This is a genomic window from Microlunatus flavus (genome assembly GCF_900110855.1).
Classification (GTDB): Bacteria; Actinomycetota; Actinomycetes; order Propionibacteriales; family Propionibacteriaceae; genus Microlunatus; species Microlunatus flavus.
The window spans coordinates 1-56168 of the sequence record NZ_FOFA01000012.1 but is presented as its reverse complement, the minus strand read 5'-3'; the positions used below and the strand labels follow the sequence as shown (position 1 = coordinate 56168).

Below are 56168 nucleotides of genomic sequence, written 5' to 3'. Positions count from 1 at the left end.
GTGGTCGGCGTCTGCCTGCCCGCCGACCAGCGCATCGGCCCGGGCGACACCTACCTCGTCGGCGAGCTGGCCAAGCTGCCGCGCACCCCGCCGCTGGTCGCCGTCGCGACGAAGTCCGACCTCGTCGGGCCGACCCGGATGGCCGAGCACCTGATGGCCATCCAGGCGCTGGAGGACAAGCTCGGAATCACCTGGGCCGACATCGTGCCCGTCTCCTCGGTCACCGACGACCAGCTCGACGTCCTCGCCGGCGCCCTCGTCGAGCGGCTGCCCGAGGGGCCGCCGCTCTACCCCGAGGGCGTCATCACCGACGAGCCGGAGGAGACCCTGGTCGCCGAGCTCATCCGCGAGGCCGTCCTCGAGGACGTCCGCGACGAGCTGCCGCACTCGATCACCGTCGCCATCGAGGAGATGGGGCTGCGCGAGGGGCGCTCGGACGACCGGCCGCTGCTCGACGTGTACGCCTCGATGATCGTCGAGCGCGACTCCCAGAAGGGGATCGTCATCGGCCACCGCGGCGAGCGGCTCCGGGCGATCGGGGAGAAGTCCCGCCGCCAGATCGAGGCCCTGCTCGGCACCCCGGTCTACCTCGACCTGCGCGTCAAGGTCCTCAAGGAGTGGCAGCGCAACCCCAAGCACCTCAACCGGCTGGGCTTCTGAGCCTCGTCGCCGGGACCGGGTGAGTTCCTGCACCACCATGGTGCACGAACTCACCCGTTCCTGTCTCAGCGCGACGGCGGCAGCGTGAGGCGGGGCAGCGCGCGGCCGACGAGCGGGCCGACGGCGAGCGCGTACACGACGGTCGCGACGCCGACGGTCCCGCCGAGCAGCCACCCGACGAGCAGGACCGAGCCCTCGATGAGCATCCGCGCCAGGTAGATCGGGAGGCCGAGGCGGTTCAGGCCGGTCATGAGCCCGTCGCGGGGACCGGGTCCCCAGCCGACGCCGACGTACAGCCCGGTGCCCACCGAGACGCAGAGCAGCGCCAGGACGAGGAACAGCACCTGCACGGCCACCGGCCCGGCGTCCGGCAGCAGCGCCACCCCGAGGTCGAGCACCGGCCCGACGACGAACGCGTTCGCGACCGTGCCGAGGCCGGGACGCTGCCGCAGCGGGATCCACAGCAGCAGCACGACCAGCGAGGTCAGCACCGTGATGGTGCCGAGGCTGAGGTGGAGCCGGGTCGACAGGCCGTCGCCGAAGACGGTCCACGGGTCGAGGCCGAGCCGTGCCCGCACGAGGAAGGCCAGCGACAGCCCGAAGAGCACGAGCCCGGCCAGCAGCCGCAGGCTCCGCGCGACCGGGCGGTCGGACAGCCGGCTGCGGTTCAGCGCCACGGGTCGAGCGGACCGGCGTACGCGTCCGGGTGCCTCACGCGAGCACCGTACCGAGGCGCGGAGGCGGTGAGCCGGGAATTCGGCCTGGTGGGACGGCCGGGCTCTTACCGGGGCGAGGAGGGCTCAGACGGTCTCGGCGAGGGTCTTCTCGAACATCGCGAACGTGCGCGAGAGCCGGTAGCCGAGCGCCTCGTTGACCCTGATCATCGGGGTGTTCTCGACGTTGTTCCAGGTCTCGACGACCTCGAGCTGCGGCTCGGTCTCGGCGAGCCAGCGCATCATCGCGATCTTGAGCGCGAGGCCGAGCCGGTGGCCGCGGTGGTCGCGGGCGACGCTCGTGTCGTACTGGTACGCCTCGCGCGGCGCCCAGGGGCGCACCGTGAGCGCCGTGTGCCCGGCGAGCTCGCCGGTCCGGCGGTGCCGGGTGACGACACGGCGGAACCGCTCGCCGCGCAGCTCGACCGCGCGCTCGATGGCGCGCAGCCGGGCGAGGTCGTAGACCTCGTCCTCGAAGGTCAGGTCGCCCATCGGGGCGTCGTTGATCGCCGCGGTGACGCTGATCATCGCGGTGAGGAGGTCGTCGTCCTACGGCGGCTGCAGACGCTCGACGACGTAGTCGCGCGCGTGCTCGGCGGCCTCCCGCTCGAGCCGGTCGACCTCTCCCGCGTCGACGAGCGCCAGCCGCTGGTGCCGACGGGCGTCGCGGGTGGCCAGGGCGAAGCCGCGCCGCCCGAGGAAGCCCTTCGTGGCCTCGGCGTCGTCGGCGGTGCCGATCCACAGCGTGGTCCGCCCGAGCGACCGCGTACGCCGCTCGACCTCGGCGAGGACCCGGCTGCCGAGCCCGCGGCCGCGACGGTCCGGGTCGATGGTGATGCCGGCTTCGACGAGGTGGAGGTTGTCCAGGTGCGGGACGTGCATCCACACGTGGCCGACCAGGACGCCGTCGTCGAGCACGAGGCAGTGACGGGCCGGGTGCAGGTCGCCGCCGTACCGCGCATCGTTGCGCGTGTCCTCCAGCGTGAGGGCGAACGCGTCGGGGTCGTCGTGCACGCGGGCGCGGTCGACGAACCGGGTCAGCGCCTCCAGCTGGGCCTCGTCGCCCGGGTCGACGTCCACGATCCGCATCCGGACAGGGTGGCGCGGCACCCCGGAGGTGTCGAGGCGATTTGTGCGTGCCCCGGTTGGCACCCCTGCGGACGTGGGTTACTGTGCCTTCGTGGCTCGAAGCGCGCGCGCCCTCCTCGGCGCCCTGATTCTCCTTCGCTGCCGCAGCGAGGCCTCCTAAAGGCCGGCCTCCTCGCTGCGGAGTTCTTGCCTGCCCGGCCGACTCCCCTTTCAGCAGCGAGGACCCGATGAGCACCACCCCGTCGTTCGGCACCCGGCCACAAGCCGTGCCGACGCAGACGCCCAGTCCCATGCCGTACGGGCGCTACCGCCCGTTCCCGCCGATCGACCTGCCCGACCGCACCTGGCCGTCGCAGCGGATCACCCACGCACCCCGGTGGTTGTCCACCGACCTGCGGGACGGCAACCAGGCGCTCATCGACCCGATGACCCCGGCGCGCAAGCACAAGATGTTCGACCTGCTGGTGCGCATGGGCTACAAGGAGATCGAGGTCGGCTTCCCGTCGGCGAGCCAGACCGACTTCGACTTCGTGCGCCAGCTGATCGAGCGGAACCTGATCCCCGACGACGTCACCATCTCCGTGCTGACCCAGGCGCGTGAGGACCTGATCGAGCGCACCGCGGAGTCGCTGGCGGGGGCCAAGGCCGGAACCATCCACCTGTACAACGCCATCGCGCCGCTGTTCCGGCGCGTGGTGTTCAAGGTGGACCGCGACGAGTGCGTGAACATCGCCACCCGCGGGACCGAGCTCGTCATGAAGTACGCCGAGCAGCACCTGGGCGACGTCGAGTTCGGCTACGAGTACAGCCCCGAGATCTTCACCTCCGCCGAGCTCGACTTCTCCGTCGAGGTCTGCAACGCCGTGATGGAGGTCTGGCAGCCGGGACCCGGCCGCGAGATCGTCCTGAACCTGCCCGCCACCGTCGAGGTCGCCACACCGAACGTGTACGCCGACCAGATCGAGTGGTTCGGTCGGAACGTCGACCACCGTGAGCACGTCGCCATCTCGCTGCACCCGCACAACGACCGCGGCACGGCGACGGCGGCCACGGAGCTGGGCCTGATGGCCGGCGCCGACCGGGTCGAGGGCTGCCTGTTCGGCCACGGCGAGCGCACCGGGAACGTCGACCTCGTCACCCTCGGCATGAACCTGTTCTCGCAGGGCATCGATCCCAAGATCGACTTCGCGATCGACGGCGGCATCGACGAGATCCGTCGCACCGTCGAGTACTGCACGGGCCTGCCGGTCCACCCGCGCCACCCGTACGCGGGCGACCTCGTCTACACCGCCTTCTCCGGCTCCCACCAGGACGCCATCAAGAAGGGGCTCGAGGACCTCGAGCGCAAGGCCCAGGAGGCCGGCGTGCCCGTCGCCGAGCTCGACTGGGAGGCGCCGTACCTGCCGATCGACCCGCACGACGTCGGTCGCAGCTACGAGGCCGTCATCCGGGTCAACAGCCAGTCCGGCAAGGGCGGCGTCGCCTACATCATGAAGTCGGAGCACCAGCTCGAGCTGCCGCGCCGGCTGCAGATCGAGTTCAGCCGCATCGTGCAGACCCACACCGACGGCGAGGGCGGCGAGATCGGTCCCGACCGGCTCTGGTCGATCTTCTCCGGCGAGTACCTGGAGCGGAAGACCCCGCTCGAGCTGCTGGAGGTCGTCGACTCCCGCAGCTCCGGCGGCCACGACACCGTCACCGCCCGCGTCCGCGACCGCGGCACCGAGCGCCAGGTGGTGGGCGAGGGCAACGGCCCGGTGTCGTCGTTCGTCGACGCGCTGTCCCAGATCGGCTACCACGTGCGGGTGCTGGACTACGCCGAGCACGCGCTCTCCTCCGGGGGCGACGCGCTCGCCGCGGCGTACGTGGAGTGCGAGGTCGGCCAGGGCGAGCAGAGCGTGGTCGCCTGGGGGGTGGCCACGGACGCGAACATCGTCACCGCCTCGCTCCGGGCCGTCACCTCGGCCGTCGACCGCGCGGCCGGCTGACCTCTCCTCCTGAGCCCGTCGAACGTTCCCTGAGCCTGTCGAAGGGCACCGCCCGACCACCACCGTGCTCTCGCGCGGCGGCCCTCCGACGGCACGACGGACGTTCCCTGAGCTCGTCGAGGGGCCGAGGGCCCGGCCACTACCGTGCTCCCGTGCCTGCTGACTCCTCGACGCGCTCAGGGAACGTCCGTCGCGATCGCGTGCGCGTCTCGACCGTCGACTACCACACCGGGGGCGAACCGTTCCGGATCGTCGTCGACCCACCGGTCGCCATCCCGGGGACCGACGTCGCCGACCGGCGCGCGCGGGCCATCGCCGACCCCGACGTCGACGGTCTACGGCGGCTGCTCTGCTTCGAGCCGCGCGGGCACGCCGACATGTACGGCGGTCTGCTGGTGCCGCCCGACGACGAGCACGCCCACCTCGGCGTCCTCTTCTGGCACAAGGACGGGTTCTCCACCGCCTGCGGCCACGGAACCATCGCCCTCGGCGCCTGGGCCGTCGAGTCGGGCCGAGTCGCCGCGCCCGACGACGGCGTGACCGACGTGGTCGTCGACGTGCCGTCGGGCCGCGTGACCGCCCGCGTGCACACCCGCGGCGGCGAGGTCGAGAGCGTCGACTTCGTCAACGTCGCAAGCCACGTCGTCGCCATCGGGATCGAGGTGCCGACCGCGTACGGGACGGTTCCGGTCGACGTCGCCTTCGGCGGCGCGCTCTACGCCCACCTCGACGTCGCGCGGGCCGGGCTGCACGTCGAGCCGGCCGCGTACGGCGAGCTCATCGCCCTCGGCCGCGAGGTCAAGCGGGCGCTGGCCGACCACCCCGCCGCGACGTACGCACGCGACGAGCGGCTGAGCGGCATCTACGGGACGATCCTCTTCGAGGACCTCGGCCCGCGGCCCGAGGGTCCGCACCAGCGCAACGTGACGATCTTCGCCGACGGCGAGGTCGATCGCTCACCCTGCGGTTCGGGGACGGCGTCACGCGTCGCCGCGCTCGCCGCCTCGGGCGGCCTGACCGACGACCAGGTGCTGACGCACGACTCGATCGTCGGCTCGAGGTTCGTCGCCCGGGTCCTCGAGCGGACCACCGTGGACGGCGTCGACGCCGTGATCCCGTCCATCACCGGCACCGCCCACCAGACCGGTGAGCACACGTTCGTGGTCGACCCGCGCGACACCCTGGTCCCCGGCTTCGTCCTGCGCTAGTCGAGACCGCCGAGCGGTAGGTTGCCGCGCCTGTCAGGCCTGATTCGGCGCGGCAAGTTACCGCTCGGCGGGATGAAGGAGGTGGGCTCAGGCGGCGAGCGCCGCGCCTTGGACCCGTTCGCGGTAGGAGTCGGCCGCGTCGCGGAAGGCCCTGAGCGCGTACGCGGGGACGTCCATGCCCTGGTCCTGGGCCCAGAGGAGGTGGTGCTCGAGGCGGCTGACGTCGCGCACGGTGCGCTCGAGGTCGTCGGCCAGGCCGAGGTTGACCAGGACGCCGCCGAAGTCGGCCTTGCGCTCGGGGGTCGACGCACCGACGAGGCTGAAGGCCTTCGACCGGATGAAGCGGGCGATCCGCAGCTGCCACGGCTTGAGCACGCTGGTCTCGATCATCTCCTGCGCGCTCATCCGGTAGAAGGCGAAGTGGCCGGGCTCCTGGACCTTGATCGCGTCGACCACGGTGCGCTTGACCGCGGTCTCGCCCATGGCCTCGAGGTCGGCGCTCATGGCCGCGTACGCGAGCATCGCCGACTTCTCCGTCGCGGCGCCGGTGAGGTAGTACAGGAGCCGGATCACCTCCTGCACGGCCGGGATGTGCGCGAGCGCGCCAAGCACGCGGACCTGGGCGGTCGGGCCGTCGAGGTCCGGCTCGGCGGGCGGCAGGTCGAGGCGGCGCACGAGCGTGTCGAGCAGCAGGCCGTGCCGCTCCTCCTGCGGGGCCCACACGTCGGCGTAGAACAGGCGGTCGGTCTCGGAGACGCCGGGCAGCATCACGGCGAGCTCCAGGACGTTGCGCTCGACCTCCATCTCGACGCGCGCCATGTAGTCCAGCGGCTGGGCGAAACGACGGCGGACGGCGGCGGGATCGCGGACCGTGAAGTCGGCCGACGCGAGGTCGACCGGCGGGTGCTTCTCGCCGAGGCGGAGGACGTGGTCACGGATGCGGGTGGCGTCGACGCGCGGTGCGGTCACGGCTCGGGCTCCTTCGTTGCGGTGCGCGCCCGCTCGGTGAGCAGGCGTGACACCGGTTCGGAGCCGGACCGGGAACGGTTCGCAGGTGTGACAGGGCTCGCGCGGAGGCGCGGGTCGTGCCGGCACCTGCTTCATCGCGTGGGCGGAGGCACCTGTTGCGACCCGGAGGGGTGGAACCGCTGTGACGTGTGCGACAGCAGCGTCCTCGGCCTCCGTCAGCCCAGCCCGTTGGCCGCCGTCTTCGCCGGGGCGACGCGGGCGTAGATCCACGCCTGGAAGAAGGGCTGCAGGTCGGTCGTGGTGAGCGACTGGGCCTTCGTCATCCAGTCCTCGAGGCTGCGCGAGCCCGGGTCCTGCGCCCACTGCGTGTTCAGCCGAGTGAACGCCTCGTCGCCCATCACGTTGCGCAGCGCCTGCAGCGCCATCGGCCCGCGGTAGTAGACGGTCGTGAACATGTTGCGCCGGCCGGGGTCGATCATGGTCACCCGCCAGAAGTCGTCGGCATCACGCGCGCGGTCGAAGAGGCTGGTCAGCTGGCTCTGCGCGGTCGCGCCGCCGGTCTTCTCCTCGGCGGCCCAGGCGGCCCAGGACGCGTACGCCTCGGAGTCGAAGATGTCGTCCCACTGGCGCACGGTCACGTTGTCGCCGAACCACATGTGCGCGAGCTCGTGGGTGATCAGCTCGCGGGAGTAGCGCGGGTCGATGATCGACTCCGCGCGGTAGACGGGGCGGCCCTGCGTCTCGAGGCCGTCGAAGGGCAGCTTGGCCTTCGGGACGATCCCGCCGAGCTCGGTGAAGGGGTACGGCCCGAACAGCCCGGCGAGCACACGCACCGTGGCCGCGGAGGTCTGCAGCGCGGCGAACGCCTTCTTCTGGTCGGCGTCGGAGAGCTGGTCGGTGACGGCGTAGACGTACGGCAGCCCGTCGACGACGCCCTGCTGGAGGGTGAAGCTGCCGATGGCCATGAACGTCAGGAACGTCGCCATCGGCTGCCGCGAGACCCAGTGCCAGGTGTCCCAGCGCTCCTCGCTGCCGCTGTCGGCGCTGACCAGCCGGCCGGTGCTGATCGCCTGCAGGCCGCGGGGCACGCGGATGGAGACGTCCATGAGGGCGGGGTCGGAGGGGTGGTCGTTCGACGGGAACCACCAGGCCGCGCTCTCCGGCTCGCCCGCGACCAGCCATTCCTCGCCGGTCCGGGTGAAGGGCCGGTCGCCGTCGACGCCGGTGATCTCGCCCGGCTGGCCGGAGTAGGTGACCACGACGGTGAAGTCGCGGCCGGCAGCGACCGGCGTCGCGGGCGTGACGCGCCAGTCGGCGGAACCGTCGCGCGCCAGCCCGGCGTCGGCCCCGTCGACGGTCACCGTGGCGACGTCGAGCCGCAGGTCGAGGACGAAGCTGTGCAACCCCTGCAGCGCCCGCGCCGAGATGGTCGTGGTGCCGCTCAGCCGCTCGTCGGCGGGGTCGAAGCTGACGTCGATCTGGTAGCGCGTGACGTCGTAGCCGCCGTTGCCGGCGTCGGGGTAGTAGCGGTCGCCGAGCCCGCGCGACCCGTCGACGACCGTCCCGCCCGGTGCGCCGGCGCTGCTGACCGGGACGTCCGCGGCGAGCCGACGCCACAGCGCGGCGACGCCGAGCGGGAGCAGCAGCGCGGCGACCAGCGCGAGGGGCACGACGACGGCGAGGACGTAGACGTACGCCGGTCGGCGCGGCCGCGGCCCCGGCTGCGGCGGGCCCGCGAGGGGTGGGCCCCAGCGCGGGTCCGCCGGTCGGCGCGGCCGCGGCCCCGGCTGCGGCGGGCCCGCGAGGGGTGGGCCCCAGCGCGGGTCAACGCTCGACATGGGCCATCGAGCGCAGCGAGCGGTCGAGGTGCCAGGCGGTGAAGGCCGACGTGAGCCCGCTGGCCTCGCGCGCCGAGCGCGGGCCGACGTCGCGCGTGGCGGCCCACCGGCCCTCCAGGAGCGCGCCGAGCAGCTCGAGGGTCTCCGGCGACGGCCGTGCCGAGCCGGGCGGGCGGCAGCGTTCGCACACGACGCCGCCGGAGGCGGGGGAGAAGGCGGTGTGCGGACCCTCGAGACCGCAGTGGGCGCAGTCGCGGAACGACGGCGCGTAGCCGGCGACCGCCAGCGCCCGCAGCAGGTAGGAGTCGAGCACCATGCTCGCGGGCCGCGGCCCGTCGGCGGTCCCGCCGCTCAGCGCCCGCAGCGCGCCGACGAGCAGCCGGTAGTGCTGCAGCGCGGGCTCGCCCTCCTCGACGACGAGCCGGTCGGCCGTCTCGAGCATCACCTGCCCTGCGGTCCACGCCGGGTAGTCCGCGCTGAGCGGGTCGCCGAACGCGTCGAGGGACTCGGCCTGGGCCACGACGTCCAGCGACCGCCCGCTCGCGAGCTGGAGGTCGACGTGGCTGAAGGGCTCGAGCCGCGCGCCGAACTTCGACGACGTGCGCCGGACGCCGCGGGCGACCGCGCGCACCTTGCCGCGGCCCCGGCTCAGGAGGGTGATGATGCGGTCGGCCTCGCCCAGCTTGTGCGTGCGCAGCACCACGGCCTGCTCGCGGTAGGTGGGCACCTCCTCATTGTCCCGGCCGCGGCAAGGGCGGGCGTCAGGACGTGCCGACGGCGCACCACGCGGTCGCCTCGAGGGTGAAGGGTGAGCGCGGGTGGCCGAGCAGCCGGTCGCACGCGTCGCGCACCCGGTCCGCCACCTCGGGGGCGAGGGAGCGTGCGTACGCGCCGACCGGGCCGGCGCCGCCGGTGAAGGAGGACCAGAAGTCGTCGACGTCGGCGTACGTGGCCCGGCCCGTGATCCGGGTCTGCACGACGTCGGCCGCGCCGGCGCCCTCGAGGAGGCGCACGAGGTCGCCGTCGCGACGCCCGAGCCGCGTGTCGTCGCTGCCGTGCTCACCGGTCACGGCGCTGGCCGCCGACCAGAACGTCTGCAGCAGGGGCATGCCGTCGAGCGTCCAGAAGGACAGGGCGATCCGTCCGCCCCGTCGGGTCACCCGGCGCATCTCCGCCACGCCCGCGCCTGCGTCGCTCATGAAGCCCACGACGAGCGACGCGAGGCTGGCGTCGAAGGCGCCGTCGGCGTACGGCAGCTCCTCGGCCACGCCCTCGCGGACGTCGACGCCCGGGTTGCGCTCGCGGCAGGCCGCGACGAAGGGTCGCGAGGGGTCGATCGCGGCGACGTGCTCCGCGCCCACCCGGCCGACGAGGACGCTGGTCAGGCCGCCCGGGCCGCACCCGACGTCCAGCACCCGCTGGCCCGCGCCCACACCCGCGGCGTCGGCGAACGCCACCCCGATCGTGGGCAGGTAGCGCCCGATCAGGCGGTCGTACGACCCTGCGGAGACGTCGAACAGGCTGCGTTCCGGCTCCATGCTGCGGCCACCTCCTCGGCGTCCGATTCTGCTCCCCAGCCGCCTGCGGCACTAGAGTCCGTCGGGTGCCACGCCTGAGCCGCAGGAGCGCCGAGGTCGCCCGCCGCACGGGTCCGCCCGGCCCGCCGGCCCCGCACCGCGAGGGCGCGCTGCCCCCGCCCGTCCCGGCCGACAAGGTGCCGCGCCACGTCGCGATCGTCATGGACGGCAACGGGCGCTGGGCCAAGGCGCGGGGGCTGTCGCGGACCGAGGGGCACGCGCGCGGCGAGGACGCGCTGTTCGACGTCATCTCCGGCGCCATCCAGATCGGCGTGAAGTACCTGTCGGCGTACGCCTTCTCCACCGAGAACTGGCGGCGCTCGCCGGACGAGGTGCGCTGGCTGATGGGCTTCAACCGCGACGTGATCCACCGCCGTCGCGACCAGCTCGACGCCATGGGCGTCCGGGTGCGCTGGGCAGGCAGGCGACCCCGGCTGTGGCGCAGCGTGATCAGCGAGCTCGAGAGCGCCGAGGCGCAGACGGTCGACAACGACGTGCTGACCCTGCAGTTCTGCGTCAACTACGGCGGTCGCGCCGAGATCGTCGACGCCGTCCGGGCGATCGCCGCCGAGGCCGCCGCCGGCCGGCTGGACCCGTCCAAGCTCACCGAGGAACGGTTCCGGCGCTTCCTCGACGAGCCCGAGATCCCCGACGTGGACCTGTTCGTGCGCTCCTCCGGCGAGCAGCGCACGTCCAACTTCCTGCTGTGGCAGAGCGCGTACGCCGAGCTCGTCTTCCTCGACCGGCTGTGGCCCGACTTCGACCGCCGCGACCTGTGGCGGGCCATCGAGCTGTACGCCGACCGGGACCGCCGCTACGGCGGTGCCGTGCCCAACGAGGTGGACCGGGGCAGCGCCGGCTAGGTCCGCTCGGCGACGGCGTCGATGCGGGAGACCGTGAAGGCGATGCCGCGGGTGCCGTGGTAGACCGCCTCGTAGCGGTCGGTCCCCGGCACCTCGTGACGCACGCGGTAGCGACCGTGCCGGCGGGTCGTGGTCTCGACCAGCGGCACCCAGGGCACCGTCGTCTGACTGTCGATCGCGACGATGCCCACCGGCTGCCCGGCGAGCCCGCGGTAGCGGTCGCGCTCCCAGTCCGCCACCTGCAGGGCGCCGCGGAAGGTGAGCCGGTGGTTCCGGCGCAGCGGCTCGGGCCCGGCGTCGAAGGAGAGCCTGGTCCGCCGCAGCACGTCGTACGGGCGGAGGCCGAAGCCGACGTCGCCGAGGGTGATCTCGAACAGCCACTCGCCGGCGTCCGCGTTCGTCAGCGCGGCGGCGTCTGCGGTGAAGGTGCCGCGGTAGAAGGTGAAGCCCTGCTCACGGTCCTTGAGCACCGTGGTGGGCACGAGCGGGATCGAGCGGGTCGACGCCGTCCTGACGTCGAGGGTGAGCGGGTAGTCGGCCAGGCACGCCGTCCGGGCGGTCGCCTCGAAGAAGAACGTGGCCGTCTGCAGCGGACCGAGGATGGTGGAGTCCTGGGTGCTGACCGTGATCCCGACGGCCTCGTCCGGTCGGTCGCAACCGGGGGAGGCCGAGGCGGGCGACCCCGCGCAGACCAGCCCCACGGCCAGTGCTGCCGAGGCCACGACGCTGACGAGCCGCTTCATCGCGACCTCCTGATCCAGCCCTCTCAGGCTTCCCTCAGCGCACGGTAGAGCGGCGCGCACGGACGGTCAATGGCGTGTTCGCCCACGTCGCGGCCGGGGAGCGCGGCCGCATGGACCTCGTAGGGATCACGCGCTCCGCCACCCTTTCGTATACCGTGCGACGATGGATGTCGCGCTCCCGCCGGAGGCGACGGCTCCTCGGCTCCGGGAGGTCGTGGCCGCCGAGCTGCGCCGGCTGATCCTCGCCGGCCACCTCGTGCCCGGCGACCGGGTCGTCGAGGACCGCCTCGCCGAGCAGCTCGGAGTCTCCCGCAACCCCGTGCGCGAGGCCATCCGCGTCCTCGAGGCCGAGGGGTTCGTCAACACGACCGCGCGGCGCGGGGCGGTCGTCGCGACGCTGGACGACCAGCAGGCGGACGACATGTTCGAGGTCCGCCTCGCGCTCGAGCCGCTGGGGGCCCGGCTCGCGGCGCGGGCGAGCGAGCCGCACGCGGTCCGGCGCATGCGCCAGGTCCTCGACGAGGCGCAGGACCGCTCCGCCGACCGCGATCTCGACCACCTCGCGGACCTCCACAGCGAGCTGCACAGCATCATCTTCGAGATGACGGGCAACGCCTACCTCGTCGGGATCGCGATCCCCATGGTCAAGCGGGGCCAGTGGCTGCTGCGCCAGAAGTCACCGCTGCGCGACCCGCGCGCCTGGGCCCAGCACCACGACATCATCGCGGCGATCGAGGTCGGCGACCCCGACCTCGCCGAGGCCGAGGCGCGGCGCCACGTCCTCACGATGCGTCACGAGCTCCGGGCCACCGCCTCCCCGGAACCGACCGCGGCTCCCTAGGCGTCCTGCTCGACCGCCAGGCCCGGCCCGCACCGCCACCGGGACCGGCGGGCGCGGCTTTACCTCCGCGAAACCTGGCCGTGATCCGTCCTTCGTATACGAACGAGAGACTAAGCATCGTTCTCACGGCGACCCCTCCGCCGTGGCCTCGCGAACTCCGGTTCGCACCCGGGACAAGGAGCGCACGATGCAGGTCTCACCCGAAGAGCCCGGAGCCGGCCAGGCCTTCCGCCCCGTCGGCACCGTCGCGAGCCCGGCGGTGTCGCGCCGGAACCTGCTCGGCCTGGCCGCCGCCCTCGGGGGCGGCGTGGCGATCAGCCCCTGGCTGACCGCCTGCTCGTCGGGCACGAGCGCGACGGCGCCGGCCCCCGGCGCGGCCGGGTCACCCGGTGCCGCCGGCGGGACGCTCACCGTCGGCATCAGCTCCACCCCCGACACGCTCGACCCCGGGGCGACCGGCCTGGCCCTGACGCTGCTGATCTCGATGGCGGTCTTCGACCCGCTGGTGTGGTGGCTGCCGACCGGCACGGACGGCGCCGGCGAGTTCGTCCCCGGGCTCGCGTCCAGCTACAAGGTCTCCGCCGACGCGTCGGTCTACACCTTCACGCTGCGCGACGACGTCGTCTTCCACGACGGCACGAAGTTCGACGCGAGCGCGGTCAAGGCGACGTACGACCACGTCGTCGACCCGGCCACGAAGTCGAAGAGCGGCCTGGGCGCGCTCGGCCCGTACAAGCAGACGAAGATCATCGACGACCGCACCGTCGAGATCAGCTTCACCGAGCCCAACGCCGGCTTCCTGCACCAGCAGGCGGCCGGCAACTTCGGCATCGCCTCGCCCACCGCGCTGAAGAAGTACGGCCCGACCGGCTTCGGCAACAATCCGGTCGGCAGCGGGCCCTTCACGTTCGACAGCTACGCCACCGGCGACCGGCTCACGCTGGTGAAGAACCCGGACTACGCCTGGGGCCCGGCCGTCCTCGGCTCCGGCCCGGCCAAGCTCGACTCGCTGGTGTTCCGGATCGTCGCCGACGACAGCGGGCGCTACAACGCCCTGCAGTCCGGCCAGCTCCAGATCGCCATGAACCTGCCGCCGAACAGCATCGCCGCCGCGCAGAAGACGCAGAAGTTCACGCAGCTGACCATCCCGTCGATCGGCACGCCCACGGGCATGCCCATCAACGTGACCAAGCCGCCGACGGACGACCCGCTGGTGCGCCAGGCGATCCTCCACGCGGTGGACCAGGAGAAGCTGGTCACGAGCGTGCAGTTCGGCGTCAACAAGGCCGCGCACAACGTGCTGACCCCGATCACGCCGGGCTACGCCAAGGACGCGAGCGGGATGTACCCGTACGACCCGGCCAAGGCCGGCCAGCTCCTGGACCAGGCCGGCTGGGTGATGGGGCCGGACAAGGTGCGGACCAAGAACGGCGAGAAGCTCGAGCTGAAGATCATCCTCTACTCCGGCGGCGGGCTCGAGCTGCCGACGCAGTTCGTCGTCTCGCAGCTGTCGGCCGTCGGCTTCGCGGCCTCGACGACGGTCCAGCCCTTCACCACCGCCCAGGTCTCGTTCAACTCCGGCGAGCACAACCTCGGCTCCTTCGGCTACTACGGGGCCGACCCCTACCTGCTCAACATCTGGGTGAACTCCGACGCGATCAAGTCGGGCTTCAACTGGTCGCACTACGCCAACCCCGAGGTGGACTCCATGATCGCCAAGGCGAACGCCACGGCGGACGAGGCCAAGCGGGACGCGCTCTACGAGCAGGTCGGCGAGACGCTCATGAAGGACGCCATCTACCTGCCGCTGTGGGACGTCAACGGCGCCTTCACCATGCCGCCCTCGGTGCAGGGGCTGCACCCGACGTTCAACGGCTACATCACCTTCCACTCGGCCACCACCGGGGCCTGAGCGCCGTGCCCGTCGTCCTTCCTCGTCGACCGGTGCCGGCGCGCCGGGCGGAGGTCTCGTCGTGACCTTCGTCCTGCGCCGGCTCGGCTCGGCGGTCCCGGTGGTGCTCGGGATCACGCTGGTCGCGTTCCTGCTCATCCACGCGATCCCCGGCGACCCGGCGGCGGTGATCCTCTTCGGCGCCAACGCGAGCCCCGAGCAGATCGCCGCGCTGCGCACCCAGCTCGGGCTGGACCGGTCGCTGCCGACGCAGTACCTGGACTTCCTCGGCCAGCTGCTCCACGGGGACCTCGGCACGTCCTACCTCACGTCGAACTCGGTGGCGCACGAGCTGCTGTCCCGGGCGCCGAGCACGATCCTGCTGGCCGTGTCGGCGATCGTCGTCGCCGTCGTGGTGGGCGTGCCGCTCGGCCTGGTCGCCGGGTCCCGCCCGGGCAGCGTGCTCGACCGGCTGGCGCGGGGCATCTCGTTCCTGGGGGTCGCCATCCCGTACTTCTTCCTCGCCCTGCTGCTGGTGCTCCTGCTCAGCGTCCGGCTCGGCTGGCTCCCGGCCATCGACGACGGCACCCCGAAGGGGCTGATCCTGCCGGCGGTCTCGCTGGGCTGGGGCTACGCGGCCATCCTGACCCGGCTGGTGCGGGGCCGGATCATCGAGGAGTACCGCAGCGAGTACGTCCGCTCGGCCCGCGCCCGCGGCTGCGGCGAGGGACGGGTGCTGCTCGCCCACGCGCTGCGCAACTCCGCGATCCCGGCGATCACGACCATCGGCCTGCAGTTCGGCAACATCCTCACCGGCGCCGCGATCACCGAGGTGATCTTCGGCCGCGCCGGCCTCGGGAGCTTTCTCGCGACCTCGATCAGCAACAAGAACATCCCCGTCGTGCAGGGCGCGATCGTGGTGATCGGGATCGGCTACGTGCTGATCAACCTGGTGGTCGACCTCGTGGTCGGCGCCGTCGACCCCCGTACGCGGCTGGCGGGTGCGCGATGACCGTCCCTCTCCTCGGCACGGCGCGGCCGGCCGGGCGCGCCCGCGGCGGTCTCGGCCGCGTCGTCCCCGTCGTGCTGGTGGTGCTCGTCCTCGTGCTGCTGCTGGCGCCGGGCCTGCTCAGCCGCACGGGCCCGGTCGACACCACCGACGCGTTCCTCTCACCGCCCAGCGCCGAGCACTGGTTCGGCACCGACCAGCTCGGGCGCGACGTCTTCAGCCGGACGGTCTTCGGCGCGCGCCCGGTGCTCCTGGCCAGCCTGCTCGGGGTCCTGGTGGCGGTGGTCGCCGGCGTCGCGCTCGGCGTGCTCGCCGGCGCGGCTCCCCGCTGGCTGAACGCCGTCCTGATGCGGGCCGTCGACGTCCTGCTCGCCCTGCCCGTGCTGCTGATCGCCCTCATCCTCATCGCCACCGCCGGCTCGGGCGTGCGCAGCATCGTCATCGCCCTCGGCGTCGCGTTCACCCCGGGCTTCGCGCGGGTGGTGGAGGCGTCGGTGCGCCGGCTGCGCACCGCCGAGTACGTCCAGGCCGCGCACGTCTTCGGGTCGACCGGGCTGCGCACCGCTGTACGCCACCTGCTGCCGAACCTGATGACGGAGGTCGTGGTGCTCGCCAGCAGCGCGGTCGGCTGGGCGGTCCTCACCGCCTCCACCCTCAGCTTCCTCGGGCTCGGCGTGCAGCTGCCGCAGCCGGACTGGGGCAGCGACCTGGCCGCCGGCGCGACGAGCCTCGCCACCTCCTGGTGGCTGGCGACGTTCCCCGGGCTGGCCGTGACGATCACGATCCTGCTCGCGAACTTCACCGGCGACCAGCTGATGAGCGCGCTGGACCCCCGGGACGGGCTGCGCCTGCGGCAGAGCATGCCGCGCCTCCTGGGACGCCGCCCCGCGGGGCCGGCGGAGCCGGGCCGGTCGACCGGCCCGGTCACGACGAACCGGGACGGAGCCGTGGGATGAGCCTGCTCGAGGTGGTCGGCCTGCGGACCGAGATCGAGACGCGCGGCGGCCGGGTCCGGCCGGTGGACGACGTCTCCTTCTCGGTGGCGGCCGGGGAGACGCTCGGCCTGGTGGGCGAGTCGGGCTCCGGCAAGACGATGACCGGGATGTCGATCATCCGGCTGCTGCCGCCGGGCGGCGCCGTCGTCGGTGGGTCGGTCCGCTTCGACGGGGTGGACCTGACGGCCCTCGACGACGACGGCGTGCGGCGGCTCCGCGGCAACGACATCGCGATGATCTCCCAGGACCCGATGACGTCGCTCAACCCGACGCGCACCATCGGCAGCCAGCTGCGGGAGGCGTACCGGATCCACCGGCACGGCTCGCGGCAGGAGGCCGACGCCCGCGCGGTCGAGGTGCTCGAGCTGGTGGGCATGCCCCGTCCTCGCGAGCGGCTCGCGGCCTTCCCGCACGAGCTGTCCGGAGGCATGCGGCAGCGGGTGATGATCGCCATCGGCCTGGTCTGCGAGCCCAAGCTGCTGATCGCCGACGAGCCGACGACGGCGCTGGACGTGTCCATCCAGGCGCAGATCCTCGAGCTGCTCGACGACCTCAAGCGGCGCCTCTCCATGGCCGTCGTGCTCATCACCCACGACATGGGGGTGATCGCCGGGCACGCCGACCGGGTGGCCGTGATGTACGGCGGGCGGATCGTGGAGGAGGCGCCGACGCGAGCGCTGTTCGCCGACCCGCAGCACCGCTACACCGAGGCGCTCTTCGAGTCGATGCCCGACCTCGAGCTCGACCGGCAGGTCGACCTCGCGACGATCCCGGGCACGCCGCCACGGCTGGTCGCGCTCGGTCCGGGCTGCCGGTTCGCCCCCCGCTGCCGCTTCGCGCAGGACGACTGCCGCAGCGCGGACCCCGACCTCGTGGCGGTCGGCACCGACCACGAGCACGCCTGCTTCCACCCCCGCGGCACGACGACGACGGCGGACCTCCCGCGGCGTCGCCGTCGCGAGGTCGCTCAGGGTGCGGGGGCGTCCGGACCGGTCCTCGAGGTCACCGACGTGCACAAGCGCTTCGAGCTGCGCCGGCGCGGGCTCCTCGGGCCACGCCGCGCGGTGCAGGCCGTCTCCGGGGTCAGCCTGCAGGTGCACGCCGGGGAGACGCTCGGCATCGTCGGGGAGTCGGGCTGCGGCAAGACGACCATCGGCCGGATGCTTGTGGGTCTGGAGCAGCCGACCGAGGGGACCATCGCGTTCGAGGGCAGCTCGTTCGCCGGCATGGGACGGCTGGCGTTCCGGCGGCGGCGGCGCGACCTGCAGATGATGTTCCAGGACAGCGCGGCCGCGCTCGACCCGCGGATGACCGTGGCGGCCTGCGTCGCCGAACCGCTGGTCGCCCAGCAGGTGGGGACGCGCGCCGAGCGCGCGGCGGTCGTGGCCGAGCTGCTCGACGCGGTCGGACTGCCCGCCGACGCGGCCGACCGCTACCCCCACGAGTTCTCCGGGGGCCAGCGGCAGCGGATCGCGATGGCCCGGGCCCTGGCGCTGCGCCCGAAGGTCGTGGTCGCCGACGAACCGGTCTCCGCGCTCGACATCTCGGTGCAGGCGCAGATCCTGAACCTGATGCGCTCGCTCCAGGACCGCTTCGGGCTCACGTACGTGGTGATCTCGCACGACCTGTCCCTGCTGAAGTACCTGGCCGACCGCATCGGCGTCATGTACCTCGGGCGCCTGGTCGAGCTGGGGACCAGCGAGGAGGTGTACGGCGCGCCCCGGCACCCGTACACGGCCGGCCTCATCGAGTCGATCCCGCTGCCGGACCCGACGCTGGAGCGGGGCTCGGCGGCGTTGGGCGGCGAGCTGCCGTCGGCGGTGGACCCGCCGAGCGGCTGCCGGTTCCGGACCCGCTGCCCCCGGGCCACCGCGCTCTGCGCCGAGGAGGTCCCGGTGCTGGCCCCCGACGGCGACCTGCACGCGGTCGCCTGCCACCATCCGCTGACCGGCGCGCAGCCGGCCAGGACCCCCCTCGACCTGCAGCCGCAGGGATCGGAGCCCCGGTGACCACCACCACCGTCCGGATCGACCCGACCACGGCCACGACGGCCGACGTGTTCTCCGCCGCGCACCGTCCGGTGCTCGCCGTCGACCCCGGCGAGACCGTCGTCGTCCGCTCGCTCGACGCCTCCGGCTACGTCGAGCGCCAGGAGGTGCCCGGCGAGCGTCGGCCCACGCTGATCGCCGACAGCCGCGGGCACTGCCTCACGGGTCCGATCGAGGTGCGCGGGGCCGAGCCGGGGCAGATGCTCGCGCTGCACCTGCGCTCCCTGCGGCCCGACCCGTGGGGGTGGACGGTCGCCGGCATGCTCGACACCCCCGTCACCCAGCGGCTGGGGCTCGTCGAGGCCGACCCCGCGTGGCTGCTCTGGGACCTCGACGCCGACGCGGGCCGGGGGACCGAGAGCCGCGGCTTCGTCCGCGGGCTGGCGCCGTTCCTCGGCGTGATGGGCGTCGCGCCGTCCGAGCCGGGGGAGCACTCGACGATCCCGCCGCGCGCCGGCTCCGGCGGCAACATCGACTGCAAGGACCTGGTGGCCGGCTCCACGCTCTTCCTCCCGGTCGCCGTGCCGGGCGCGCTGCTCTACCTCGGCGACGGGCACGCCGCGCAGGGCGACGGCGAGGTCGGGGGCACCGCCATCGAGTGCGGCATGACGACGGAGGTGACGGTCGACGTGGTGACCGACCGGCCGCTCGCCGGCGTGCACGCCGAGGCGCCGGTGGGCCGGATCACCTTCGGCTTCGACGCCGACCTCAACGTGGCCACGGGCGACGCGCTGGACGCGATGGTCACCTGGATGCAGCAGCTCTACGGGGTCGAGAAGGCCGAGGCGCTGGCGCTGGCCAGCACCTGCGTCGACCTGCGGGTGACCCAGGTGGCCAACCAGACCTGGGGCGTGCACGCCCTGCTCCCCACCGGCAGCGTCGCGTGAGCGGGCCGGTCAGCGGCGGCCGCTTCGCGCTCGGCGACCTCGAGGTCGAGCGCGGCGGGACGATCCGCGACGCCCAGCTGGCCTGGCAGGCGCACGGGACCCTGTCCCCGACGCGCGACAACGTCGTCGTCTACCCCTGCAGCTACGGCGCGACGAGCGACGACCTCGCCTGGCTGATCGGCCCCGACGGGGTGCTCGACCCGGAGCGGTGGTTCGTCGTCGTGCCGGACATGTTCTCCAACGGCCGCTCGTCCTCCGCGGCCGACGACGACGACTTCCCGGCCGTGGTGACGATGGCCGACAACGTCCGCGCCCAGCACCGCCTGCTGACCTTGCACCTCGGCGTGCGCGAGGTGGCGTGCGCGTACGGGTTCTCGATGGGGGCGGGGCAGGCCTACCACTGGGCCGCCCTGTTCCCCGACCTCGTGCGGCGGGCCGTGGTCGTCTGCGGCAGCTCGCGGACCTCGCTGCACAACCGCGTCTTCCTGTCCGGGCTGCTGCGCGTCCTCGAGGCCGCGCCGGAGCACCTCGGGGGCGGACGGTTCTCGGCCGAGCCGCGGGCGGCGCTCCGCGCGTTCGCGCACGTGTACGCCGGGTGGGGGCTCTCCCAGGACTTCTACCGCGAGCGGCTCTTCGAGACGGCGCTCGGCGCGCCCGACCTGGAGACGTTCCTGCGGACGGACTGGGAGGAGGGGTTCAGCGCCAACCGTGCCGCGAACCTCTACGCCCAGGCCCTCACGTGGCAGGAGGCCGACATCAGCCACGGCGCGTACGGCGACGACCTGCCGACCGCGCTCCGGGCGATCCAGGCGGCGGTCCTGCTGCTGCCCAGCGAGACCGACCTCTACTTCCGGGTGGCGGACAACGAGGCGGACCTGCCGTTCCTCCGGAACGCTCGGCTCGCGCCCATCCCGAGCGTCTGGGGGCACCGGGCCGGCAACCCGCGCACGATCCCCACGGACCTCGACTTCCTCCGCCGGGAGGTACGGGCCTGGCTCGACGCCTGAGCCATCTGCTGAAAGGGGGTCCCTCGATTCGTTCCCTGCTCCGTACCCACGCTCAGCGGGGCTGGCCGTTCCGGATCTGAGGACCCGGATTCAGCGGAACCGTCAGAAACGTGTCGCGCCGAGCACGACGACCAGCGCGATCATGGCGATGCGCATGAGCTTGCCGCCGGTCGTGATCGCCGGCCAGGCGAGGAACGTCAGCCAGACCAGGAACAACCCGATCACCACCAGCGCGAGCAGCGCCACGGGCGCCGGCGCGAGCACCGCGACGGCGAAGAGGGCCACCGTCGCCAGGGGCACGGCCGGCCGGGGCAGCCGGGTCAGGCGGACCAGCAGCGGACGGCTGACGCCCTCGACGCGGGCGCGGAGCGGGCTCAGGGCGACGTCGGGCACCAAGCCAGTGTGACGCACTCGGCGCCGCCGGCGCCTCGGCGAGCGCGGCCCGCCCTCCCCGGAAGTGGTCGCTCCCGGGGTCCGTACGGCGCGCCGTAGGGCGGGGGGCGACCACTTTCCGGGTGAGGCAGGAGGCTCAGAAGGCGCCGAGGGCCACGACCTCCGGGCTCGGCAGGCGCGCGACCAGGCGGTCGAACACGGCCAGCCGGTCGAACTGCCGCGCGTGGTCCCGCGCGGCGAGCTCCATGACCTCGCGCTCGAGGTCGGGCATCCGCAGGGCCTCGTCGAGCGCGTCGGCGATGGCCTGCGGGTCCTCGGTCGGCACGATCAGCGCCGTGTCCCCGACGGCCTCGCCGATCCCGCCCGTGTCGCAGGTGATCACCGGGCCGCCGCCGGCGAGCATCTTCTCGACCAGCGCGATCCCGAAGGTCTCGACGAACTCCGGGCGCGGCTTGCTCGGCAGCACGAACGCGGCGCACCCGGCCATCAGGCCCGGCTTCTCGTCGTCCGACACGTCGTCGAGGAAGCGGATGCGGTCGGCCGCGTCCGAGACCGCGGCGAGGCGCCGCAGCTCGCCGGCCTGCGGCCCGTTGCCGGCGATGACCAGGGTCTTGCCGGCCGCCGCCGGGCTCGCCGCGAAGCCGGCGATCAGGTCGTCGACCCCCTTGGCCGCGGCCAGGCGCGAGAGGTAGAGCACGTACGAGCCCTTGGTCAGCCCGCGGGCGTGCAATACCGCCGCCGTGGTGGCGGGGTCGAGGTCGAGGTAGTCCCGGGTGTTGATCGCCGGGTAGGAGATCGCGACCCGCTCGCGGCAGCGGTCGGCGAAGCGGGTGCCGTGGCGGGCGTCGATCGCCTCGGCGGAGGAGACGACGAGCTCGCGGGTGTACTCCGACACCGCGACCGGGACGTCGCTGCCGAGGAACGCGGTGAGCACCTGCGCCGCCGCACCGAACTGCTCGTGCTCGACGCAGCTGCGCACGACGTTGGTGACGTCGGACCCGACGGCCTCGGCGATCGTCGTGACGTTCACGGGCAGGCCGGTCTCGTGCGCCACCCGGACGGCCTCGCTCACGGCCAGCGTGTGCGGGCTCAGGTAGAGCGACATCGCCACGGTCGGGACGCCGTCGGTGAAGAGCTCGACGAGCCGGCCGACCAGGCCGGAGAGGTAGCGCCCGTCGGGGACGCGGTAGTCGCCGACGGGTTCGGGGCGCTCGACCTCGATGCCGTCGCTGTAGGGCTGGACGCTCTCGAGCGGCTTGAGCGGCAGGCCGGCCTCGAGCAGTCGCTCGACCGGCCAGGTGACGATCTTGACCTCGCTGAAGCCGCGCACCAGCGCGGCCTCCGCCAGGTTGCGGGCCTCGCCGGAGTGCCCGCAGATGACGGGGTCGGCGCGGACGACGATCACCAGCCGGCGGCGCGTACGGGCGCGCGGCCGGCGCCGGCGTGACGGCCGGGGGCCTTCGGGAAGCGGGGTCATGTCGGCTCCTCTCGTGGTGCTTGGGGTGATGGACGGCTGGTGCTGGTGCTGGCGGTGGAGGTCGGTGGGTGGGCGCCGGCTGCTGCTCAGCCGGCGTTGGTGAGCGGGACGGGCGCCGGGGAGGGGGCTGGATGCCCGGCGCCCCGCGCCGTCACCGAGGGCGGACGGCTCGTGGTGCCCCAGGACGACGGCCTCGGGCCCAGGTCGACCCGGAGCGTGCCGCCGCGGTGCAGGTCGCGCGCGCTGATCCAGCTCTGCGTCCACGGCCGGTCGTTGAAGGTCACCGACTGCACGTACTGCGGTGCGCCATCGGGTGACGGTTCGACGAAGCCGCTCGTGGTGATCTCGAGCTGCTCGCGCCCGAGCTGCACCCGCGACCACGCGAAGGACGGCGCGTTGATCATGTAGAGCCCCTGGCCGGCGACGGGGAACAGCCCGAGGCTCGCCCAGACGTACCAGGAGCTGAGGCCTCCGGAGTCGTCGTTGCCGGGCAGGCCGCCGCGTCCGAGCCCGAACATGTTCTCGACGACCCCGTGGACGATCTCCGCAGTTCGGTCGGGCCGGCCGAGGTAGTGGTAGGCCCACGGGGCCTCCATGTCGGGCTCGTTGTTGAGGCCCTCGAAGCGGTTGAGCGCGTAGCCGGCGGCCAGCTCGGAGACCTGCGGCCGTTCGCCCACCTGGGTGACGGGCTCGGCGCCGAAGCCGAAGAACGTGTCGAGGAGCGCGAGGTACGCCTCTTCGCCGCCCGCGAGGTCGATGCGGGCCTGCATGTCGTGCAGCACGCGGAACGAGTAGTTCCAGCGCCCGCCCTCGTAGAAGGAGGAGTCGACGAGCAGCCCGGTCCCGGGGTCGAACGCGTTGACCCACCGCGTCGCCAGCCCCTCGAGCTGCGTGGCGAGCGCCTGGTCGCCGACGTGGCGCGCCACCTTGGCAGTGCAGTGGTAGCCGAACGCGAGGTCGAGGGTGTGCGTCACCGGGTGCACGACCCCGCGCAGCAGGTACTCCTCGCCATACGCGCGCCGCAGGTCGAGGTCCATGTGGACCAGCGCCCAGTCCCAGTCGACGCCCGGCACGCCGAGCGTGCACAGGTCGGCGAGGAACGTCTGCGCGAGCGCGCTGCCCTGCCGGGAGAAGCGGTCCACGCCCTTGGCCATGCGGTAGCCGATGGGGAGGTTGCCCTCCTCCTCGGCGATGTTGATCAAGGCGTTCGCGAGCTCGGCGGCGCGCGCGGGGAACAGCGCCGTGATCAACGGCAGCTGCGTGCGGTAGATGTCCCACATGGTGCAGACGTCGAAGGCGAAGGGCCCGTTCGCGGGCCAGAACGGGCTCTCGTCGGCGGCGAAGCAGGGCTTGATCAACGAGTGGTAGAGCGCCGTGTAGAAGATCGCCCGCCGCTCGGCGGACGGCGTCTCCACCCGGATCCGGCCCAGGTGCTCGCGCCAGCGGGCGCCCGTGTCGGCGCGACGCGACTCGAACGTGTCCGGCGCCGACACCGGGAGGGTCGGGTCCTCGGGGAGGTCGGTGCGGCGCACCTCGACGCGCTCGCGCGACGCCGCGTCGTGGCGCAGGTTCGCGCGGGCCTGGGCCTCGCCGCGCAACGAGAAGCCCAACCGCAGCTCGACGACCTGGCCGGGCTCGGACCGGCCCCTCCACATGAGGCCGAACGGCCGCAGCGTGGTCGGCCGGATCCGGTCGAAGTCCATCCGCGTGCCGCCCTGCATGAGCCGGCGGTCGTACCAGAGCAGCTGGCGCCAGTCGCCGCCGTCGAGCTCGACGTGGGTGGCGAGCGGCGTGCCCTCCACGACGACCTCCGCCGCGGCGACCGAGGGGCTGAGCGTCTCCAGGTGGGCGCGCAGCGGGACGGTCGCGCCGTACGGGATCGTCAGCCCGCCCATCGAGAAGTCGATCACCACGCGGGCGTCCGCGTGCGCGCCGAAGGTGTAGCGGTGCACGGCGCTCTTGGGCCCGACCGTGAGCTCGCAGCGGATGCCGTCCGGGCTCGCGCCCGTCGCGCTCCCTGAGCCTGTCGCGCTCCCCGAGCCTGTCGCGCTCCCCGAACCTGTCGCGCTCCCCGAGCCTGTCGAGGGGCGGCCGCCGAGCGTGCAGGCGTAGTAGCCGGGCTCGGCCACCTCGTCGGTGATGCGCCAGGTCGTGCCGAGGGCGTCGAGCGGCTCGACCATCGGGGTGACGCGGAAGTAGTTGTAGTACTTGCGGATCGCGCCGGTGCCGGACTGCTGGAAGTGCGTGAAGCCTGACGCGACCGGCGAGTCGTGCAGCCGCGGCGGGACCCCCTCGGTGTTGAGCTCGTAGAGCCCGTAGCCCGTCGGGTAGGCGCCGGAGTAGGCGCACGCCGACACCATGCCGAAGGGGTACGTCGCGCCCGGGTGCGTGTTGCCGACCTGCGGCTTGGGCCACCACCACGTGGCGGCCAGCCCGACCGGCGGCGGCAGGTCGGTGGCTGAGGACCCGACGAAGGGGTCCACGTGCTCGATCATGATCACCGCCTCCGTCAGGTCGTCGGGTCGAAGCTGGTCGTACGGCGGTGGTGGAGCGGGGGTCCCCGAGTCCCGCGAGCCTAGGGACGGCGGGTGTCTCGTGGGTTGCGAACAGGTGACGGTTCGCCATCGGATTGGTCACGGTTCTCTTTCGGGCGGACGCTCCCTGAGCTTGTCGAAGGGCCACGAAGTGGTCGGCGTCTCGTGGGCAGACGCCCCCTGAGCTTGTCGAAGGGCCACGAAGTGGTAGGCGTTCTTCGCGGGCAGACGCTCCCTGAGCTTGTCGAAGGGCCACGAAGTGGTCGGCGTCTCGTGGGCAGACGCTCCCTGAGCTTGTCGAAGGGCCACGAAGTGGTCGGCGTTCCTTGTGGGCAGACGCTCCCTGAGCTTGTCGAAGGGCCACGAAGTGGTAGGCGTTCTTCGCGGGACAGGGCGACGCCGACCCGTTCCGGGCCCTTCGACGAGCTCAGGGAGCGTCCGCGGGCTCGTCCTATGAGCGTGGCGGGTCCTTCGACAAGCTCAGGGCGCGTCGGCAGACTGGCGTCCATGATCGTGATCACGCGGTTCGAGGTGCCGGAGGGCGAGACCGAGGACTTCCTCGAGCGTGCGGAGGCGGCGACGGCGGTGCTGCGGCGCCGGGAGGGGCTGCGCTCGCTCGACCTCGCGCGGAACCTCGACGAACCTGAGCTGTGGACGATCACCGCCCGGTGGGACGACGTCGGCTCCTACCGCCGTGCGCTGTCGGGCATCGAGTCGCGCTCGGTGGTCGTGCCGCTGCTGTCGCGCGCGATCGACGAGCCGACGGCGTACGAGGACCCCGACCTCGTCGGCCCGAACCTCGCGCGGGGCTCCGTCCGGCCGCTGTGAGCCCGCTGCCGACGGCCTACGGAACCGTCACCCGCAGGTCGGCGAGGTCGACGTCGCCGTCCGAGCCGGCCGCCCACTGGTCGGTGTCGCCGCCGCGGAACACCGACCAGTCGAGATGCGTGACGTGCACGTCGGGGTCGGTGCGGTAGACGAGGTCCTCGCGGTGCAGGACGGGGATGCCGTCGAGCCAGGCGTCGAGGACGCCGTCGGCGTTCCCGAGGGTGTTGAGGACGTAGCACTGCCGCACCTGGTGCCAGACGCCGTCGGCGAAGCCGCGCCCCCAGTAGAGGTCGTCGCCGTACCGACCGGCCTGGCCCGGGTGGTAGAGGTACGTGGTCGCGAGGTCCGGCAGGCCCGACTCGCGCACGGTCCGGGACAGCGACGGCCCCAGCCACATGACGCGTCCCGACCAGCCGCGGTCGGTGGAGCCGCCGCCGGTGGGGACGCCGGGTGAGACGCCCGGGGCGACGCCGAGCAGGCCGGGCAGCTTGCCGCCGGCGGACCACTCGAAGCCGGTGGAGAAGCGCACGTCGTACGTCACGCAGGCGGCGTCGTGGTCCTGCTCCTTGAGCGGCACGACGAGCACGTTCCCGTCGCCCGGCGCGTCGTTGCGCGCGAGGATCCGGCCGGCGGCCAACCGCGTACGGACGAAGACGCGGCCGTCGGGGTCGCGCTCGTAGGTCATGGCGTCGTAGTCGGCCTCCCGCGGCGTGGCCTTGCCGACCTCGCGGCGGAAGGACGTCGGCGTGACGGGTCCCTCCGTCACGTCGTCGAAGCGCGCGTCCAGGATCGTGCGGTCGGCGGCTCCTGACGGAGCGCCGCCGCCGGGAGGGGCCGAGGCGTCGGGGGACGGGGCACCGGCGGAGGTCGGCGGTCCGGCCGTGGCGGCCGGCCGGTCATCGGCGACCGGGGTGCCGCAGGCGGCCGCGGTCGCGAGGAGCAGGACCGTGAGGGCCACCAGCCGCAGGCCGGTCCTGCGGGGGTGCGTCATTGGGGCTTCGCGGCTGCCTTCGGCGAGAGGTGGACGTGCGGGGCGAGGACGGGCTTCCACCCGGCCGCGACGACGGCGTCGAGGAGGAACCGCAGCGCGTCGACCGACTGCGAACGGTCACCCCCGCCATCGTGCATCAAGACGACGGCCCCCGGGTGAAGGTTCGCCACGACCCGGCGCACGATCGCCAGGCTGCCCGGGCGCGACCAGTCCTTGGGGTCGTCGCTCCAGCGGAGGGGACCGAGGGAGTGCGCGTCCATGGCGCGGACGACCTTCGTGTCCCAGGTCCCGCCGGGCTGGCGGTAGAAGGTCACGGGGGTGCCCTTCGGCGCGGCGCCGACCACGTCGCGCAGCCCGTCGCCGACCTCCGCGTCCACGTACGCCTGGCCCTTGCGGCCCATGAGGACGTCGTGGTCGCGGCTGTGGTCGCAGAGCTCGTGGCCGGCGGCCACCTCCTCGTGGACCAGGGTCGGGTACGCCCGGGCCTGCTGGCCGATCAGGCAGAAGACGGCGTGCACGTGGTGCTGCGCGAGCAGCGCGAGGACCTGGCGCGTCGAGCCCGGCCACGGCCCGTCGTCGAAGGTGAACGACATCGTCGCCCCGTGCCCGCGCGGCACCGTGATGCTGTGACCGTGGAACGAGCCCACCCAGACGTCGGGCGTCGGCGACGGGCTCGGCGTCGGGCTCGCCGGGCCGGCGGTGGGGGAGGCGGGCGCGGCGCCCGGGCTGCTCGGTGCGACCGACGGTGTCGCCGGGTTCAGCGAGCTCGGCGCTCCCGTCGGGCTGGTCGGGGTCGCCGGCGGGACCGTCCCGCACGCGCCGAGCCCGAGGAGGCCGGCGCCCAGCAGCGCGCCGGCCGGGAGCGCGCGCTTCCACCGGGACGAGCGGGCGCAGGCAGGGTCCTTGCTTCTCACCGGGGCATCCTGACGCCTTCCGCTGAGCAGCGGGCGCGGCGCGCGCGGGCGGCCGGACGTCGGCTCGGTGAACGTCCGGGTCGTTCCCGGTAGGCTGGGCGGTCGTGCCGTCCCAGCCGGGGGCGGCGAACGACCGCACGTCTTATCTGAAGACTTGGAGCTCGCAACCGTGGCGCCGACCACCCTCGACAACGTCATCAGCCTCTGCAAGCGGAGGGGTTTCGTCTTCCCCTCCGGCGAGATCTACGGCGGGACGCGGTCGGCCTGGGACTACGGGCCCCTGGGCACCGAGCTCAAGGAGAACATCAAGCGCCAGTGGTGGCGCTCGGTCGTGCAGGGCCGCGACGACGTCGTCGGCCTCGACTCCTCGGTCATCCTGCCCCGCCAGGTGTGGGTCGCCTCCGGCCACGTCGGCGTCTTCACCGACCCGCTCGTCGAGTGCCTGCACTGCCACAAGCGCTTCCGCGCGGACCACCTGCAGGAGGGCTACGCGGACAAGCACCACGTCGCCGACCCGGACACCGTCGACCTCGGGGTCGTGCCGTGCCCGAACTGCGGCACCCGCGGCCAGTACACCGAGCCGCGCGACTTCAACATGATGCTCAAGACCTACCTCGGCCCGGTCGAGGACGAGTCCGGCCTGCACTACCTGCGCCCCGAGACGGCGCAGGGCATCTTCGTGAACTTCGCGAACGTCGTGCAGACCTCGCGCAAGAAGCCGCCGTTCGGCATCGGGCAGGTCGGCAAGAGCTTCCGCAACGAGATCACGCCGGGCAACTTCATCTTCCGCACCCGCGAGTTCGAGCAGATGGAGATGGAGTTCTTCGTCGTGCCGGGCAGCGACGAGGAGTGGCACCAGTACTGGATCGACGAGCGCACCCGCTGGTACACCGACCTCGGCATCGACCCGGCCAACCTGCGCCACTTCGAGCACCCGAAGGAGAAGCTGTCGCACTACTCGAAGCGCACCGTCGACATCGAGTACCGCTTCGGCTTCGCGGGCGGTGAGTTCGGCGAGCTCGAGGGCATCGCGAACCGCACCGACTTCGACCTCAAGACGCACTCCGAGCACTCCGGCACCGACCTGTCGTTCTTCGACCAGGCGAGCGGCGAGCGGTTCACGCCGTACGTCATCGAGCCCGCGGCCGGTCTGACCCGCTCGCTGATGGCGTTCCTCATCGACGCCTACGTCGAGGACGAGGCGCCGAACACCAAGGGCGGCGTCGACAAGCGCACCGTGCTCCGGCTCGACCCGCGCCTCGCGCCGGTCAAGGCCGCCGTGCTGCCGCTGTCGCGCAACGAGGCCCTCTCGCCCAAGGCGCGCGACCTCGCCGCCACGCTGCGCAGGCACTGGAACGTCGACTTCGACGACGCGCAGGCCATCGGGCGCCGCTACCGCCGCCAGGACGAGATCGGCACGCCGTTCTGCGTGACGGTCGACTTCGACACCCTCGAGGACGACGCCGTCACGATCCGCGAGCGCGACCAGATGACGCAGGACCGCGTCTCGCTCGACAAGGTCGTCGAGTACCTGGGCGCCCGCCTCCCGGGCTGCTGATCATGGCCGCGCCCGCCCCCACCGCTGCACGTCCCGTCGTCGAGCTCGCCCCGATGGCGGGCGTGACGAACGCGGCGTACCGGCAGCTGTGCCGCGAGCAGCACGAGGCCGGCGGCGGGACGGGCGGATTGTTCGTCTGCGAGATGATCACGAGCCGCGGCATCGTCGAGCGCGACCGCAAGACGATGGCGATGCTGCAGTTCGACCCGGGGGAGACGACGCGCAGCGTCCAGCTCTACGGCGTCGACCCGGCGACCATGGCCGACGCGACGCAGATCCTCTGCGAGGACTTCGCCGTGCGCCACGTCGACCTGAACTTCGGCTGCCCGGTCCCCAAGGTCACCCGCAAGGGCGGCGGCGCGGCGCTGCCCTGGAAGCGCGACCGGCTGCGGGCGATCCTGCGCTCCGTCGTGGCTGCGGCGCGCCCGTACGGCGTCCCCGTCACGATGAAGACGCGCATCGGCATCGACGACGAGCACGTGACCTACCTCGACGCGGGCACGATCGCCGAGGAGGAGGGCTGCGCCTCGATCGCGCTGCACGGCCGTACGGCGCAGCAGTCCTACTCCGGCCACGCCGACTGGTCGACGATCGCCAAGCTCAAGGAGCACGTCGCGATCCCGGTGCTCGGCAACGGCGACGTCTGGGAGGCCGACGACGCCGTCCGGATGCTCGACCAGACCGGCGCCGACGGCGTGGTCGTCGGGCGCGGCTGCCTGGGCCGGCCGTGGCTGTTCCACGACCTGGCCGTGGCGCTGGGTGGGGGCCCGGACACCGGCCGCCGCGCGCTGCCGACGTCCGGCGAGGTCGCGGCGACCATCCGCCGCCACGCGCAGCTGCTCGCCGGCCTGCAGACCGACCCCGAGCACGGCGAGCGCCGGGCACTGACCGACCTGCGCAAGCACATGGCGTGGTACCTCAAGGGCTACCCGGTCGGCGGCGACGCCCGCCGGGCGCTGGCCATGGTGTCGTCGTTCGACGAGCTCGACACCGCGCTGGACGCGCTCGACCCCGACCTGGCGTTCCCGGTCGCCGAGCTCGGCACCCCGCGCGGCCGCCAGGGCGCCCCGCGCTCCAAGGTGGCCCTGCCCGAGCACTGGCTGGACGACACCAGCGGCGCCACGCTCGATCTGGGTGACGCCGAGAGCGATGTCTCCGGAGGCTGAGCGCGCGGAGGTCTTCGAGCCTGCCGACGGGACCGTCCCCTCGCTGCGCGCCCAGCTGTGGGCCGAGACGATGCGCGGGCACGGCGACCCCCACCAGACGGGGCTCGTGCGCGCCCACGCCGCCTCGCACGCCCGCGTCGGGCCCGGCCGGACCGTCGACCGCCTCGCGCGGGAGGCGTACGAGCGTGAGGTCCTGCGACCCGGCGCGACCCTCGCCGAGGGCGCGGGCCACCGGGCGCGGCCCGAGGAGCCGGACCCGGAGCGGACCTGCTTCGAGCGCGACCGCGACCGGGTCGTCCACTCCACCGCGTTCCGCCGGCTCGCCGGCAAGACGCAGGTCGTGGTGCACCCGACCGACCACCAGCGCACCCGGCTGACGCACGCCCTGGAGGTCGCCCAGATCGCGACCTCGATCGCGCGCGGGGTCGGCGTGAACGCGACCCTCGCCGACGCCATCGCGCTCGGCCACGACTGCGGCCACGGGCCGGGCGGGCACGCCAGCGAGGACGCCTTCGACGCGTTCGTGCCGGGCGGGTTCGACCACGGCCCGTGGGGGGCCGACGTGTCGCTCGCCGACCTCAACCTGTGCGCCGAGACCCTCGACGGCATCCGGAACCATTCGTGGTCGCGTCCCGCGCCGACGACCGTCGAGGGCGAGATCGTGAGCTGGGCCGACCGCATCGCCTACTGCGCGCACGACCTCGAGGACGCCGTCCACGCCGGCATCGTGGCGGCCGACGAGATCCCTGCCGTCGTGGCCGAGGTGGCCGGTCGTACGCGGCGCGAGCAGCTCGGCCACTTCGTCCGGGCCGTGGTGCGTGCTGTCGAGGAGCACGGCGAGGTCGGCATGGCCGCGGACTCGGCGGCCGCGCTGGCGTCGCTGCGGGCCTTCAACTACGAGCGGATCTACGTCCGGCCCGAGTCGCTGGCCCAGTCTCACGCGGTCGTGCGGGTGCTGCAGGCCCTCGTCGAGCACTTCGCGGCCCGTCCGGACGCGCTGCCGGCGACCGTGGTGCGGACCGACGACCACGTCCGCGACGCCGTCACCTACGTCGCCGGCATGACCGACCGCTTCGCCTTCGACCTGGCCGTCCGTGACCTCGGCTGGGACGCCGCCCTCCTGCCGCACCCCGCCGAGCGGTAGGTTGCCGCGCCGTCTACTCGAGGAGATGGCGCGGCAACCTACCTCTCGTGGGTCTTGGGACGTGGAGCGGACCGCCCGGGCGAGAACCGCGGACGGCGCGGGGTAAGGGTGGGGGCATGAAGCAGCGCACACTCGCCGGCCGAAGCGTCTCCGCGATCGGGCTCGGCGGCATGCCCATGTCCATCGAGGGCCGCCCGGACGACCGGTCCCAGTCGATCGCCACCATCCACGCCGCGCTCGACGCGGGCATCACCCTCATCGACACCGCCGACGCCTACCACCTGCACGCCGACGACGTCGGCCACAACGAGGAGCTGATCGCCGAGGCCCTCCGCTCGTACGGCGGCAGCACCGACGGCGTGCTCGTCGCCACCAAGGGCGGCCACGAGCGCCCGGGCGACGGCAGCTGGACCATCGACGGCAGCGCGAAGCACCTCCGCGAGGCCGCCCAGGCCTCGGCCAAGCGGCTCGGGGTCGAGCAGATCGGGCTCTGGCAGTTCCACCGCCCGGACCCGGACGTGCCCTTCGAGGAGTCGATCGGCGCGCTGAAGGACCTCCTCGACGAGGGCCTGATCGGCCTCGCCGGCGTCTCCAACACCGACGGCGACCAGATCCGGCAGACCAACGAGATCCTCGGCGGCCGCCTCGCCTCGGTGCAGAACCAGTTCAGCCCGGCCTTCCGCAGCAGCGAGGACGAGCTGCGCCTGTGCGCCGAGCTCGGCATCGCCTTCCTGCCGTGGAGCCCGCTCGGCGGCATCACCAACGCCGGCGGGCTGGGCGACAAGTTCGCGCCGTTCGCGGACGTGGCCAAGGAGCACGGCGTCAGCCCGCAGGTCGTCTGCCTGGCCTGGGAGCTCGCGCTGGCCGACGTCGTGATCCCGATCCCCGGCTCGTCGCGACCCAAGACGATCACCGACTCCGCCACCGCGGCCGACCTCGAGCTGAGCAGCGAGGAGGTCGAGCGGCTGAGCGCCGCCGGCTGAGCACCCGGTACGTCTGCGAGGGCCGCGTGGCGCACCGACGCCACGCGGCCCTCGTGCGTCCGCAGCACCTCGCGAGCTGCCCGACCGGGCTCACGGGCCGTGCTCTAATCGCGTCGTGAGCGCCCCCGACACCGCCGCCGAGACCGACGGCGTCGACGTCCGGCCCATCAGCCGGTGGGGGTTGGCCTGGCGCGTGCTGGCCGCGGTGGCGCTGGTCGGGCTGCTGCTCAACGGTTCGGTCCGGATGCACGACGACGCGTGGCCCTTCGGGCCGATGTCGCAGTACGCCTTCTTCCCCGGACCGGACGACACCGTCGTCATCACCCGGGTCTACGGCGTGCTCGCCGACGGGCAGCGGGTGGAGCTGCCGCTGCGGGTCGACACGGCCGGGATCCGGCGCGCGGACGTCGAGGGCCGGATCCCCGCGATCGAGCAGGACCCCAGCCTGCTGAGGGCCGTCAGCGAGGGCTGGAGCGCGCGGCACCCGGGCGAGCCCCGGCCCGTCGAGGTCTCCCTGGTCCAGGACCGGCAGCACCTCCACCGGGGTCGCGTGGTCGCGACAGACCAGGTGGAGCTCGCCCGGTGGCGGGTGACGCCGTGAGCGCGAGGTCGCCGCGGCGGGGCTCGGTCGTCGGCTGGTTCGCCCCCGTCGTGCCCGAGGCCCGGGTCGCCGTGCTGCGCTCCGTCCTCTACGCCTTCGTGCTGCTCGACGTGCACCTGATCATCCGCAGCCCGATCCCGCTCAGCCGCCACCCGGAGCTCTACCGGCCCCTCGACCTCGCGGTGCTCCTGCACCTCCCGCCGCCGAGCCTGCCGCTGACCTGGACCCTGTACGTCGTCCTGGTGCTGGGCTGCCTGGCCGGGCTGGCCGGACGGGCACCCCGGCTCGTGGGCTGGGTCGTGGCCGCCGCCTTCACGTGGTGGGTCGGCATCGCGTTCAGCTACGGCAAGGTCGACCACGACCACCTCGCGCTGGTCGTCGCGCTGTGGGTGCTGCCGAGCGTGGGCGCGGTCCCGGGCGGCCGGTGGTCGCGGCGGGCGTCGGCGCAGGGCGGGTGGGCGCTCAGGTGCGTCCAGATCGGGGTGGTGTCGACGTACTTCCTGTCCGCGGTCGTCAAGACGCGCAACGCGGCCTGGGACCCGACCACGTGGCCGGAGAGCTACATCCTGCTGTGGGCGGTCGTGCGCCGGCCGCACGGGCTCGGCCAGCTCCTGATCCCGCACCCGGTCGTGCTGCAGGTGATGCAGTGGTTCTCGATGGCCGCCGAGGTCTCCTCGGTCGTCGTGCTGTGGCTCCGGGGCTGGGCGCTGCTGCACGCGGCGCTCTTCTGGCTCGGGTTCCACGTCTTCACCGCCGCGATGCTCTACATCCACTTCGCGCCGACCGTCGTGTGCTGGCTCGCCTTCGCCCCCCTCGAACGCCTCGCGCCCTGGTGGCGCGCCCGGCACCCCCTCCTCGTTCCGCCGGTCCCGGTGCCGCCGCGTGCCGCACTCGGGCGGCAACCGGCCGGGCGATGAGTTCGGGGTCGCAGCCCGGTCGGTAGGGCAGGTCCACGACGAAGGAGGCCCGCCGGTGCGGCAGGTGGTGTGCGACATGAGCGTCTCGCTCGACGGCTACGTGGTCGGTCCGGACGGCGGTTTCAACTGGTCGGCGCCGGACGACGAGGTCTTCGCGCTGGCCACCGACGAGGTGCGCGGGCTCTCGGCGCACCTGCTCGGGCGCCGGCTCTACGAGTCGATGGTGTTCTGGGAGGACAAGGAGGACGACCCGGCGCTGAGCGCCGCGGAACGTGAGTTCGCGGCCCTGTGGAACGCCCTGCCCAAGGTCGTCTTCTCGCGCACCCTGCGGTCGGTGGAGGGCAGCTACGTGCTCGCCGCCGGCAGCCTCGCCGACGAGGTCCGGCGGCTGCGGGACGCGCCGGGGGAGGGCGACGTCGCGATCGGCGGTCCGACCCTCGCGACGGACGCCGCGGCCCTGGGGCTCGTGGACGAGTACCGCGTCCGGGTCTACCCGGTGCTGGTGGGCGGTGGGACGCCCTTCTTCCCCCGCTCGGAGCAGCACGTCGACCTCGAGCTCGTCGAGACCCGTCCCGTCGGGGCCGGCGGCGTGGTCTACCTGCGGCACCGGGTGGTGCGCCGGCACTGAGGCCGAAGCCGGGTCAGCGAGGCCCCGCGTCGCCGGCGCGGAGCAGGCGCCGTTCGAGCCGTACGCGCTCGCCCAGGCGGGCCAGGTGGCCGGCGAGCTCGTCGGCCGCGGCGTCGAGCTGGGCGTCGGTGAGCGGGTCCAGGGCGTCGAGGACGAACAGCGCGCTGGTGGTCGTGGGCGTGAGCCCGGTGCGGGGCGACTGGCGCCAGTTCCAGCGCCGGCAGGTGACGCCCTCGTCGTCGCACCACACGACCTCGCCCGGCTCGGGGTGCTCGACGACCGGCTGCCCGTCGGCGGTGGTGGCGAACGGTTCGGTGCCGAGCGCCCGCACCAGCCGTGGGGGACCGGCGTAGCGGGCCAGGTCCTCCCCGCCGAGCGGAATCTGGTGGCTCACGGAGACGGCGTTGTAGACGTCGGTCAACGGGTTGACCCGCGGGAGGCCGGAGGCCGCGCGGCGCAGCAGGGCCTCGGCGCTGTTCCGGGTGCGCTGCGGCTTGGCGCCGAAGGCCCGGTACGCGTCCCGCCAGGCCGCCACGTGCGGCAGGTCCTCCACCGCACGCCCCTCCAGGGCACGGGCCGCCGCCTGCTGGGCGGCGACGAGCAGGTCGTCGGCGTCGTGCGTGCTGCCGGTGGCGCCGTCGGGGGTGGTCGCGGCCGGCGTGAGCCCGTCGACGGCGAGCAGCAGCGCCCGGTAGTCGGGTCGCAGCGCGAAGACGGCGTCCTCGACCTGCGCGCCGTCCAGGAACTCCCTCAGGTCCACGGTCATGCCGTCGCCTCCGTCTCCTCCGTCGTCGCCGATTCCGCGTGAACCGGGACAGCCCCGTCGCTCACCTGCGACAGTGTGCCGGTCGACCCCGCAGAGGAGCTCACGTGCCCGTCCCCCACCGAGCCCATCGAGCCCGGCGCACCGGCGCAGGCGTCGTCGTCGCGCTCACCCTCGCCCTCGTCCTCGACGCCCCGGGCGCCGCCGCGGCCGACCCCACGCTCGACCTCGGTGCCGCCGGCCTGCCGGAGGCGCGGACGACGCAGGTGCTCGAGCCCGGGGTCGACCTGACCCAGGTGGTCCGGGGCTCCGCACCGGCCGCGCCGGACGCCATCGAGACGACGGTGCTCGGGCCGTGGCGGGTGGCGGTCCTCCGCGTGGACCCCCGGACGGCGAAGGGCCGGCTCGTCGCCACGTACGGGCCCGACCTCGCCCGGACCGAGACGACCTCGGACCTCGTCGCCTCGGCCGGCGCGCTGGGCGGGGTGAACGCGTCGTACTTCACCTACACCAAGAACCCTGCCTACCCGGGTGACCCCGTCGGCCTCGGCCTCTACGACGGGCACCTGCTGAGCGAGCCCGGGGCGACGTCGACCGAGGTGGACGTGCTGCTCGACGCGCGCACCGGACGGGTGCGGTTCGGCCGGACCAGCTGGTCGGGCCGCGTGCGGAACACGAAGACGCGGAAGTCGCTGGCGCTCGAGCGGCTGAACACGCCACCGGTCGTCCCGAAGGGCTGCACCAAGCTCAAGGACCCGCGCCGGTGCACCCGGTCGGGCGACGTGGTCCGCTTCGACCGGGCCTTCGCCGAGCGGACGCCCAAGGGCCGCGGCGCCGAGGTGGTCCTCGGGCGCGACGGCTGCGTGGTGCGCGCCTCGAAGTCGCGCGGGCGCCGCCTGTCCGCGCACCAGACCTCGGTGCAGGCCACCGGTCGCCAGACGAAGACGCTGCTCAGGGTCGGTAAGAAGGGCGCCTGCCTGCGCACCACGAGCACGCTGCGCGACGACCGCGGCAAGACGGTCGAGCTCGCGAAGGGCCTGTACGGGGTCGCCGGCCGCTACCGGCTGGTCCAGGGCGGGAAGGTGGTGGTGAAGGACAAGCCGCAGGCCTTCTTCGAGCGCAACCCGCGCACCCTCGTCGGGACCACGGCGTCCGGCGTCGTCGCGCTCGTCACCATCGACGGCCGGCAGACGACCAGCGTCGGGGCGACGCTGGAGGAGGCCGCCCGTGTGGCCGTGTCGCTCGGGCTGACCGACGCCGTGAACCTCGACGGCGGCGGTTCCACGACGATGGTCGTGGGCGGCCGGCTCGTGGGCAGCCCCAGCCACGGCGACGAGCGCGCCGTCGGGGACGCCCTGGTCTACGTGCCGCGCTGACGCCGGGCAAGGCCCGCTCCTGGCTGGTCCGCCAGGTGCCGGCCGAGGCCCCTGTGGAGAGCCTCGGTCGGGTCGAGGGGCCGCACTAGACTCACGCCTCGTGGCCGGGCGGATCAACGACGAGGACGTCGCCGCGGTCCGGGACCGCGCCCGCATCGACGAGGTCGTGGGCTCCTACGTCGCCCTGCGCAACGCCGGCGGCGGCTCGCTCAAGGGGCTCTGCCCCTTCCACGACGAGAAGACCCCCAGCTTTCAGGTCACGCCCGCCCGCGGGTTCTTCTACTGCTTCGGCTGCGGCGAGGGCGGGGACGTCATCACGTTCCAGATGAAGATCGACAACCTCACCTTCGGCGAGGCCGTCGAGCGGCTGGCCGACCGGGTCGGCATCGTGCTGCGCTACACCGACGTCGGAGGCGGACCGCGCCAGGAGCCGGGCCTGCGGCTGCGCCTGATGGAGGCCAACCAGGCGGCGGCCGAGTTCTTCGCCGAGCAGCTGACCACGCCGGACGCCCTCATCGGACGGCAGTTCCTGGGGCAGCGCGGCTTCGACCGGGAGGCCGCCGAACGCTTCGGGGTCGGCTTCGCCCCGACCGACGGGCGCGCCCTGCTGCGGCACCTGCGCGGCCGCGGCTTCTCCGACGCGGAGCTGGTGCGCGCCGGCCTGGCGCGCGAGTCCGGCTGGGACTTCTTCCAGGGCCGCCTGCTGTGGCCGATCCGCGACTCCGGGCGGCAGGTCCTCGGCTTCGGCGCGCGCCGGCTGCGGGACGACGACCGGATGCCGGCGAAGTACCTCAACACCCCGGAGACGCCGCTCTACAAGAAGTCGCACGTCCTCTACGGCCTCGACCTCGCGCGCAAGCCGATCAGCGCCAAGCACCAGGCCGTGGTCGTCGAGGGCTACACCGACGTCATGGCGGCGCACCTGTCCGGGGTGGAGACCGCCGTCGCGGTCTGCGGGACGGCCTTCGGCGACGACCACGCCCGCCTCCTGCGCCGCCTGATGGGGGAGCACGACGCGTTCCACGGCGAGGTGATCTTCACGTTCGACGGCGACCAGGCCGGGCAGAACGCCGCGCTGAAGGTCTTCGCCGGCGACCAGAACTTCATCAGCCAGACGTACGTGGCCGTCGAGCCGACCGGCCTCGACCCCTGCGACCTGCGCCTGCAGCACGGCGACGCGGCGGTGCGGGAGCTGGTGGCGCGGCGGATGCCGCTGTACCGCTTCGTGATGAGCAACATGCTCACCCAGCACGACCTCGACCGGGCCGACGGGCGTCTCGCCGCCCTGCGGGCGACCGCGCCGCTGGTCGGCAGCATCCGCGACTCCGGCCTCGTCAACGGCTACGCCCGCGAGCTGGCCGGTCTGCTGGGGATGGACCCCGACGAGGTCCGCACCGAGGTGTCGCGGGCGGCGTCGCGGTCGTCCCGCCGGGCTCCGGCCGCGCCCGCCACGGCGCCGGCCGAGGCCGCACCGGCGCCCGCCGCGCCGAAGGGGACACCGATCCCGGACCCGCGCGACCGGCAGCTGGCGCTCGAGCGGGAGACGGCGCAGCTGGTCGTGCAGGCGCCCGAGCAGTTCCCGGAGCACTGGGACGGCCTGAGCGCCGCCGACTTCACCCACCCGGCGTACGCGGCCGTGTTCACCGCGGCGGAGAAGGCCGCGGCCGACACCGGGCCCGGCAGCACGGCCGCCTGGACGCACCGGGTCAGCGAGGCGATGGAGGAGGAGCAGCTGCGCTCCCTCGTCGTCGCGCTCGCGGTCGAGCCGCTGCCGCTGCAGGGCGCTCCCGACGAGCGGTTCGTCGTCGCGCACACCGCGGGGCTGCAGCTGCTGACGGTGATGCGGAGCATCGCGACCCTCAAGTCGCGGCTGCAGCGCACCAACCCGGTGCAGGCGCAGCAGAAGTACAACGCGATGTTCTCCGAGCTGGTCGTGCTCGAGGCGCGGCGCAAGGCCCTCCAGACCCGCAGGATCGGCGCCGAGGACTGAGGTCCGCCGGCGGCGTGCCGCCTGTCCACAGGTCAGGTCCTCACCGCCCCGTCGTCCACAGGTGGCCGCCGGTGAGCGGCACGGGCACGGGTCTGCGCACCACACTCCGGTCGTGGCTGCACCGACACCGCTTCGTCCACCGGCGGACCTCGACCAGCACCGGAGCGGCGACCGCGCTGATCCGGGACCGGTCGACGCCGACGGCCCTCCCGACCCGCGGGCGGCCGAGGTGGAGGCGTGGGCGCGCGCGGTGGAGGCCGGGGTCCTGGCGCGGGCCGCCCGGGACGACCCCGGCGTGGCGTGGCGGGGCGACGCCACCGACGAGGAGCTGGAGACCCTCGCCGGGCTCGGCGTCCGGGCCCAGCAGGAGTTCGTCACCGCCAACCTCGGCCTCGTCGGGTCCGTGCTCGCGCGGCACGCCCGGCGGGGCGCGTCGCCCGCGGACCTGTTCCAGGAGGGCTGCCTCGGGCTGATGGCGGCCGTCGAGCGGTTCGACCACCGCCGCGGGGTCCGCTTCTCGACCTACGCCGGCTACTGGATCCGGACCTGCGTGACCTCCTCCGCCGCGCGGGCGTCCGAGGCCGTCAGCATGCCCGCGAGCCGGAGCGAGCAGCTGCGCGTGGTGCGGGCCGTCGAGGCCGGGCTCGTCCAGCGCCTGGCCCGCCAGCCCAGCGTGGGCGAGGTGGCCCGGGCCCTGGGGCGCGACGAGGCCTGGACGGCGCAGGCCCTCGGCCACCGGGCACCCCGATCGATCGACGACGTCGACGAGGCGGTGCTGCACCGCTCCGCGGGCGGGGACGACCCTCCGGCGACCGGTGCCGCCGGGGTGGGGGAGGAGTCGTGGGCCCGACGCCTGCTGGCCACGCTGGACGGCTTCGACCAGCGGGTCGTGGAGCTGCGGATGGGCTTCGACGGCCGTGAACCGGCCAGCCTCGCCGCCACGGCCCGCGAGCTCGGCGTGCCCGTCGGCCGCGTCCGCCGTTCCGAGGTGCGGGCGCTGGAGCTGCTGCGCTCCCGCTGCCCGCAGACGGCGCTGGCGGGCCTGGCCTCGTGACGCGGACCCTCAACCGCGTCCTGGGCGTCCTGGGCTGTGTCCTGCGCGTCGGCGCGCGTCGGCGCGCGTCGTGAGCAGGGTGGGCCGTCGGGTAGCCCCGCAGGTGGGGCACGTGGTGGTGGGGCGGGTCTGCTCAGCGTGCGGACGACGGGCCCGGGTGCGGATCGGTGGTGATGAGCAGGTCCTGCCAGTCCTCCCCGACCAGGCCGTCCAGCAGGCCGCGCACCTGCGCCGCCCGGATCGTCGAGGCCCGGTCCTGGGTGCCGAGGCGCCGGTAGAGGTCGCGCACGTGCTTGTCGACGGTGCTCTGGCTGATGCCGAGGCGCGAGCCGATGGCCCTCACGGTCCGACCCTCCGCGAGCAGGCGGAGGACGGACTGCTGGCGTGCGGTCAGCGCGGGGTCCGGCGGTCGCAGGAACCGTCCGTGCGAGGCCACCACCACCGGCTGGAAGCGGCGGGCCAGCGCGATCTCGGCGTCGCCGAAGGGCTCCTCGTGGCGGGCCGCGAAGTACGCGGCGATCGTGGCACCGGTGCGCGCGATCGGGATGATGAGCAGCCGGTGCAGGACGCGGCCCCCGTGCTCGAGGACCCGGCCGGGCTCGGTGCCCCACCCGCTCATCACCTCCTCGACGGGCAGCGCGGGGACGACGCCCGCCCGCCGGAACCACAGAGTCATCGGACCGGCCTCCCAGGAGGCGGCGAAGCCCTGCCGGAGGGCCTCGGCCCACCCGGCGTCGTGGGGCCAGCACCGCACCCCGGCGGCGCGGGAGCCCGCGACGGCGAAGACGGTCACGGTGGCGTGCAGCTGTTCGGCGAGGAGCGGCAGGGTCGTGTCGACCTGGTCGGTGAGGGTCCCGGTCACGGCCAGCCGACCGGCGAGGTCGAGCAGCGGGTCGGTCGGGGAGGGCGCGCCCGTCGCGGGCAGCGCCGCGGCCGGCAGACGGGCAGGTGTCACGGCGGACCCCCTAGCGAACGGCGGCGAAACGTGTCAATGGTGTCATCCGGCACTGGCGGCCCGACGGCGGACCGCGCAGAGTGTGGTCGCGGCCGGTCCCGGTGGGAGACGGGGGGTCCCACCCGGACCGGCCACCACTCCACCTCACGGTCGGGGCGAGGACCGCAGGAGCCGGCACGGCAGAATGGCTCCGTGCCCGCGACCGCCCCTGCCACCCGGTGAGAGGCCTGTTCCGGGCGCGCGGGCTGCCGTCGGACGCGTACGCCTCCTGGCGCGACTCGCTGTCCTCCCGGCCCGGGGCCCCGGTTCGCATCCTGGCCTGGGCCCGGGCGGACGAGGACTTCGTCGTGGGGAGCCCCGCGCTGCTGTCGCTCGGCGGAGACGCACAGTCGGCGGAGCCCGAGCCCGTGTCGGACCAGAGTGCGTCGGACGGGAGCGCCTCGGACGAGAGCGCGTCGACCGGGACCGCGTCGGCCCGGAGCGCCCCGGCCCGGGACGCCTGGCGGCACGTGGGCTGGCACCAGATCGAGCACGGCGGCTGGAACGCGGAGTCGCGTTCGCTCTCGTGGACCCTGTACGGCGGCCGCCGCGGACGCGTGGCGCTGCGCGAGGCGGGACGCATGCCGGAGCTGTTCCGGGAGCGTGTCGCCGCGAGCATCGTCGTCGAACGCTTCGTGCCCATCCGAGGCGAGCGGGGCGTGACGGTGACCGCACGGCGCGACCTCGGGGGCTCCGGGGAGGTCACCTGGCACTCCACCCTGACCCGCGGGCTGAGCTGGAGCGCCGAGGGCGTGGCCGACGAGGTGGCCCGTGCGTCGGCCGAGCTGCAGTCGGAGTACGGATCCAGCTCTCGGGGCTGGTAACGTTCTGCAGGCCAATCCCCTGTAGCTCAATTGGCAGAGCAGCCGGCTGTTAACCGGCAGGTTACTGGTTCGAGTCCAGTCGGGGGAGCCACGCGAGGAGGCCTTCGGGAGCCTCTCGCACGCTCCGTGAGCGGCGTGCTCCGCCCTCGTCGACCGTCCGTACGTCGGTCCGCGCCATCACGCGCCGTCGGCCGCTGGTGCCGGAACGCCTCCGTCGTCGACCGAGGAGGCCTACGCTTCACCCCGGACGGTCGCCGGACCGCCGGAGGAGGACCACGTGACGAACCTCTCACCGATCGCTCGGGCCGACCTCCTGGTCGGGTCCGGACCGGCGGGAGCGAGCCCTGCGCTGGCTCGCCGGGCCCTGCTCGGCGGCGGGCTCGGGCTGGCGGCGACGGCGCTGGTCGGCACCCCCCGCGCTGCGGCCGCCGCGCCGGTGGTCGGTCGCATCCGCGACACCTACGAGGCCGCGGGGGGCGAGGCGGTGCTCGGCGCGCCGCTGGCCCACGAGGTGCGGCGGCGCATCGGACGGCAGACGACCTACGGGCAGCGGTTCGCAGGCGGCACGGTCTGGTGGGGCTCCGGGGTCGGCAAGGTCGACCGGCCGGCGCAGCGCGTGCGGCTCGACACGGCCCGCAACTTCCGCCCGGCCCTCGGGGTCCGCGACCTGTGGCGCACCGACGACCTCGACGGCTGCTCCGCGCTGGAGAAGCGCGTCGTGATCGACCTCGGCATCGAGACGATGATCGCCATGAACTCGGGCGGCGACCCGTCGATCCCGGGCGTGGAGCGCCACCAGTACCGGATCAGCAACGCGGGCAGCCACCTCGAGTTCTACCGGGGCTACGTGTCGCGCTCCGCGAGCCGGGCCTCGGTCCGGCGGGTGCTGCGCCGCGTCGCGCGCTCCGACGCGCCCGTTCTCGTGCACTGCGCGGGCGGGAAGGACCGGACGGGCTGGGTCTGCGACCTCATGCAGAGCGTGGCGGGCGTCGCCCGCGAGGTCCGTGACCTCGACTACCTGGCCACCCGCTCGTACTCGGGTCGCCCGGTCGAGCTCGAGTGGCTGGACGCGGCGCGCGACGAGCTCGCACGGCGCTACGGAACCGTCGAGGCCTACCTGCGCGAGGGCTGCGACCTGTCCGCGACCGACCTGCGTCGGCTGCGCGCCCGCCTGTCCTGACCCGGGCACGAGCCGTGGCCCGCGGGGGTGCCGCGGGCCAGCCGGCGAACCGTCAGGCCTGCTCGCGGGTGCCGCTGCCCCCGAGCGGACGGGCCGGCCAGTCCATCTGGTCGGCCGTGACCCGGTCGAGGTCGTCGAGGAAGTCGCGCGCCCAGTGGTCGATGTCGTGCTCGAAGACCTGGCGCCGGAGCAGCCGCATCCGCCGGGCCTTGACGCGCGCGGGCGCGTTCATGGCCTCCACCATCGTCTCCTTCAACCCGTCGATGTCGTGCGGGTTGATCAGGTACGCCTGGCGCAGCTCCCGCGCGGCGCCGGCGAACTCGCTCAGGACGAGCGCGCCGTCGTCGGCCTGGCGGCAGGCGACGTACTCCTTGGCCACGAGGTTCATGCCGTCGCGCAGCGGCGTGACGATCATGACGTCGGCCGCGCGGTAGAGGGCGGCCATCTCCTCGCGGGGGTAGGAGGCGTGCAGGTAGGTGATCGGAGGACGCCCGATGCGGCCGACCTCGGAGTTGATGCGCCCGACCTGCCGGTCGATGTCGTCGCGCAGGTGGCGGTACTGCTCGACCCGCTCCCGCGACGGCGTGGCCACCTGGACCAGGGCGGCCTCGTCCGGGTCGATCTTGCCCTCGGCGATGAGCTCGCCGAAGGCCTGGATCCGCTCGGGCAGGCCCTTGGTGTAGTCGAGCCGGTCGACGCCGAGGAACAGCGTCTTCGGGTTGCCGAGGTCGTCGCGGATCTCCGCCGCGCGGTGCGCGGTCGCCTCGCTCGAGGCCAGGTCGTGCATCGACTGGGCGGCGATGGAGATCGGGTACGCGCGGGCCATCACCGTGCGGCCGTCGGACGCGTGCACGAACTCGCGGCGGGTGTCGAGGTGGAGCCGCTGCCGGACGAGGCGCAGGAAGTTCTGCGCGCCGCCGCCCAGCTGGAAGCCGACGAGGTCCGCGCCCAGCAGCCCGCGCAGGATCTGGTCGCGCCACGGCAGCTGGATGTAGAGCTCGGTCGGGGGGAACGGGATGTGCAGGAAGAAGCCGATGCGCAGGTCGGGGCGCTGCTCGCGCAGCATCTGCGGCACGAGCTGGAGCTGGTAGTCCTGCACCCACACGACCGCACCCTGGTCGGCGACGGCCGCCGTCCGGTCGGCGAAGCGCTGGTTGACCCGCACGTACGCGTCCCACCACTCACGGCGGAACTCGGGCGGAGCGACGACGTCGTGGTAGAGCGGCCACAGCGTCGCGTTGGAGAAGCCCTCGTAGTAGTCGGCGACCTCCGCCTCCGACAGCGGCACGGGCACGAGCTCGAGGTCGTCGTTCTCGAACGGGTCCAGCACCTCGTCGGGCGCGCCGTGCCACCCGACCCACGCGCCGTGGTGGGAGTGCATGACCGGCTCGAGCGCCGTCACCAGCCCGCCGGGCGAGGTGCGCCAGGTGGTCGTGCCGTCCGGGTGCTCCACCCGGTCGACCGGCAGCCGGTTGGCCACCACCACGAAGTTCGCCTTGCGCGTCGGTCGCCCTCCCTCGGCCTTCGACTCGTCGTCCCTGTCCGTCGCCGCGGCGGTCACCGTCGTGGTCCCCTCACCTGCCGAAGGCTACGGGGCGAAGATCACGTCCGACGGGTCGGGAGCCGTGGGCGAGCCGGCCCGCGGTCTGTCAGGCTCCTCCCATGACCCCCGGCGAACAGGCGCGGTCCCGCCTCGACGCGGTGCTGGAGCACCCGGACCAGACGCTGATCGGCATCGACTTCGACGGCACGCTCGCTCCGATCGTGGCCGACCCCGACCAGGCGCACGCGCATCCGCGCGCCGTCGCGGCGCTCGCCCGGCTCGGCTCGCTGCTCGGCACGGTCGCCGTCATCACCGGTCGTCCGGCCAGGACCGCGGTGCGGCTCGGCGGGTTCCGGGGGGTCGCGGGGCTCGGGCACCTCGTCGTGCTCGGGCAGTACGGCGTGGAGCGCTGGGACGCGGAGACCGACGAGTTCGACATCCCGCCGGAGCCCCACCAGGTGGCCGAGCTGGAGGCCGAGATCCCGCCACTGCTCGACCGGCTGGGGCAGGGCGCGGCCCGCGTCGAGCACAAGGGCCGCGCGGTGGTCGTGCACACGCGCCAGCTGCCGGACCCGGACGCGTCCTTCGAGACGCTGTCAGGACCGCTCACCGACCTCGCCGGCCGCCACGCCATGGTCGTCGAGCCTGGCAAGAACGTCCTCGAGATCCGCTCGCCCGGCATCGACAAGGGGGTCGCGCTGCGGGCCATCGTCGCGGAGCGCGAGGCCCGGCAGGTGGTCTTCGTGGGCGACGACCTCGGTGACCTGCCGGCCTTCCGCGTGGTGGACGAGCTGCGGGCCGAAGGGGTCGGCGGGCTCCTGGTCTGCTCGGCCTCGCACGAGGAGGACGCGCTCTCCGCCCTCGCCGACGTGGTTGTGCAGGGCCCCGACGGCGTCGCCGACTGGCTGGAGGAGCTGGCCGGCGCGCTCGAGGAGCGCAGCGCCGCCTCGCGCTGACGCGGGCGCGTCAGGACCGCCGTACGCGGGTATGGACACCTCAGTCCAGGTCCGGGGCCACCACGGCCCGGCAACCCTCGAGGAGAATCCATGCCCGCATCACCCATCCTGCGCCTGGCGGTGCTCGGCGCGCTGGGCGCGCTGTCCCTGAGCGCCTGCGCCAACGGCGCCGACACCGGCGGCGGAGGCGGAGGCGGAGGCAGCGCACCGAGCGAGCTGATCGTCTCGACCGACCTGCCGCTGCAGGGTCCCGCCGCGTCCACCAACGACTCGACCAACAAGCTCGTCCAGCTCTACCTCGACCAGATCGGCAGCAAGGCCGGGAACTACTCGATCAAGCTGCAGACCTACGACGACTCGACGGCGGCCAAGGGCGCCTGGGACGACGCGGCCTGCGCGAAGAACGCCACCGACCACATCGCGAACACCGGCGAGGTGGCGGTGATGGGCGCCTTCAACTCCGGCTGCTCCAAGATCGAGGTGCCGACCCTCAACCAGGACGCCGACGGCCCGATGCTGATGGTCAGCAACGCCAACACCAACCCCGGGCTCACCAAGACCTGGGACGTCGGCGAGCCGGACAAGTACTTCCCGAGCGGCACCCGCAGCTACGCCCGCGTCATCACGACCGACGACTACCAGGGCCAGGGTGCGGCGGCGTTCGCGAAGAACGACCTCAAGGTCACCAAGGCGTTCGTCCTCAACGACAACCAGACCTACGGCCTGGGCGTCTCCAAGGCCTTCTCCGACTCGGCCAAGCAGAACGGCATCGAGATCGTCGGGACGCAGAGCTGGGACGCGAAGCAGCCGAACTACACCGCGCTGTTCCAGGCGGTGAAGGCGTCCGGCGCCGACCTCGTCTACCTCGGCGGCATCTACGACAACAACGGCGGCCAGCTGATCAAGGACAAGGTCGCCGTGCTCGGCCCGAACACGGGCGTGAAGCTGATGGGGCCGGACGGCTTCACCGGCTACCCCGACCTGCTCAAGCTCGACCAGTCGACCGGGATGTACCTGACGTTCGCCGGCCTGACCCAGGAGCAGCTCAAGGACGCCGGCGGGGCCGGGGCCAAGCTCCTCGACGCCTACCAGCAGAAGTACGGCAAGGCGCCCGAGGGCTCCTACCCGCTGTACGGGGTGGCGGCCATGCAGGTCATCCTCGCGGCGGTCGCCAAGTCCGACGGCACCCGCAAGGGCGTGAACGACGCGGTGCTCAGCGGGGAGGGCATCACGATCCCCGCCGACCAGTCGGTGCTGGGCAAGGAGATCAAGATCGACCCGGCGACCGGCGACACCAGCGCCAAGGACCTCACGGTCGAGGTCGTCAAGGGCGGCAAGGAGACCTTCGCCAAGTCCCAGTCGATCTCCTGACGAGCGCACCGGGGGCCGGGGTCGACCCGGTCCCCGGCGCCGGTCGGCGGCCGCCCGTCGTCGCTGCTAGTCGTCGGCCGACAGGTCGGGCGACTGGGGCGAGTCCTGCTGCGTACGCCCGGGCTGCTCCTCGCGCAGGTCGGAGTCGGCGAGGATCGCCGCCGCCTGGGCCTCCGGGTCGTCGCTGCCGGCGGCGATCTCCTCGGGCAGCAGCAGGGCCCGCTCCTCGACCCGGGCGTCGCGGTCGTCGTCCTGCGTCAGGTCGTGCGTCGGTTCGCTCACCGCACGAGGCTAACTGCGGTCTACCGGCGCCCCCGGGCTCGTGCCACAGTGGTCGGGCGGCGTCGCACGGCGTCCGCCACGGGTGGCAGCCAGAGTCGGAGGACCACGATGAGCGAGCACAGCGCTGAGGCGGAGCGGGTCGACGAGAGCGCCTTCGGCGCCGGGGGCGAGACGTCGATCGACGCCGACGTGGCGGCGAGCGGGACGGACGGCACGGACACTGGCGCGACCTCCTCCGACGCGGACGGGGCCGACGAGAGCGTCGCCGACTCCCACGCGTCCGACGTGGCGGCCGGCTACGACGACGGCGACGACGCCCCGGTCCAGCCCTCGGGCGAGGAGGACGGGACGCTCTAGTGGAGCTCGGACCCGCCCTCGACGCCGCGCGGGCAAACCACCGCTCGGTGCTGGTGACGCTGCGGCGCGACGGACGGCCTCAGCTGTCGAACGTCGTCCACCTCGTCGGCGACGACGGGCTGGTCCGCGTCTCCACCACGGCGGACCGGGCGAAGTTCCACAACCTGCGGCGCACGCCGTGGGCCGCGCTCAAGGTCGACGGCGAGACGTTCTGGTCCTACGCCGTCCTCGAGGGCGACGTGACGCTCTCCGCCGTCGCGACCACGCCCGACGACGCGGCGACCGACGAGCTGGTCGCCGTGTACCGCGGCATCTCCGGCGAGCACCCGGACTGGGACGACTACCGGCGCGCCATGGTCGCCGAGCGGCGGGTGGTGGTCCGCCTCATCCCCACGTCGGCGTACGGCGCAATCTAGACCTTCGAGCGGCTCCGGTCGGGGCCCCGCTTCGTGGCTCGCCACCCTGGTCGCGAGGATGGGGGTGTGAGCGCAGCAGGGACGGCCGTCGTGACCGGGGCGAGCAGCGGGATCGGCGCCGCCACGGCCCGGGCCCTCGCGGGCGACGGCTGGACCGTCGTCTGCGCGGCGCGTCGCGCGGACCGGGTCGAGGCCCTGGCGGCCGAGATCGGGGGCGTCGCTTCGGTGCTCGACGTGACCGACCGAGCGTCGGTGGAGGCCTTCGCGGCGCAGCTGCCGGACGACGTCAGCCTGCTGGTGAACAACGCCGGCATGGCCCTCGGGCAGGAGCCCGTCGCCGAGGCCGACCTCGACGCCTGGGAGCGGATGTACGCGACGAACGTCATCGGCGCGACCCGCGTGACCCAGGCGCTGCTGCCGCGCCTCGTCGCGAACCGCGGCCAGATCGTCTTCATGACCTCGACCGCGGCCGACGGCCCGTACGAGGGCGGTGCCGGCTACTGCGGGGCGAAGGCGGCCGAGCGCATGGTCGCCGGGGCGCTGCGCCTGGAGCTGGTCGACTTACCGGTGCGGATCCACGACGTCGCGCCGGGCATGGTGCGCACCGACGAGTTCGCGCTGAACCGCTACGGCGGCGACGCCGAGCGGGCCGCGAAGGTCTACGCCGGGGTCGCCGAACCGCTCGTGGCCGACGACGTCGCCGAGACGGTGCGCTGGATCGCCTCGCTGCCGGACCACGTCGACGTCGACCGCCTGACCGTCCGGCCCCGGGCGCAGGCCGCGCAGCACAAGGTGTCGCGCGTCTTCGAGGAGGAGTGATGACCATGACCGACCAGACCATCCCGACCGAGCCGGTCGGACCCGTGCCCGGACCCACGGGCCCCGAGCCGATCCCGACACCGGATCCGGGCCCGCCGATCAGCCCGCCCGGCGACCCGCAGCCGATCCCGGACCCGGGCCCCATCGAGTGACCTCGGCGCCGGCCGGTCCCCGCTGCCGTCGTCCTGAGGGTGGCCGGCGTGGCGCCGCCTCCTGAGCCGTCGGACCACGCCGAGCGACTGGTCTTCTTCACCGACGCGGTCGTCGCGATCGCACTGACCCTGCTGGTCCTGCCGCTGGTCGACCTGGTGCCGGAGGCGCGCCGCTCGGGGCTCGGGCTCGGCGCGCTGCTGCGCGAGAACCTGGGCGAGCTCGGGTCGTTCCTGCTGAGCTTCGTGGTGATCTTCCGCTTCTGGTGGGCGCACCACCAGCTGTTCCGCCACGTCTCGCGGCTGAACCGGGCCGTGGTCGGCTGGAACCTGCTGTGGATGGTCTCCATCGTCTTCATGCCGGTGCCGACCGCGATCATCACCGCGTACAGCCCGTCGGCGGGCACCGTGCTGCTCTACGTCGGCACCCTCGTCGTGAGCAGCGGTGCGCTGACGCTGCTCACCCTCACGGTCCACCGTCACCCCGAGCTCAGCGTCGGCCGCAGCCGCGAGACCCGTGAGGACGTGCTCGGCGGCGTCACCTCGCTGGCCGCGCTGCTGCTCGCCCTGGTGCTCGGCGCGACGTTCTCCGAGCACGTGAACTACCTCGCGCTGCTGCTGCTCCTCCTGACGGGGACCGTCGAGCGGCTCGTCCGGCGCCGTTGGAGCCGAGCCGCGGCCGCTCGCGTTTGACGACAGCGCCGGCAGGCGCTTTCATCGTTGGGTGACGATGACAGCGACGACCGTCGGGTCCGGTGCGGGCGCGCTCGTGGACGACCCGACCGAGGCGGTCCCGGAGGCGGCGGTGCTGCTGTTCCGCAGCCTGGCCGAGCCGACCCGGTTGCTGATCCTGCGCCACCTGATGCTCGGCGAGCACCGCGTCGTCGACCTGACCGCGCACCTCGGGCTCGCCCAGAGCACCGTCAGCGCGCACCTCGCCTGCCTGCGCGACTGCGGCCTGGTGACCTCCCGCCCGGTGGGGCGCTCGTCGCTGTTCGCGCTCGCCGTGCCGGACGAGCTCCTCGACCTGCTCGGGTCGGCGGAACGACTCCTGTCCGCGACCGGCGACGCCGTCACCCTGTGCAGCGGGATCGAGCGCTGATGGGCCACGACCACGCGCACGCCCACGGGTCCCTGACCGCGACCGGCCGCCACCGCCGGCGGCTCGTGCTCGTCATGGTCATCACGCTGGCCGTGTTCCTGGCCGAGGTCGTCGGCGGGCTGCTCTCGGGCTCGCTCGCGCTGCTCGCCGACGCCGGCCACATGCTCACCGACTCCGCCGGCCTGCTCATCGCGCTCATCGCCTCGGTCCTCGCGGCGCGCCCGGCCACGAGCGCCCGCACCTTCGGCCTGCAGCGCGCCGAGGTCCTGGCCGCCCTGGTCAACGGGGTCCTGCTCGTGGCGATCGCCGTGCTCGTGCTCGTCGAGGCCGTACGCCGCTGGCAGGACCCGACGCAGGTGTCGAGCGGGCTCATGCTCGTGGTCGCCCTCGTCGGCATCGCGGCGAACGTCGTCGGCCTGCTCGTGCTGCGCGGCGGCAAGGACGAGAGCCTGAACCTGCGCGGCGCCTACCTCGAGGTGCTCGGCGACCTGCTCGGGTCGGTCGCGGTCGTCGTCGCGGCCGTGGTGATCTGGACGACCGGCTGGGTCCGCGCCGACGCGCTGGCCTCCGTGCTCGTCGTCTGCCTGATCCTGCCGCGCGCGTGGTCGCTCATCCGCGACGTCGTCGACGTGCTGCTCGAGGCCGCGCCCCGCGGCGTCGACCTCGACCGGGTCCGCGACCACATCCAGGAGACCCCCGGCGTCGTCGAGGTGCACGACCTCCACGTCTGGACGATCACCAGCGGGCTGCCGGTGCTGTCCGCGCACGTCGTCGTGGCGGGCGACGAGTTCGCCAGTGGCCGCTCCGGCCAGATCCTCGACACCCTCGGCACGTGCCTGGGGGAGCACTTCGACGTGGCGCACTGCACGTTCCAGCTCGAGCCGGAGGGCCACCGCGCCCACGAGCCGGAGCACCACCACCGCTGAGCCGTACGCCCTCCCAGCCGGTCCGGCCCAGCACGTTCACGTGAAAGACCCGCGCTTCCCTCGGCAGATCTGCTGGGTGAAGCGTCGGAGCTTCACGTGAACGTGAAAAACCTGAGGTGAGGACGGCCGGGGCGTCGGCCGGGGGAGCGGGCTCGCCGCCGCGGGCTCAGACGGCGCGCAGGGACAGGAACCGCACCTCGGTGCGCAGGTCGAAGCCCATGGCGAGGTAGAGCCGGATCGCGCGGGTGTTCGCCGCGCTGGTGTGCAGGAACGGGACGTCGCCGCGTTCGCGCACCACGTCGGCCACCGCGCGGACCAGGCCGGTGGCGAGGCCCTGGCGCCGGTACGCCGGGTCGGTGCAGACCGCGCTGATCTCGGTCCAGCCCTCGGGGTGCAGCCGCTCGCCGGCCATGGCGACCAGCCGCCCCTCGCGGCGGATCCCGAGGTAGGTCCCGAGCTCGACGGTGCGCGGCCGGAACGGTCCCGGTTCGGTTCGGGCCACGAGGTCGCTCGCCTCCGCGGCGTCGGCGGGACCGAGGACCACGGCCTCCTCGTCGGGGTACGACCGCAGCGCGTCGGTGGACACGAGCTGCACGCCGGGGACCTCGCCCTCGAGCGCCCAGCCGGACGGGACCGACCACGGCCGGCCCGCCGGGACCGCCAGCCCGGCCAGCTTGTCGGTGGCGTACAACGCGCGGAGCTCCGCCCACGCGAGCGGGTCGTCGTCGGCGGCGACCGCGGCGAAGGGGGACACGTCCGCCGGGTAGCGCCGGGCCCGGTCGCCGCCGAGGGCGAAGGAGGCGTGCGGGCCGGTGAGGGCCGACCAGGCCGCCCGGTCGAGCGGGTGGGCGACCTCGCCGGTGGTCGGGGCGAGGGAGGGGAGCGTGGTCACGCAGGCGTCGAACACCCCGCCTTCCTACCGCATTCCCGCTATTCCCTAGTTACCCGACAGGATTTGACACAACTCGGGGTTCGGCTCTAGCGTTCTCGGCAGGTCACGAGCATCAGCGACAAGCCCTGGCTGGCTGATCGGCAACCCTCGCACGCGCGGTGGGGTGCCCCAGGTGACGACCCGGCAGGGGGACCCCCCTCTGCAAGCGCCGACCCCGGTCCCGGGGTCCCCGAGGAACAGGTCCCGCATGACCACCGACGCCACCCCGGCCGTCCTCCCGCGTCACCACGCCGCCCGCCGCGCGGGCGGCGTGCCCTCCTGTCGACGGATGCCCGGCACCTGCCGCTGACGGGAGGGAGCCGCCGACCGGCGGCTCCCGACCCGCTCCGGGCCCACGGGCCCGCTCCTCCCGACCGTCCCGCCGGCCGCCGCGCCGGCGTACCCGCACGCCCCGAGGTCCCATGAGCCTGAGCACCGACCGGCGGCCCGCACCGGCCGCCGACCGCCCACCCGAACCGCGCCGGACCGACCCGGCCCACGTCCCCGACCCCGCCGCCGCGCTGGTGTCGTCCCGCGTCGTCCCGCTGCGCCGTCCGTGGCGCTGGGTCGCGAGCGTCGTCGTCGTCCTCCTGCTCGCCCAGGTCGTCCGCGGCTTCGTCCAGAACGAGGCCTACCAGTGGGACGCCTTCGGCTACTGGTTCTTCCAGCCGATCATCCTCGAGGGGCTGGTCGTCACGCTGAAGCTGACCGCCTGGAGCGCGGTGATCGGCTTCGCCGCCGGCATCGTGCTCGCGCTCATGCGGCTCTCCCGGAGCCCCGTGCTGCAGGCGGTCAGCTGGGTCTACGTCTGGATCTTCCGCTCGGTCCCGCTGATCGTGCTGCTGCTGTTCCTGGCCAACGCGACCGCGCTCTACCCGAGCCTCGGGCTGTCGGTCCCGTTCGGGCCGCAGCTGTTCAGCATCGACGCCACCCGACTGCTGAGCTACGAGGCGGCGGCGATCATCGGCCTCAGCCTCAACGAGGCCGCGTACGCCGCCGAGATCGTCCGCTCGGGCATCATCTCGGTCGACCCGGGCCAGCGCGAGGCGGCGGCCGCCCTCGGGTTGCCGCGGCACCGCCGCTTCACCCGGATCGTGCTGCCGCAGGCGATGCGGGCGATCCTGCCCTCGTACGCCAACCAGCTGATCGGGCTGCTCAAGGGCACCTCGGTCGTCTACATCACCTCGCTGCTCGACCTCTTCGGCCAGGTGGAGACGCAGGCGAGCACCAACAGCGGCCAGGTCATCCCGCTGCTCATGGTGGCGACGGTCTGGTACGTGGTCCTCACCAGCATCCTGTCCGTCTTCCAGTACTTCGTGGAGCAGCGCTTCGCCCGCGGCGTCGACCGGCTCGCCGGACCGACCCGTGCGCAACGCGTCCTGTCGGCGGTCCGGACGCGGCGGGGGATCGCGCGATGAGCGCCGTCACGCACGCCGAGGTGCCGGCCGAGGTCGCGGCGCCCGTGGTCCAGGTCCGCGGGGCGCGCAAGTCCTTCGGCCACCACGAGGTGCTGCACGGCGTCGACCTCGACGTCGAGCGCGGCACGGTCACCGTCGTCCTCGGACCGTCCGGGTCGGGCAAGTCGACGCTGCTCCGCGCGATCAACCACCTCGAGAAGCTCGACGCGGGCTACGTCGGGGTCGACGGCGAGCTGGTCGGCGTGCGCGTGGCCCACGGCCGGCTGCACGAGCTCAGCGAGCGCGCGATCCTGCGGCAGCGCGCGCGCATCGGCTTCGTCTTCCAGGGCTTCAACCTCTTCCCGCACCTCACCGTGCTGGAGAACGTGGTGGAGGCGCCGGTCGCCGCGCTCCGGCGCGACAGGGGCGAGGTCCGCGCGGAGGCCCTGGCCCTGCTCGACCGGGTCGGTCTCGCGGACAAGGCCGACGCCTACCCCCGCCAGCTGTCCGGCGGCCAGCAGCAGCGCGTGGCCATCGCCCGGGCGCTGGCGCTGCGCCCGCAGCTGATCTTGTTCGACGAACCGACGTCGGCCCTCGACCCGGAGCTGGTCGGCGAGGTGCTGGCGGTGATCAAGGACCTGGCGGCCGCCGGCACGACCATGATCATTGTCACCCACGAGATCGGCTTCGCCCGCGAGGTGGCCGACACCGTCGTGTTCCTCGACGGCGGTCGCGTGGTCGAGCAGGGACCGCCCGACGAGGTCCTCACCCGGCCCCGGCACGCCCGCACCGCGGCCTTCCTCAGCCGCGTGCGCTGAACCGCACCCCGCACCCAGACCCGTACGCATCCCTGCGGCAGCCTGCCGCGCCACTCCAGGAGACACCCATGCCCCTCACCGCCCGTACGCCTCGGCCCCGCAGCCGTCGCACCCTCGCCGTCCTCGTGGCCGCACCCGTGCTCGCCACCGTGCTGGCTGCCTGCTCGACCAGCGACGCCGCGACCACCGGGGCGCCGAGCACCGACGAGAACGGCAACACCACCGTGGTGGTCGCCGACAACACGACGACGGCCACGCGCACCGAGATCACGGTCCAGCCGCAGGCGGCGCTGCACGACGCGCTGCCCGCCGCGGTCAAGGACCGCGGCACGCTCGTGATCGGCGTCGGCGCCCTGCCGGCGGGCTTCCCGCCGCTGGCTTACGTCGGCGACGACCACAAGACCCTGACCGGCGCCGAACCCGACCTGGGCCGGCTCGTCGCCGCGACCCTCGGGCTGAAGCCGGACCTGCAGAACAACGCCTGGGAGAACATGTTCGTCCGCCTCGACAGCGCCCAGCTCGACGTCGGCTTCTCGAACATCACCGTCACCGAGGAGCGCAAGCAGAAGTACGACTTCGCCTCCTACCGCGACGACAACCTCGCCTTCGCGGTCAAGAAGGACGACCCGTGGACGTTCGACGGCGACTACCACGCGCTGGCCGGCAAGACCGTCGCCGTCAGCTCGGGCACCAACCAGGAGAAGATCCTGCTCGAGTGGCAGCAGAAGCTGAAGGCCGAGGGCCAGTCGTTCGAGGTCCGCTACTACAAGGACAACAACAGCGTCTACCTGGCGCTGGCCTCCGGCCGGATCGACGCCTACTTCGGTCCCAACCCGGGCGTGGCCTACCAGGACCAGCAGTCGGCGAGCACCAGCACGCCGACCCGCACGGCGGGCACGTTCTCGGGCGCAGGCGACTCCCTGCAGGGCCTCATCGCCGCGACGACGAAGAAGGACAGCGGCCTCGCGCAGCCGGTCGCCGACGCGATCAACCACCTGATCAGGTCCGGCCAGTACGACCAGTGGCTCAAGGCGTACAACCTCCAGAACGAGGCCGTGAAGACCTCCGAGGTCAACCCTCCCGGCCTGCCTCTGGACAATGCTTGATTGGCTCCGCTCCGCCGAGACGCTCCCTGAGCTCGTCGAAGGGCCACGAAGTGGTCAGCGTCTCGGCGAGAAAGCCGACCTCTCCGAGGCCCAGATTCACGGGGTGGTCGCAACACCGGTCTGGTCTTTGAGTATGGCGGCGAGGACCTCGGTCGGTGTGAGGAAGCCGTGTCGTTTGCGGGGCCGGTTGTTGAGCAGCTCGACGGCGTGTTGGAGCTCGGTGTCGGTGACGGTGGCGATGTCTCGTCCTTTGGGGACGTATTCGCGCAGCAAGCCGTTGGTGCTCTCGTTGGAGCCGCGCTGCCAGGGGGCGTGGGGGTCGGCGAAGTAGACCTGGATACCGGTCGCGGCACTGAACTCGGCGTGGCGGGCCATCTCCGAGCCGCGGTCCCAGGTCAGCGACGCCATCGGCCACCCGGTCCGGTTCACGGCCTCGCTGAGCCCGGCCAGGGTCGCTTCGGCGGTGTGGCGCTCGGGCAGCAAGAACGCGGTCAAGAACCCGCTGGTCCGCTCGACCAGCGTGCCGATCGCGGCGGTGGTCCCGGCCGGGCCGCAGACCAGGTCGCCCTCGTGGTGGCCCGGCACGAGCCGGCCCTCGACCTCCTCGGGCCGCTCGTGGATCGAGACCGCGCCCACGATCTGGCCCGGTCGGTTGCGCGGAGTGCGGGTCTGACGGGTCCGGCGTTGGGAACGGCCGCTGCGGAGGTGGGCGCGGAGCTCGCGGCGCAGCTCGCCTCGGGGAAGGACGTAGATGGCGCGATAGATCGCCTCGTGGCTGATCCGCATCTGCTCATCATCACCGAACTCCACGCGTAGCCGCCCGCTGATCTGCTCGGGCGACAAGCCGAGGTCCAAGCGGGTCTGGACCCAGACTCGTAGCCGGGCGTCACGGGCCAGCTTCGAGGCCCGGGCCCGATTCCGGGCCCGGACCGCGGCCTGGTGGCAGGCCTCGGGCTGGTAGCCCGGCGTGCGTCCGCTCGGGCGCCCCGGCGCCGCCGCGGGTCGTGCGGGGCGGCGCAGCTCTCGACTGATCGTCGAGGCTGAGCGGCACAGCCGGCGCCCGATCTCTCGCACCCCGAGCCCGCTGTCGTGAAGCCGGGCGATCTCGTAGCGCTCGTCACGGCTGAGGTAGCGCTGGACCTGGCACGGTTCGAACTCCACCCCGCCAACCTCGGCGCGCCAACGCCCGATCGCCCGGGCCGACACGCCCGTGACCGACGCGGTCTGCTTCTGCGACCAGCCTCGAGCCAGCAACGCGAACACTCGCTGACGGACCCCCACTCCGAACGTCAACATCCACCTCCACCAATAGAGGCGTTGCAACGATCACGAGAACCCAACGAGGCCCTTCGAC

The 56168-nt window shown here is 73.4% G+C and carries 54 protein-coding genes, 1 tRNA gene, 1 pseudogene and 1 riboswitch (1 of these 57 running past the window's edge); of the genes and pseudogenes, 37 read left to right on the top strand and 19 right to left on the bottom strand.

Features of this window, described 5'->3' with window-relative positions:
• Positions 1-660, top strand: partial view of a GTPase Era gene (era, locus tag BMY04_RS20725; RefSeq protein ID WP_091186313.1) — the 3' portion only. Its footprint begins 297 nt before the window's first position; only the last 660 of its 957 coding nucleotides appear in the window; its start codon lies beyond the left edge, outside the window; its stop codon occupies positions 658-660.
• A 65-nt stretch (positions 661-725) separates the two neighbouring features.
• On the opposite strand, the gene yczE is transcribed toward era, so the two are convergent.
• The 3 genes from yczE to BMY04_RS20710 all read right to left on the bottom strand — a co-directional run bounded on the left by yczE (position 726) and on the right by BMY04_RS20710 (position 2462).
• On the bottom strand, positions 726-1337 hold the full coding sequence (gene yczE / locus BMY04_RS20720) for a membrane protein YczE (protein ID WP_139210058.1): 612 nt from the start codon (positions 1335-1337) through the stop codon (positions 726-728).
• Between the two features lie 123 nt (positions 1338-1460).
• Positions 1461-1901 (bottom strand): GNAT family N-acetyltransferase, encoded by a 441-nt coding sequence (locus BMY04_RS20715; protein ID WP_091186310.1) that lies wholly within the window; start codon positions 1899-1901, stop codon positions 1461-1463.
• A gap of 21 nt (positions 1902-1922) precedes the next feature.
• Entirely contained in the window at positions 1923-2462 is a 540-nt protein-coding gene (locus tag BMY04_RS20710) for a GNAT family N-acetyltransferase (protein ID WP_091186306.1), read from the bottom strand.
• A gap of 227 nt (positions 2463-2689) precedes the next feature.
• Here BMY04_RS20710 and leuA point away from each other — a divergent pair, with 227 nt between their 5' ends.
• Both leuA and BMY04_RS20700 read left to right on the top strand, forming a co-directional pair.
• Entirely contained in the window at positions 2690-4450 is a 1761-nt protein-coding gene (gene leuA / locus BMY04_RS20705; RefSeq protein WP_091186302.1) for a 2-isopropylmalate synthase, read from the top strand.
• 152 nt (positions 4451-4602) lie between these two features.
• The gene (locus tag BMY04_RS20700; RefSeq protein WP_091186298.1) at positions 4603-5658 is read left to right on the top strand and encodes a proline racemase family protein; all 1056 of its coding nucleotides are present in this window, start codon (positions 4603-4605) and stop codon (positions 5656-5658) included.
• 87 nt (positions 5659-5745) lie between these two features.
• Here the strand turns inward: BMY04_RS20700 and BMY04_RS20695 are convergent, their stop codons facing one another.
• The 4 genes from BMY04_RS20695 to BMY04_RS20680 form a co-directional block, all read right to left on the bottom strand.
• Positions 5746-6627 carry a GTP-binding protein LepA gene (locus BMY04_RS20695; RefSeq protein ID WP_091186296.1) on the bottom strand — a complete coding sequence of 294 codons (882 nt, stop codon included), beginning with the start codon at positions 6625-6627 and terminating at the stop codon, positions 5746-5748.
• A 215-nt stretch (positions 6628-6842) separates the two neighbouring features.
• Positions 6843-8465, bottom strand: a complete 1623-nt coding sequence (locus BMY04_RS20690; RefSeq protein WP_139210056.1) for a M1 family metallopeptidase — start codon at positions 8463-8465, stop codon at positions 6843-6845.
• Positions 8452-9192: a DNA repair protein RecO gene (gene recO / locus BMY04_RS20685; protein WP_091186290.1), complete on the bottom strand. Its 741-nt coding sequence runs from the start codon at positions 9190-9192 to the stop codon at positions 8452-8454. Before recO ends, BMY04_RS20690 begins: the two co-directional genes overlap by 14 nt.
• 34 nt (positions 9193-9226) lie before the next feature.
• Positions 9227-10003 (bottom strand): class I SAM-dependent methyltransferase, encoded by a 777-nt coding sequence (locus BMY04_RS20680; protein WP_091186286.1) that lies wholly within the window; start codon positions 10001-10003, stop codon positions 9227-9229.
• 65 nt (positions 10004-10068) lie between these two features.
• Here BMY04_RS20680 and BMY04_RS20675 point away from each other — a divergent pair, with 65 nt between their 5' ends.
• Positions 10069-10905 (top strand): isoprenyl transferase, encoded by an 837-nt coding sequence (locus tag BMY04_RS20675; protein ID WP_408630472.1) that lies wholly within the window; start codon positions 10069-10071, stop codon positions 10903-10905.
• Here BMY04_RS20675 and BMY04_RS20670 read toward each other — a convergent pair.
• Complete coding sequence (locus BMY04_RS20670) at positions 10902-11648, bottom strand: hypothetical protein (RefSeq protein ID WP_091186283.1); 747 nt, start codon at positions 11646-11648, stop codon at positions 10902-10904. The genes BMY04_RS20675 and BMY04_RS20670 overlap by 4 nt on opposite strands.
• A 163-nt stretch (positions 11649-11811) precedes the next feature.
• Between BMY04_RS20670 and BMY04_RS20665 the strand changes: the two genes are divergently transcribed.
• The 7 genes and pseudogenes from BMY04_RS20665 to BMY04_RS20635 all read left to right on the top strand — a co-directional run bounded on the left by BMY04_RS20665 (position 11812) and on the right by BMY04_RS20635 (position 20326).
• Positions 11812-12489 carry a GntR family transcriptional regulator gene (locus BMY04_RS20665; protein WP_091186280.1) on the top strand — a complete coding sequence of 226 codons (678 nt, stop codon included), beginning with the start codon at positions 11812-11814 and terminating at the stop codon, positions 12487-12489.
• Positions 12490-12676: 187 nt separating this feature from the next.
• Positions 12677-14401: an ABC transporter substrate-binding protein gene (locus tag BMY04_RS20660; protein WP_091186276.1), complete on the top strand. Its 1725-nt coding sequence runs from the start codon at positions 12677-12679 to the stop codon at positions 14399-14401.
• A gap of 61 nt (positions 14402-14462) precedes the next feature.
• Positions 14463-15392 (top strand): ABC transporter permease, encoded by a 930-nt coding sequence (locus BMY04_RS20655; RefSeq protein WP_091186273.1) that lies wholly within the window; start codon positions 14463-14465, stop codon positions 15390-15392.
• Between the two features lie 299 nt (positions 15393-15691).
• Positions 15692-16345 (top strand): annotated as a pseudogene (locus BMY04_RS20650) (ABC transporter permease); the annotation flags it as partial.
• Positions 16342-18393 carry a dipeptide ABC transporter ATP-binding protein gene (locus tag BMY04_RS20645; RefSeq protein WP_091186264.1) on the top strand — a complete coding sequence of 684 codons (2052 nt, stop codon included), beginning with the start codon at positions 16342-16344 and terminating at the stop codon, positions 18391-18393. The pseudogene BMY04_RS20650 and the gene BMY04_RS20645, both read left to right, overlap by 4 nt.
• Positions 18390-19319, top strand: coding sequence for an acetamidase/formamidase family protein (locus tag BMY04_RS20640; RefSeq protein ID WP_091186261.1), 930 nt, complete (start codon positions 18390-18392; stop codon positions 19317-19319). Before BMY04_RS20645 ends, BMY04_RS20640 begins: the two co-directional genes overlap by 4 nt.
• Positions 19316-20326, top strand: coding sequence for an alpha/beta fold hydrolase (locus BMY04_RS20635; protein WP_091186258.1), 1011 nt, complete (start codon positions 19316-19318; stop codon positions 20324-20326). Before BMY04_RS20640 ends, BMY04_RS20635 begins: the two co-directional genes overlap by 4 nt.
• A gap of 102 nt (positions 20327-20428) precedes the next feature.
• On the opposite strand, the gene BMY04_RS20630 is transcribed toward BMY04_RS20635, so the two are convergent.
• The 3 genes from BMY04_RS20630 to BMY04_RS20620 form a co-directional block, all read right to left on the bottom strand.
• Positions 20429-20719: a DUF6703 family protein gene (locus BMY04_RS20630; protein WP_091186255.1), complete on the bottom strand. Its 291-nt coding sequence runs from the start codon at positions 20717-20719 to the stop codon at positions 20429-20431.
• Between the two features lie 136 nt (positions 20720-20855).
• Positions 20856-22196: a glycosyltransferase gene (locus tag BMY04_RS20625; protein WP_091186250.1), complete on the bottom strand. Its 1341-nt coding sequence runs from the start codon at positions 22194-22196 to the stop codon at positions 20856-20858.
• An 86-nt stretch (positions 22197-22282) separates the two neighbouring features.
• Entirely contained in the window at positions 22283-24691 is a 2409-nt protein-coding gene (locus BMY04_RS20620; RefSeq protein ID WP_091186465.1) for a glycoside hydrolase domain-containing protein, read from the bottom strand.
• 546 nt (positions 24692-25237) lie between these two features.
• Between BMY04_RS20620 and BMY04_RS20615 the strand changes: the two genes are divergently transcribed.
• Positions 25238-25558 (top strand): antibiotic biosynthesis monooxygenase family protein, encoded by a 321-nt coding sequence (locus BMY04_RS20615; RefSeq protein ID WP_091186246.1) that lies wholly within the window; start codon positions 25238-25240, stop codon positions 25556-25558.
• Between the two features lie 16 nt (positions 25559-25574).
• Here BMY04_RS20615 and BMY04_RS22965 read toward each other — a convergent pair whose 3' ends face one another.
• Together BMY04_RS22965 and BMY04_RS20605 are read right to left on the bottom strand one after the other, a co-directional pair.
• Entirely contained in the window at positions 25575-26549 is a 975-nt protein-coding gene (locus tag BMY04_RS22965) for a polysaccharide lyase (protein ID WP_091186242.1), read from the bottom strand.
• Positions 26546-27463 carry a polysaccharide deacetylase family protein gene (locus BMY04_RS20605; protein WP_198410318.1) on the bottom strand — a complete coding sequence of 306 codons (918 nt, stop codon included), beginning with the start codon at positions 27461-27463 and terminating at the stop codon, positions 26546-26548. Before BMY04_RS20605 ends, BMY04_RS22965 begins: the two co-directional genes overlap by 4 nt.
• Before the next feature lie 169 nt (positions 27464-27632).
• Here BMY04_RS20605 and BMY04_RS20600 point away from each other — a divergent pair, with 169 nt between their 5' ends.
• The 7 genes from BMY04_RS20600 (at position 27633) to BMY04_RS20570 (ending at position 34460) form a co-directional block, all read left to right on the top strand.
• Positions 27633-29021, top strand: coding sequence for a glycine--tRNA ligase (locus BMY04_RS20600; RefSeq protein WP_170854252.1), 1389 nt, complete (start codon positions 27633-27635; stop codon positions 29019-29021).
• Positions 29022-29023: 2 nt separating this feature from the next.
• Positions 29024-30187, top strand: a complete 1164-nt coding sequence (gene dusB, locus BMY04_RS20595; RefSeq protein ID WP_091186236.1) for a tRNA dihydrouridine synthase DusB — start codon at positions 29024-29026, stop codon at positions 30185-30187.
• 70 nt (positions 30188-30257) lie between these two features.
• Complete coding sequence (locus BMY04_RS20590; protein WP_091186457.1) at positions 30258-31331, top strand: HD domain-containing protein; 1074 nt, start codon at positions 30258-30260, stop codon at positions 31329-31331.
• 116 nt (positions 31332-31447) lie between these two features.
• Positions 31448-32314, top strand: a complete 867-nt coding sequence (locus tag BMY04_RS20585; RefSeq protein WP_091186233.1) for an aldo/keto reductase — start codon at positions 31448-31450, stop codon at positions 32312-32314.
• 115 nt (positions 32315-32429) lie between these two features.
• Positions 32430-32915, top strand: coding sequence for a hypothetical protein (locus tag BMY04_RS20580; protein WP_091186228.1), 486 nt, complete (start codon positions 32430-32432; stop codon positions 32913-32915).
• Positions 32912-33832 carry a hypothetical protein gene (locus BMY04_RS20575; protein WP_139210054.1) on the top strand — a complete coding sequence of 307 codons (921 nt, stop codon included), beginning with the start codon at positions 32912-32914 and terminating at the stop codon, positions 33830-33832. Before BMY04_RS20580 ends, BMY04_RS20575 begins: the two co-directional genes overlap by 4 nt.
• 55 nt (positions 33833-33887) lie before the next feature.
• Entirely contained in the window at positions 33888-34460 is a 573-nt protein-coding gene (locus BMY04_RS20570) for a dihydrofolate reductase family protein (protein ID WP_198410317.1), read from the top strand.
• A 13-nt stretch (positions 34461-34473) separates the two neighbouring features.
• On the opposite strand, the gene BMY04_RS20565 is transcribed toward BMY04_RS20570, so the two are convergent.
• Entirely contained in the window at positions 34474-35226 is a 753-nt protein-coding gene (locus BMY04_RS20565; protein ID WP_091186221.1) for a B3/B4 domain-containing protein, read from the bottom strand.
• Between the two features lie 104 nt (positions 35227-35330).
• On the opposite strand from BMY04_RS20565, the gene BMY04_RS20560 reads away from it, so the two are divergent.
• The 3 genes from BMY04_RS20560 (at position 35331) to BMY04_RS20550 (ending at position 39643) form a co-directional block, all read left to right on the top strand.
• Positions 35331-36599, top strand: coding sequence for a phosphodiester glycosidase family protein (locus BMY04_RS20560; protein WP_091186217.1), 1269 nt, complete (start codon positions 35331-35333; stop codon positions 36597-36599).
• A gap of 100 nt (positions 36600-36699) precedes the next feature.
• Positions 36700-38589, top strand: a complete 1890-nt coding sequence (gene dnaG / locus BMY04_RS20555; protein ID WP_091186214.1) for a DNA primase — start codon at positions 36700-36702, stop codon at positions 38587-38589.
• A gap of 112 nt (positions 38590-38701) precedes the next feature.
• Positions 38702-39643 carry a sigma-70 family RNA polymerase sigma factor gene (locus tag BMY04_RS20550; protein ID WP_170854255.1) on the top strand — a complete coding sequence of 314 codons (942 nt, stop codon included), beginning with the start codon at positions 38702-38704 and terminating at the stop codon, positions 39641-39643.
• A 133-nt stretch (positions 39644-39776) separates the two neighbouring features.
• On the opposite strand, the gene BMY04_RS20545 is transcribed toward BMY04_RS20550, so the two are convergent.
• A complete protein-coding gene (locus BMY04_RS20545; RefSeq protein WP_198410316.1) occupies positions 39777-40598 on the bottom strand; it encodes a response regulator transcription factor in 822 nt (273 codons plus the stop codon).
• 218 nt (positions 40599-40816) lie between these two features.
• Here BMY04_RS20545 and BMY04_RS20540 point away from each other — a divergent pair, with 218 nt between their 5' ends.
• The 3 genes from BMY04_RS20540 (at position 40817) to BMY04_RS20530 (ending at position 42641) form a co-directional block, all read left to right on the top strand.
• On the top strand, positions 40817-41461 hold the full coding sequence (locus BMY04_RS20540; protein ID WP_091186207.1) for a hypothetical protein: 645 nt from the start codon (positions 40817-40819) through the stop codon (positions 41459-41461).
• Positions 41462-41476: 15 nt separating this feature from the next.
• Positions 41477-41552, top strand: a tRNA-Asn gene (locus tag BMY04_RS20535).
• A 186-nt stretch (positions 41553-41738) separates the two neighbouring features.
• The gene (locus BMY04_RS20530; protein WP_091186203.1) at positions 41739-42641 is read left to right on the top strand and encodes a tyrosine-protein phosphatase; all 903 of its coding nucleotides are present in this window, start codon (positions 41739-41741) and stop codon (positions 42639-42641) included.
• Positions 42642-42693: 52 nt separating this feature from the next.
• On the opposite strand, the gene BMY04_RS20525 is transcribed toward BMY04_RS20530, so the two are convergent.
• Positions 42694-44127 carry an alpha,alpha-trehalose-phosphate synthase (UDP-forming) gene (locus tag BMY04_RS20525; protein ID WP_232506551.1) on the bottom strand — a complete coding sequence of 478 codons (1434 nt, stop codon included), beginning with the start codon at positions 44125-44127 and terminating at the stop codon, positions 42694-42696.
• Between the two features lie 176 nt (positions 44128-44303).
• On the opposite strand from BMY04_RS20525, the gene otsB reads away from it, so the two are divergent.
• Positions 44304-45140, top strand: coding sequence for a trehalose-phosphatase (gene otsB / locus BMY04_RS20520; RefSeq protein WP_091186194.1), 837 nt, complete (start codon positions 44304-44306; stop codon positions 45138-45140).
• Positions 45141-45230: 90 nt separating this feature from the next.
• Complete coding sequence (locus BMY04_RS20515) at positions 45231-46511, top strand: branched-chain amino acid ABC transporter substrate-binding protein (protein ID WP_091186192.1); 1281 nt, start codon at positions 45231-45233, stop codon at positions 46509-46511.
• A 66-nt stretch (positions 46512-46577) separates the two neighbouring features.
• Here the strand turns inward: BMY04_RS20515 and BMY04_RS20510 are convergent, their stop codons facing one another.
• Positions 46578-46793, bottom strand: a complete 216-nt coding sequence (locus BMY04_RS20510) for a hypothetical protein (protein ID WP_232506547.1) — start codon at positions 46791-46793, stop codon at positions 46578-46580.
• Positions 46794-46901: 108 nt separating this feature from the next.
• Here BMY04_RS20510 and BMY04_RS20505 point away from each other — a divergent pair, with 108 nt between their 5' ends.
• From BMY04_RS20505 to BMY04_RS20480, 7 genes are all read left to right on the top strand, one after another.
• Positions 46902-47150 carry a hypothetical protein gene (locus BMY04_RS20505; protein WP_091186190.1) on the top strand — a complete coding sequence of 83 codons (249 nt, stop codon included), beginning with the start codon at positions 46902-46904 and terminating at the stop codon, positions 47148-47150.
• Positions 47150-47566, top strand: a complete 417-nt coding sequence (locus BMY04_RS20500; protein ID WP_091186187.1) for a PPOX class F420-dependent oxidoreductase — start codon at positions 47150-47152, stop codon at positions 47564-47566. Before BMY04_RS20505 ends, BMY04_RS20500 begins: the two co-directional genes overlap by 1 nt.
• Before the next feature lie 66 nt (positions 47567-47632).
• Positions 47633-48385, top strand: a complete 753-nt coding sequence (locus BMY04_RS20495; RefSeq protein ID WP_091186184.1) for an SDR family NAD(P)-dependent oxidoreductase — start codon at positions 47633-47635, stop codon at positions 48383-48385.
• 5 nt (positions 48386-48390) lie between these two features.
• Entirely contained in the window at positions 48391-48537 is a 147-nt protein-coding gene (locus BMY04_RS22960) for a hypothetical protein (RefSeq protein ID WP_170854254.1), read from the top strand.
• A 48-nt stretch (positions 48538-48585) separates the two neighbouring features.
• The gene (locus BMY04_RS20490) at positions 48586-49227 is read left to right on the top strand and encodes a TMEM175 family protein (protein ID WP_170854253.1); all 642 of its coding nucleotides are present in this window, start codon (positions 48586-48588) and stop codon (positions 49225-49227) included.
• 37 nt (positions 49228-49264) lie between these two features.
• Positions 49265-49636, top strand: a complete 372-nt coding sequence (locus BMY04_RS20485) for an ArsR/SmtB family transcription factor (protein ID WP_091186440.1) — start codon at positions 49265-49267, stop codon at positions 49634-49636.
• Positions 49636-50562, top strand: coding sequence for a cation diffusion facilitator family transporter (locus BMY04_RS20480; RefSeq protein ID WP_091186177.1), 927 nt, complete (start codon positions 49636-49638; stop codon positions 50560-50562). The genes BMY04_RS20485 and BMY04_RS20480 overlap by 1 nt, the downstream gene beginning before the upstream one ends.
• Before the next feature lie 166 nt (positions 50563-50728).
• Here the strand turns inward: BMY04_RS20480 and BMY04_RS20475 are convergent, their stop codons facing one another.
• A complete protein-coding gene (locus BMY04_RS20475) occupies positions 50729-51469 on the bottom strand; it encodes a GNAT family N-acetyltransferase (RefSeq protein WP_232506546.1) in 741 nt (246 codons plus the stop codon).
• Between the two features lie 86 nt (positions 51470-51555).
• Positions 51556-51668, top strand: a riboswitch (SAM riboswitch).
• Between the two features lie 247 nt (positions 51669-51915).
• Here BMY04_RS20475 and BMY04_RS20470 point away from each other — a divergent pair.
• From BMY04_RS20470 to BMY04_RS20460, 3 genes are all read left to right on the top strand, one after another.
• On the top strand, positions 51916-52911 hold the full coding sequence (locus BMY04_RS20470) for an amino acid ABC transporter permease (protein WP_091186172.1): 996 nt from the start codon (positions 51916-51918) through the stop codon (positions 52909-52911).
• A complete protein-coding gene (locus BMY04_RS20465; RefSeq protein WP_091186169.1) occupies positions 52908-53708 on the top strand; it encodes an amino acid ABC transporter ATP-binding protein in 801 nt (266 codons plus the stop codon). The genes BMY04_RS20470 and BMY04_RS20465 overlap by 4 nt, the downstream gene beginning before the upstream one ends.
• Before the next feature lie 68 nt (positions 53709-53776).
• Complete coding sequence (locus BMY04_RS20460) at positions 53777-54814, top strand: ABC transporter substrate-binding protein (protein WP_091186165.1); 1038 nt, start codon at positions 53777-53779, stop codon at positions 54812-54814.
• Between the two features lie 96 nt (positions 54815-54910).
• Here BMY04_RS20460 and BMY04_RS20455 read toward each other — a convergent pair whose 3' ends face one another.
• Positions 54911-55975 carry an IS30 family transposase gene (locus tag BMY04_RS20455; protein ID WP_232506509.1) on the bottom strand — a complete coding sequence of 355 codons (1065 nt, stop codon included), beginning with the start codon at positions 55973-55975 and terminating at the stop codon, positions 54911-54913.
• Positions 55976-56168 lie beyond the last annotated feature (193 nt).

What these genes read in the sequence shown, in the direction of transcription:
- BMY04_RS20715 (WP_091186310.1), bottom strand. Translation starts at nt 1,901, where the DNA reads ATGATCAGCGTCACCGCGGCGATCAACGACGCCCCGATGGGCGACCTG.
- BMY04_RS20710 (WP_091186306.1), bottom strand. Translation starts at nt 2,462, where the DNA reads ATGCGGATCGTGGACGTCGACCCGGGCGACGAGGCCCAGCTGGAGGCG.
- leuA (WP_091186302.1), top strand. Translation starts at nt 2,690, where the DNA reads ATGAGCACCACCCCGTCGTTCGGCACCCGGCCACAAGCCGTGCCGACG.
- BMY04_RS20690 (WP_139210056.1), bottom strand. Translation starts at nt 8,465, where the DNA reads ATGTCGAGCGTTGACCCGCGCTGGGGCCCACCCCTCGCGGGCCCGCCG.
- BMY04_RS20680 (WP_091186286.1), bottom strand. Translation starts at nt 10,003, where the DNA reads ATGGAGCCGGAACGCAGCCTGTTCGACGTCTCCGCAGGGTCGTACGAC.
- BMY04_RS20670 (WP_091186283.1), bottom strand. Translation starts at nt 11,648, where the DNA reads ATGAAGCGGCTCGTCAGCGTCGTGGCCTCGGCAGCACTGGCCGTGGGG.
- BMY04_RS20665 (WP_091186280.1), top strand. Translation starts at nt 11,812, where the DNA reads ATGGATGTCGCGCTCCCGCCGGAGGCGACGGCTCCTCGGCTCCGGGAG.
- BMY04_RS20660 (WP_091186276.1), top strand. Translation starts at nt 12,677, where the DNA reads ATGCAGGTCTCACCCGAAGAGCCCGGAGCCGGCCAGGCCTTCCGCCCC.
- BMY04_RS20645 (WP_091186264.1), top strand. Translation starts at nt 16,342, where the DNA reads ATGAGCCTGCTCGAGGTGGTCGGCCTGCGGACCGAGATCGAGACGCGC.
- BMY04_RS20625 (WP_091186250.1), bottom strand. Translation starts at nt 22,196, where the DNA reads ATGACCCCGCTTCCCGAAGGCCCCCGGCCGTCACGCCGGCGCCGGCCG.
- BMY04_RS20620 (WP_091186465.1), bottom strand. Translation starts at nt 24,691, where the DNA reads ATGATCGAGCACGTGGACCCCTTCGTCGGGTCCTCAGCCACCGACCTG.
- BMY04_RS20615 (WP_091186246.1), top strand. Translation starts at nt 25,238, where the DNA reads ATGATCGTGATCACGCGGTTCGAGGTGCCGGAGGGCGAGACCGAGGAC.
- BMY04_RS22965 (WP_091186242.1), bottom strand. Translation starts at nt 26,549, where the DNA reads ATGACGCACCCCCGCAGGACCGGCCTGCGGCTGGTGGCCCTCACGGTC.
- dusB (WP_091186236.1), top strand. Translation starts at nt 29,024, where the DNA reads ATGGCCGCGCCCGCCCCCACCGCTGCACGTCCCGTCGTCGAGCTCGCC.
- BMY04_RS20590 (WP_091186457.1), top strand. Translation starts at nt 30,258, where the DNA reads ATGCGCGGGCACGGCGACCCCCACCAGACGGGGCTCGTGCGCGCCCAC.
- BMY04_RS20585 (WP_091186233.1), top strand. Translation starts at nt 31,448, where the DNA reads ATGAAGCAGCGCACACTCGCCGGCCGAAGCGTCTCCGCGATCGGGCTC.
- BMY04_RS20565 (WP_091186221.1), bottom strand. Translation starts at nt 35,226, where the DNA reads ATGACCGTGGACCTGAGGGAGTTCCTGGACGGCGCGCAGGTCGAGGAC.
- otsB (WP_091186194.1), top strand. Translation starts at nt 44,304, where the DNA reads ATGACCCCCGGCGAACAGGCGCGGTCCCGCCTCGACGCGGTGCTGGAG.
- BMY04_RS20515 (WP_091186192.1), top strand. Translation starts at nt 45,231, where the DNA reads ATGCCCGCATCACCCATCCTGCGCCTGGCGGTGCTCGGCGCGCTGGGC.
- BMY04_RS20505 (WP_091186190.1), top strand. Translation starts at nt 46,902, where the DNA reads ATGAGCGAGCACAGCGCTGAGGCGGAGCGGGTCGACGAGAGCGCCTTC.
- BMY04_RS22960 (WP_170854254.1), top strand. Translation starts at nt 48,391, where the DNA reads ATGACCGACCAGACCATCCCGACCGAGCCGGTCGGACCCGTGCCCGGA.
- BMY04_RS20485 (WP_091186440.1), top strand. Translation starts at nt 49,265, where the DNA reads ATGACAGCGACGACCGTCGGGTCCGGTGCGGGCGCGCTCGTGGACGAC.
- BMY04_RS20480 (WP_091186177.1), top strand. Translation starts at nt 49,636, where the DNA reads ATGGGCCACGACCACGCGCACGCCCACGGGTCCCTGACCGCGACCGGC.
- BMY04_RS20470 (WP_091186172.1), top strand. Translation starts at nt 51,916, where the DNA reads ATGAGCCTGAGCACCGACCGGCGGCCCGCACCGGCCGCCGACCGCCCA.
- BMY04_RS20465 (WP_091186169.1), top strand. Translation starts at nt 52,908, where the DNA reads ATGAGCGCCGTCACGCACGCCGAGGTGCCGGCCGAGGTCGCGGCGCCC.
- BMY04_RS20460 (WP_091186165.1), top strand. Translation starts at nt 53,777, where the DNA reads ATGCCCCTCACCGCCCGTACGCCTCGGCCCCGCAGCCGTCGCACCCTC.